This window comes from Raoultibacter timonensis, assembly GCF_900240215.1.
GTDB classification, from domain to species: domain Bacteria; phylum Actinomycetota; class Coriobacteriia; order Coriobacteriales; family Eggerthellaceae; genus Raoultibacter; species Raoultibacter timonensis.
This window is the reverse complement of the sequence record NZ_LT964679.1, coordinates 933728-990496: the sequence shown is the minus strand read 5'-3', so window position 1 is coordinate 990496 and position 56769 is coordinate 933728. Positions and strand designations below refer to the sequence as shown.

Genomic DNA, 56769 nt, shown 5'->3' with positions numbered 1-56769 from the left:
TCGATTTCACGTTCATCGATTTCCCCGTGTTCAACGTTGCCGATATCGGCGTCACGTGCGGTTTCGTCGTGTTCATCGCCAGCATGCTCTACGCGTGGAGAAAAGCCGACCTTCGCGCTGCCGCAACGACGGCACTTGGGGACGATGGGTGGAAGGCCGATCGAGGCGACGACGGGAAAGGGCCTGCGGCCTGATGGCGCGTTCACTCGTCCATATCGTCGCCCCCGAAGACGACGGGATGCGCCTCGACGCCCTCGCTGCCGCCCGAAAGCTGTATCCGAGCAGGTCGGCAGCGGTCAAAGCCATCGAGGAAGGCCGCGTCTTCGTCAACGGCGAATCGCTTGCGAAGAAGGCGGCGGTCTGCGCGGGCGATACGATCGTCTACGAGGTATCCGAAGAGGCTCCCCGAACGCACCTGGTCGGGCAGCCGATCGATCTCGACATCCGCTACGAAGACGACTACCTCATCGTTTTGTCGAAGCAGGTCGGATTGGTATGCCACCCGTCGCCCGATCACTTCGACGGAACGCTTGTGAACGCCCTCATCTACCATTGCGGAGCCGACAACCTCTGCAACGTTCAGGGGGAGCGCGACCGCCTCGGCATCGTTCACCGGCTCGATCGCGATACGAGCGGCCTCATGCTCGCAGCCAAGACCGACGAGGTGGGCCAAAGCCTCATGGACGATATCCGCGACCGCATCGTCGATCGGCATTATCTGGCGCTCGTACAGGGCGTCATCCCGCACGATACGGGGATGATCGACGCTCCCATAGCGCGTGCTGATCGCGAGCGCACGCGCATGGCGGTCAGCGATTCCGCTTCGGCCCGCGACTCGATTACGACGTTTACCGTGCTCGAGCGCTTTGACGCGGGACCGAAGGACGACGGGTACACGCTCGTCGACTGCAAGCTCTTCACCGGAAGGACGCATCAGATACGCGTGCATATGAACTACATCAAGCATGCCTGTGTGGGCGATCCCGTGTACGGAAGCGGATCGGTCGCAATGCAGCTCGGCTTGACGAGGCAGTTCCTCCACTCCTATCGCCTTGCATTCACCCATCCTGCAACGGGCGAAGACCTCGAATTCGTCGATGGTCTGCCCGCAGATCTGGCTCGTGCACTCGAATCGATCTCCGATCGTTCTCGGGGGAGAACCGAAGCAGGCGAAACGGCATACGCCGCTATCGGGAAAGGATCGCTTCGATAGCCGAAACCTGCGTGCGGCGTGCGACGCCGTCGCCGGAGTTCGCTCGGTCGTTTCGACCCGGAGAGCGCCCAAGTACCTTTTCGGCCGCAGCGGTTCGGCCCCCGGCTATTTCTTAGCCGTGACCGTCATGTTCTGAAATCGCGCTTGGAGGAAACTGTCGGGGAACACGTCGTCGCAGAACTTCTGGATGGGATCGGTTGCGGGGATGCCCGCCATGCGCTGGCTTTCCCGGTCGAGGGCCAAACACGTGCAGGCGATGTTCGCTGCCATGAACAGCGTCATGAGCACGGTGGCGATGCGGGCGATCCTGCTCTTCGAATCGATATGGGAGAACACGCGCTTCACGACGGGCATGATGATGCGGACCCACACGAGTCCGAGCATGCCCCACATCATCCCGAAGAAAAAGTTGGTCCTGCCCTGGATGCTGCCGAAGGTGCCCGTGTAATCCCAAGCGATCGCGCCCCAAAACGTTTCCATGCCCCAGCTGGTCACGTACTCGATCGCCGAGCCCACCACCATCGATATGAGGAATATTACAAGGTTGTGAGAGTGATAATAGCGGTTGAGGAACAGCGTGAGCAGCACCGCACCTGTGCCGTAGATAGGGGAGAACGGCCCCCATACGAGGCCGGCTCGGCTCTCCCATCCGCCGAACACGATGGCGTGGTAGACCGTTTCGACAGTCAGACCGAATACCGATCCGGCCACGAACAGCCAGAACATCGTGAAATAGTCGATCTTGAGAAACCCTTGGTTATGGAACACCTGGGCTTTGAGTTCGCTGGCGAACTGGACGAGGGGCGATTCTTTCCCCGCCGCCTTCGGCGCTTCGCGGCTCGGCACATCGGCCGATGTGCCGAGCGGTCCGTCGTCTGGTATTCGCTGCCCATCCTCGCTTGCCTGCGAAGACGGGGGCGTGCGGGATGTGCTGGACTCGGGGTCCTGTGCCTTTTCTTCGCTCGCCATGGTTTGGCGGGAACCCGTTTTTTCCGTTTGCTTTCCCATCCCTGCGCTCCTATTGCCTTGATACGAGGCTAGAGTATACTAGATTGTTCGTGAACCTACATGACGGTTTCGTTTCAACTTACCGAATGGGCAGGAGTGATGGAAATATGCCGGCGCATACTCGATGCGGCGTGTTGTTGGTGAATACGGGAACCCCCTCTTCCCCGAAGCCGAAAGCAGTGCGTAAGTACCTGGGTAAGTTTCTCTTGGATAAAAGAATAGCCCCGATGAACAGGGTCTGCTGGTGGCTCATCGTGCATTTGTGCATCCTGCCGGTGCGCGGTCGCAAAAGCGGCGCGAAATACGAGCAGATCTGGACCGAGGAAGGATCGCCCTTCACCATCGCCCACGAGAAGCTCGTGCACGGGCTCTCCGCCGCGTTCGCCGAGGGCGGCTACGGCGACGTCGTCGTGCGCCACGCGATGAGCTACAGCGATCCGAGCATACAATCGGCCTTCAAAGATCTCGCCGGCGAAGGCTGCAGCCACGTGGTCGTGCTTCCGCTGTACCCCCAGAGCGCGCATTCGACGACCGGTTCGGTTCACGACGGCGTCGAGCGAGCCGTAAAGAAGACAGGCTGGAAGGGAACCTACGATTTCATCGACAACTATCACGATAATCCGATGTACATAAAGGCCCTCGCCGCTTCGATCAAACATGCGGGATTCGATCCCGAATCCGACGATCAGCTGCTGCTCTCGTTCCACTCGATTCCCCTGAAGGATATCGAGGCGGGGGACACCTACGAGCTGCAGACCGGTGCGTCGAGCCTCCAGATCGCAAGCGAGCTCGGGATCGATCGCAAGCGTTGGACCATCGGATACCAATGCCGCTTCGACAAGGGCCGCGAGTGGCTTTCGCCCTACACGACCGAGGTGCTCGCCCGCTGGGCCGAGGCAAGGGAAGGGCGTGTGTTCTTCGTCTGCCCCGGATTCGCAGTCGACTGCCTTGAGACGATCTACGACATCGGAGCCGAACTCAAGCCGTTCTACGAAGAGAAGGCGCGGGAAGCGGGAAATCCGATCGGAGATGGCGATTTCGTATACGTGCCGTGCCTCGATCGCAGCAAGGCGCATGCGAAAGTGCTCTTCGACGTAACGATCCCTTATGTTAAGGAGCGCATCGATGGATAGAGCAGCGGACGGGTCGCGCCGGTCGGAATGCGCCCAGAAGACCGTCCTACTCGGCGTGACGGGGTGCATTGCCGCCTACAAGTCGGCCGAGATCGTGAGGGGGCTTCAGAAAGCGGGGGTCCGCGTCAAGGTGGTGATGACCGAGCACGCGTGCGAATTCATCGGCCCCACGACGTTTCGAGCGCTTACGCGCGAACCGGTTGCAGTCAGGTTGTTCGACGAGCCGGGAGATCCCATACACCACATATCGCTCGCTCAGGAAGCCGACGCGATGCTCATCGCGCCCTGCACGGCGAACGTGCTCGCAAAGCTGGCGTGCGGCATCGCCGACGATCTGCTCACTACAACGGCGCTCGCGTTGACGGTCCCTTTGATCATCGCTCCCGCAATGAACGTGCATATGTACGAGAACCCGGCAACGCGCAAGAACATGGGCGTGCTCCATACCCGCGGCACGCACTTCATCGAGGCGGACGACGGCTACCTTGCCTGCGGCGAAGTGGGAAGGGGCCGATTGGCCGATGTTGACGAGATCGTCGATCGGACGCTTCGCGTGCTGGGTGTCGAGCGGGACCTTCAGGGGAAGCGGGTGCTAGTAACCGCGGGCCCGACCGTCGAGGCCATCGATCCGGTTCGCTATCTTACGAACCGGTCTTCGGGCAAGATGGGATATGCGATCGCCCAGGCGGCCGCGTTGCGCGGAGCGGAAGTCACGCTCGTATCGGGTCCTACGGCGCTTGACGCCCCCCGAGGCGTGCGCACGGTTGCCGTTGAAAGCGCAAGGGAAATGCTCGCTGCGGCAGAGGAGGCGTTCGCCCGTTGCGACATCGCCGTGTTCGCGGCTGCGGTCAGCGATATGAGGCCGAAGAATCCCGCTTCTCGAAAACTCAAAAAGGGAGCTGCCGACGCCGAGCTCTCGACGATCGAGCTTGTCGAGAACCCCGATATCCTCTCGACGCTCGGCAACGCGAAAACTTCCCAGGTGGTGGTTGGGTTTGCAGCCGAAACCGATGGTGTGATAGAGAACGCTCAGGTCAAGCTTTCGAAAAAGAATGCCGACATGATCGTTGCGAACGATGTGGGGGGAAGCCTCGGCTTCGGCACCGACGACAACAAGGTGTGGCTCGTGAGCGCCGACGGCGTGCTCGACGTGCCTCGGCTCGCGAAAAGCGAGATCGCCGATATCGTACTCGATCGGGCGGCGCGGTTCATCGAGAAATAGAGCCCGTCCATGCGAAGGTGCCCCGAACGAGGTCCGGCTCGAAGCCCGGTAGCGTTCGGGGCACCTTCGTTGCGTGTGCTAGTCGAATCGGCGCAGCGCCCGGCTCAAACGATCGAGACCCTCGCGCAGCGTCGTTTCTGCGGCGCAATATCCGAGGCGGGCTCCGCAGGGGAGCTCGAATCTGCTGCCCGGTACGAGCAGCACGCCGTAGTCGCGCAGCAGGTCGATGCAGAACCGCTCATCGTCGATGGGGATATCGAGCTGGATGTAGGAGGTTGAAACCGCTTTGGGCGCGACCCAGCTCACCCGAGGTTCGCCATCAACCCACGCCTGGGCAATGGCCAGGTTGTTCTCCACGATGGCGCGGTTGCGATCGAGCACCTTCTCTTTGTTCCTGAGCACGTGCACGGCGAGCGCGTCGTTGAACACGCCGTCGCAGATCATGGTGTAGTCGCGGTACACGCGGAACCGGTCGGCGAGCTCCTTGTTGGAAACGGTCCAACCGATGCGGGCGCCGGGAACCGAGTAGGTCTTCGAGAGGCTGTTGGTAACCACGGCCCTTTCGTAGAGGTCGGCCATCGAGCGATACGATTCGGTGTCCTCAAGCGGCAGGTACACCTCGTCGGAGAGCACGTAGGCGCCGACCGAACGGGCGATTTCGACGATTTCCTCGAGCATGTCGGCGGAAAGCACGGTGCCGAGGGGGTTGCTTGCGTTGTTGATGCATATGAGCTTCGTGTCGGGGCGCACGAGGCGCTTGAGCTCCTCGACGTCGGGGTTCCAGCCGTTCTCCTGGCGGATGTGCCAGTACTCGACCTCTGCTCCGAGCGTGCGCGGGATCTCGTAGAGCGGCTGATAAGTGGGGTATTCGGCGATGACGTGATCGCCCGGCTCCACGAGTGCGAGCAAGGCGAGCAGATTCGCGCCGGTGGCCCCGTTGGTCTGGAGGATGTTGTCGGGATCGACCGAGCGGTAGAGCTTCGATACCTCGACCTTGAATTCGGGGGAGCCTTCGATCCATCCGTAGTTCATCTTCTCTCTGCCGAGGCGCTCGTAGAAATCGGCGCCCTCATGCTCGTCGAGCGCGAGGATCTCGTCCATGGTCATCGAAGAGATGGTGGATTGCGCGATGTCGTAAGTGGCGCTTTTCTCCCACACGTTGAGCCAGTCTTCGACGCCGATCGTGGCTATGTTCATAACGGTACTCCTTTCGAGGCAGCTCAACCGTACGCCGCCGTAGCAGAAGATGCAAGGAACTTAGAAGCTGATGACGCCCAGCGCGAGCAGCACGAGCGAGAGCGCGCCGAGCGCGGTGATGGTGCCCATGCCGATCTTCTCGGGGTTCGTGAGACCGCGCCCCTGATCTTTGCGCGCCTTTGCGTACACGAGGAATCCGGGGACGTAGCCGACGCACGTGAGCAGCAAAAACGACCAGCCGTTGAACAGCACGCCGATAACCTGAAAGGCGACGGCTACGATGCCGATGATCATCTGGCCGGTCTGCCTGTTCTCGGCCGAGTACTTCACCTGGTAGGCCGCCGCCATGGTCCACGTGATCACGATGGCCACGGTGCACAGCGAGAACGCGAAGTTGTACGCGTCGGCGGAGAAGAGGAGCGTGAGCATGAACACCTGCGTGCACGCGCCCACCAGAAGCAGGCTGAACTGCGGCGCGCGCTTGGCGTTAAGCTTGCCCCAGGCTGCGGGCAGAAGCTTGCGCTCGGCCATGTCCGAGGTGGTCTCGGCGGGTAGGATCGTGAAGGAAAGCCACGAGCCCATGACCGAGATGATGATGGCGATGGATACGAACGCACCGCCCCAGCCGGGCGCCATCGACTCGAACACGTAGAGCATGGCGGGGTAGTTCATGGCTGCGATCTCGGTGTAGGGCATGTAGCCGTAGGGGAGCACCGACGCGCAGACGTAGATGGCGAGCAGGCAGATAAGGCCGATGACGGTGGCCTTTCCCACATCGCTCTTGCGCCGTGCGCGAGACGACATGACGGTTGCGCCCTCTATTCCCACGAACGTCCACATGAGTATGATGAGGCAGTTCGTCACCTGCTCCCCGATGCTGCCGATCCCGACCGCCTCGCCTCCGAGCTCGCCCATGGCCGCCATGTTGTTCTGGAGCATGCCCCAGAAGTCGGCGGTGAACACGTTCGCGTTGAACAGGAACAGCGTGAACGCGATGAACACCGCGATCGAAGCGACCTTGCACACCATGACGATGGCGTTCAGGAACGACGCGCTTTCAACCCCGCGGATGACGAGCAGGGTGAGCAGCCACATGATGACCGAGGCCACGGCTATGCAGGGGATCGTGTTGCCGGGCAAGAAAGAGGGGAAGAAATACCCGACCGTCGACATCATCATCGTGGCGAACGCGACGTTGCCGAGCCACGCCGAGAGCCAGTACCCCCAGCCGGAAAGGAATCCAGCGAACGGTCCGAAGCCTTCTTCGGCGTATTGGAATATGCCGTGGAGGTCGGGGCGCTTGGCGCCGAGGTTCGCGAGCGAGAGCGCGAGCATCATGAACCCGAAGCCGACGATGCCCCAGGCGATGAGCGCGCTGCCGGGCGCAGCGACCTGTGCGAGCTGCCCGGTGATGGCGAATACGCCCGAACCGATGCACGAGCTGACCACCATGCCGATCAGCCCGAACAGGCCGATGCCCTGTTTCTTCTGTTCTTCCATGTGCATCCCTTCCAAGAATCGTCCGATAACGAGCGGTGCCGGACCAACGCATCCGTCGAATCCGGCACCGTCTTAAAGCCGTATGATCTAGTCTTCGCGCCAGATGGGCATGCTCATGCAGCGCGGGCCGCCACGGCCGCGCGAGAGCTCGGCGGAGGGAACCTCGATCACCTTGAGCCCCTTGTCCTTGAGCACTTTGTTCGTCACGTCGTTGCGCTCGTACACCACGATGGTGCCCGGAGCGATGCAGAGCGTATTCGAGCCGTCGTTCCACTGTTCGCGCTCGGCTGCGATGCGGTCGCCGCCGCCGCAGGGGATGAGTTCGACGGGCAGCCCCAGGTAGGTCTCGAGGACGGTTTCGAGCGTATCGTTCATCTCGCGCACCTTGATGCCTTCGCCCTCGGGCGTGATCTCGAACACGGTGAGCGGCCCCATGATGCCGGGGTGGATGGTGAACTTATCGGTGTCGATCTGCGTGAACACCGTATCGAGGTGCATGAACGCGCGCGAGTTCGGAATGTTGAACGCGAGGATCGTGTCGATCGGGCTTGTGGGATCGCCGAAGATGTTCTTCGCGATGGCGTCGATCGCATCGGGCTCGGTGCGCTGGGAGATGCCGATGGCGAGCACGTGGTCGTTGAGGTTCAGGATGTCGCCGCCTTCGATGTGGAAGGTGTTGTAACGGCTGTAGTACTCGGGCGTGCCCTTGAGCAGCGGATGATGCGCGAAGATGTACTCGCCGTAGATGGTCTCGCGGTTGCGGGTGACCGAGTACATCCTGTTGATGGAAACGCCGTTGCCGATCATAGCGAACGGGTCGCGGGTGAAGTAGAGGTTCGGCATGGGTGCGATCACCATCTTCGAGGATTCGCTCACGAGGTCCACGAGCGAGTTCGATTTGTCGGTGTGCAGCTCGGCAAGGTTGATGCCCTCCATGGTCTTGAGCACGAAGTCCAACGCATTGGGATAGTTTTCCTGCATGTAGTCGAAGATGATCTTCTGATAGCGGTCGGTGCGGATGCCGGCCTCTTCGATCCACTGCCTGAGAAACTGCTCGCGAAGCGCCGGATCGGCTTCGAGCACGTCGGCGGTCAGGTCTTCGAGGTAGTACACCTCGACGCCGTTGTCGCGAAGCGCCTGCGCGAAGGCGTCATGCTCCTCCTGGGCGACTTTCAGAAACGGGATGTCGTCGAACAGCAGCTCTTCGAGCGTATTCGGCGTGAGGTTCAAAAGCTCCTTTCCCGGTCGGTGAAGCAGCACCTGCTTCAGGGGTTTGATTTCGCTCTTGACGTTTACACCAGCCATGTGCGAACTCCCTTTCTCTAACGGTTGAGATTCTTCGCCAAGCCGTGAACTGAGGCGCTTCAAGCCTCCGACGACGGCCCCTTGGCGCCCAGCATGGACCCCTCGATTTGTGAAGGAAAGGTGTAAAGGGGTTTACCGAGGGGACGAGCGTGGGTGTAAAAAGCGGGAGTTGTCTCTACACCCTCGCTAAACCCCTGATAGAAGAGGTGGTGCTTTCGATCGGGAAGCTGCCGGCTCGAAACGGGGATCGCCGTTTAGCAAGCGAGCCGATCGTGTATCATGGAACGCGTTTGCCTGAATCGTCGTCGAATGAGGTGCTCGGATGGAATTGCTGCTCTTCCACTTCACGCTTATCGTGCTTCTTGCTTCCATTCTCGCTTCGGCGACGTGCCTTTCGGCCTACCTGGTGTCGCGCAAGCGCATGATGCTCCTGGCGTTCGTTGCGTTCTTGTTCTACTTCTTCGATGTCGCCTGGGTATTCCAAGACGATTTCGTGACGTTCCTGACCGAGGGGGCGATGGATTCGTTCTACGTGGTTGCCCGTTCGGTTGCCTCGATTATCGCGGGGGGAGGGTTCCTCGTATCCTTTTGGCTGATCGTTTGCGATTACTTGGGCGAAACGCGACGGGCGGTGCTCGTTGCGCCGGGCATCGTCTTCGTTCTGGGAAGCATTCTCGCGCTTGTCCTGGTGCCCGAGAGAAACGTCCAACGCTTCGTGTTCTACTCGATGCGAGCCCTCATGCTGTACTGGATGTTGCTCTACATAGGAATTCGGTTCGCGGCGACGAAATCCGACGAGGAGAGGGCGCGCCTGAAGCGACATGGGGGACTCTACGCCATGCTTTGGGTGCTCGGTATCGCGGTGGTTGCATCGGACGCGAACTTCTTCCTGCTGGTCGAGCCTGCTACGCTCGATGCCGGCGTGCGGACTTTCGGCGTCGAGCGCAACTACATGGAGAACCTCCTCATGCTCATCGTTGCATTCGTCGCAGCCCGCGATGCCGTGAGAACGCTCGCATTGCGGTTCGAGCGACCTTTGGTGCAGGGCGGGGGACGGCAAGAAGAGCTGGTAAACCAAAATCTCAGGCTTTACGGAAACCGCCATCAGCTTTCCGAGCGCGAATTAGAGGTGCTTTACTACGTGCTTTTGGGCAACGACAACCAGAACATCGCCTCGACCATGCACCTCGCCTTGAGCACGGTGAAGGTTCACGTGCACAACATCCTCCACAAAACGGGGCAAGCCGATCGGCGCGACCTCATTCGTGATTTCTGGAAGACGTAATGATTGCCCGCCCGGATACGTCTGCTCTCGTAAACCTGACGTAAACCCGAGAAAACAGACCGTTTTTCAGCAATTTTCGAAAATGCACCCTTGAAACGAAGGGAGATTACCACTAATATAAACAACGCTGCTTTTGAGGTTAGCGAAAAGCGGAATCTACGGGTTGTGGCGCAGTTTGGTAGCGCACTTGACTGGGGGTCAAGGGGTCGCAGGTTCAAATCCTGTCAACCCGACCAGCAACTTACAGCAGGCCATCGATGGAAACACGGTGGCCTGCTTTATTTTTGCATGCAGCGCGGCTGCTCTGCATGCTGCCTGCGAACCCGTGAAAAGGCGTTTCATTGCGATTCGGGGCGAAACCGGTCGATGTCGGCATTGTTAATCCGATTTTGCCGAAAAACACCAAAAAATGGCGGTCAACCGTCGCTTTGCGAAACTTTTGCGAAACCCTGACCGTCGAGATCGCCGTCGGCGATTTTGTGACCTGCGGTTTCGCGAATCACTGTCAGGTTGGGCACTCCCCAACCGTCTCTGAGGTCGATTTCTTTTCGCAAAACGACGGTTGGCCGCCACCCAAGGGGCGTTTTCGCACGAATCCGCCTTCGGAGCGGGCGGCGGCGATTCCGAATGCGGATGCGGTCGGAACCTCATCGTCGTTCTGCCCGAATCCTCGCCATCGCTCGGACGGCGCATCGGCGCCCCCCTGCATGCAGGCACCGACGGCTATGGTTCTGTTCGCTTCATCGGCACGAAGCGAATCCCGTTCAGCGTTTGCTCGCCATCCGTTTCAACGAATCCGAGTTTACGGTAAAACCCCACAGCGTACGGAGAAGAGTTCACGGTCGTCTCGATGCGGGCGCTGCGCTTCATGCAGGTTGAAACGGCGGCGTCGAGCAGCCGCCTCGCTATGCCCCTTCTATGGTGCTCCTTATCGACGAAGAGGAGGGATACTTGGCCGATCGGCCGCATCGCGATCACGCCTACAACCCGACCGTCCACGAAATAGCCCCACATGAGCAGCTCGCCGCTTCTCAGCCGCTGCTCCATTGCGCGTTCGTCGACGTACTCTTGAAACTCCCGAACGCCTTCATCCGAATACTCGGGCGCTTCGAACTCTCCGAAAACGCGAAGCACCAGCGGCATCGCTTTGGAGCCCCGAAGCTGATCTGCATCTATCGGCCTAATCATAAGTCTCCTCGTAAAGCGCTTTGCTTGCGGGTTCAACCTTCATGATGCCATCCCGTAAGCGCATCCTGCGCTTCAGGGGGATGATTGGCGTCGCATCGGCGAGCGGAGGGTGCGCAACCGCCCATGGTGACGGGATGGTTTCCGTTCGGTTTCCGCCGAAAACGGCCTGCATACGGGAAGGGTACGAATGGTTTTTCCGAACGCGGCCTCTCAGTCGGCGCACTACCATAAGTCATGCAGTAATCGAATTACCCCTTGGAAAGGAGCGAGAACATGAGCATTATAGTATGGATCGTGATCGGCGGGCTCGCGGGCTGGATCGGGAATATGATCATGAAAACCGATGGCGGGCTGCTTAAGAATGTCGTGACGGGCATCATCGGGGCCTTGGTGGGCGGGTTCGTCATGAGCTTCTTCGGAGCGAGCGGCTTTACCGGGTTCAACCTATGGTCGTTCGTCGTGGCCCTGATAGGCTCCATCATCCTGATCGCCATCATCAACCTCTTGACCGGCACTCGCGCTCACCACGCGTAGTCGATGCAGAGCAGGAAGCGCTTGGGAATCCGGGCGTTTAACCTTGGTTGCGCGAAAAGAAAACGGCCCCATCGGGGCCGTTTTTTCGTACTATATTCGAGCAGTTTAGATGGTGTGAACCTGGGTCGCTTGGTTCTTGCCGTTAGAACCCTTGGCGATGACGAACTCGACCTGGTCGTGCTCTTCGAGGTTCTTGAACCCGTCGCCTTGGATTTCGCTGAAATGCACGAAAAGGTCCTCGCCGCCCTCTTGAGAGATGAAGCCGTAACCTTTTTCAGAGCTGAACCACTTGACTGTACCTGTAGACATGAAAACCTAACTTCCTACCCCGCAGGGCAAATGCTGGTAACGCTTGCAACCATGTTGAACGCGTTGCCGATGATAAGCGACTCTGTGCCGCATATTCGAGTCTAGGGGGCTACGGGGCGCATTCCGACGGTAGGGCGATAATTGTGCCGTTCGCACATCATATCAACACGCTTCGAGCTGTTTCGGGCGAAGAAACCTCGCCGCAAGCGCTTTTCGCATGCACGCATGTGCTATTCGCATACCTCGATCGTATCGCCTTTGGCCACGGTTCCACCGGTCAGCACTTTAGCGAACACTCCTTCACGCGGCATGATGCAATCGCCCATGCGATGGTAGATCGCGCAATGGCTGTGGCACTGCTTGCCGATCTGCGTGATCTCCATGCGAATGTCACCCGAAGCAAGCTGCGTACCTACGGGGAGCGCTTTCACGTCGATGCCTTCGACGATGAGGTTCTCGCCGAACGATCCGTCGACCACTTCAGCGCCGCGCGCCTTGAAATCCTCGATGCTCTCGTACGAGAGCAAGCTGACTTGCCGGTGCCACTTACCCGCATGGGCGTCGCCGACGATGCCGAAATCGGGCTCGATAACCGCCGATCCGACCTCCTCCTTCTGCACGCCCTTCGCATCGCTTACGCATACGGCTTTGATAGTCCCCATGTCCGATCCTTTCTCGTCTGAAATAATCGCGGTTCGGAATAATGTTGGTAATCCTAGCATATTGCTAGGTATATGAAAAGCGGTCGCAGGCTGCGGAATGGGAATCTCGGGGAGCGCGAGAGGGCGGGAGGGCTTTGCGCCGTCCACCATCCTTATCCTACCGATCGTATCGTACGATTTGCCCCAACGTCCCGCTGACCGAATAAAAACCCCACGTCTGAAGCGTCGAGCGGGCGACGAGTTCCATCTTTGCTAGAGTTTACGCGGCGGCTCGTGCCGCCATTATTGTAAGAATGGCACTTTATTCGAAGGGGGAAGCCACGTGGGTATGCTTGGATTTCTAATCCTTTTCCCGCTGGTTGTTGCGGCGGTTCTTCTCGTCGTGAGAAACAACCAAGCGAGAAAAGTGATTGTCAGCGTTTCGGCCCTTGTCATCGGCCTCGCATCCGTGCTGCTAGCGGGAACCTATCTCGGAGCCGGGGGAGTGTACTTCGAGTACGCATCGCCGGTGATCGACTACGTATGTACGGGCATCAGCATCCTGATAGCCGTCGTCATACTCGCTTACGGCATCAAGTACAGGAATGTGCTCGCCTCGGTGCTTGCAATCATCCAGGTTGTCGGCACGCTCGTTCTCGAATTCGGGTTCGCGCACCATGTGAGCGTTCAATACGGGCTCTATCTCGACTCCCTCTCGCTTTTGATGGCGCTCGTCATCGGCATTATCGGCTCGGGGATCTGCGTGTACGCAATCGGCTACATGGAAGATTTCCAAGCCCATCACGCCGACGAACCCGATCGCAGGCCGACGTTCTTCGCGCTTATGTTCCTGTTCCTCGCCGCCATGTTCGGCATCGTGTTCTCGAACAACATGATGTGGCTGTTCGCAGCCTGGGAGATCACGACGGTCTGCTCGTTTTTGCTCATCGGGTACACGAAGACCGACGAGGCGATCAAGAACGCTTTCCGCCAAATCATCATGAACATCCTCGGCGGCCTCGGATTTTTGGGTGCCCTGTACTTCATGGTCATCGGCCTCGGTACGCTCTCCTTCGTCGATTTCATCGTGTTCGGCATTCAGAACCCCGCCATCGTCGTGCTGCCGGTAACCTGCCTCGCGTTCGCGGGCATCACGAAGGCCGCACAGATGCCGTTTCATACCTGGCTCTTAGGCGCCATGGTGGCCCCGACCCCCACGAGCGCGCTCTTGCATTCGTCGACGATGGTGAAGGCGGGCGTCTTCCTGCTCGTCAAGCTCGCTCCCATCTTCTACGCGGGAACGGCATCGTTCTCGGGCAACTTCATGACCGTCATGCCGAGCCTCATGGTCGTGCTCGTCGGCGGCATCACGTTCGCCCTGTGCTCGTTCATGGCCATCTCGCAGAGCAACGCCAAGCGCGTGCTCGCGNGGCCCCGACCCCCACGAGCGCGCTCTTGCATTCGTCGACGATGGTGAAGGCGGGCGTCTTCCTGCTCGTCAAGCTCGCTCCCATCTTCTACGCGGGAACGGCATCGTTCTCGGGCAACTTCATGACCGTCATGCCGAGCCTCATGGTCGTGCTCGTCGGCGGCATCACGTTCGCCCTGTGCTCGTTCATGGCCATCTCGCAGAGCAACGCCAAGCGCGTGCTCGCGTACTCGACGATCGCCAACCTCGGCCTCATCGTCGCGTGCGCCGGCGTCGGCACGCCTGAGGCCATCTGGGCGGCCACGTTCCTCGTCCTGTTCCACGCCATCGCGAAATCGCTTCTGTTCCTCTGCGTCGGCACCGCCGAGCACCACATCGGCAGCCGCGACATCGAGGACATGGACCTCATGTTCGAGCGCATGCCGCGCCTGGCCCGCTTCATGATGCTCGGCATCATGTGCATGTTCATCGCCCCGTTCGGCATGCTGATCGCCAAATGGGCGACGCTCGTCTCGTTCGTGGAAACGGGCAACATCGCCCTCATCATCCTGCTCGCGTTCGGCTCTGCTGCAACGTTCATGTTCTGGGGCAAATGGCTCGGCAAGCTCTCGGGCATCGCCGCCGAACCCGAGAACGACGAAGTGACCGTCCACCGCTCCGAGTGGGTCTCCATCTCGCTCATGGCCGTGCTCGTAATCGCCTGCTGCATCGCGATCCCCGCAATCTCGTGGGCTATCGTCGAGCCGTACGTGTACAGCGTCTACGGCACCGTTGCCGCAGGCATAGCGTCGGACAACCTGTGGATAGCAAGCGTCGCGGTCGTATTCATCGTGATCGTCCTGTTCGCGGGTCTCGGCAAAAGCAAGGCCCGCAAGGTCGACGTGTACCTCTCGGGCGTAAGCATCGACAACAACGAGCGTACGTTCCAGAACTCCCTTTCGCAGGAGACGAAGGCGACGTCGCGCAACATGTATCTGGATTCTATTTTCGGCGAGAAGCTCATCGCACCCGTCGGTACGATCATGTGCACTATCGTGATCGTCGCGTCGTTTGCTATTGCGGCTGTCGGCTTGCCGGGTCTGATGTAGAAGGAGGCTGACATGAACATCATCGCTATCATCATCGCAACCATTGCCTTCGCCATCATCGCTCCCGTGCTGGGTTGCCTGCTCGCAGGCGTCGACCGCATCATATCCGCCCGTATGCAGGGCAGGGTGGGGCCCCCGCTGCTCCAGCCCTACTACGATGTGCGCAAGCTGCTCGGAAAAGAGAACGTGAGCGTCAACTCATCCGAAGGCGTCTACATCACCTGCGCGCTCGTATTCACGATCCTTGCGGGCGGCATCTTCTTCAGCGGAGGGAACCTGCTGATGAGCGTATTCGTCATCACGCTCTCGGCCCTGTTCTTCATCGTGGCAGCGTACTCCACGCGTTCGCCCTACGCCGAGATCGGCGCCGGTCGAGAAACGCTGCAGGTCATGGCCTACGAACCGATGGTGCTGTTCATGGCCGTAGGGTTCTTCATGGCCGCCGGCACTTTCGACGTTGCGGGCGTATTCGCGCTCGACGCGCCCATCATCACGAACATTTGGCTCGTGTTCTTGGGCTTTCTGTTCATTCTGACGATCAAGCTGCGCAAATCGCCGTTCGACCTGTCGTACTCGCATCATGCCCACCAAGAGCTCGTCAAGGGCATCACGACCGAGATGAGCGGCCCGACTCTCGCCAAGGTCGAGATCATGCACTGGTGCGAGAACATCCTGTTCCTCGGATGGACGGGCATGTTCTTCATATGGGGCAACCCGGTTTCGTTTGCAATCGCCCTCGTGGCGATCATCCTCATCTACTTCTTGGAGATCTGGATCGACAACAATTTCGCCCGCGTCAAGTGGCAGGCCATGCTCAAATCGGCATGGGTCGTGGCGCTCGTCGCCGGCGGCATCAACATAGCCGTCCTCGCGTATCTGTAAAGGGGGTATGCATATGTCTTACGCAACAAAATCGCCGTGGGTCATCCACTACGACGGGTCGAGCTGCAACGGCTGCGACATCGAAGTGCTCGCGGCGCTGTGCCCCGGCTACGATGTGGAACGCTTCGGCATCATCAACACGGGCAATCCCAAGCACGCCGACATATTCCTCGTGACCGGCAGCGTCAACGAGCAGAACATCAAGGTGGTCCAGGAGATCTACAACCAGATGGTCGAGCCGAAGGTGGTCATCGCCTGCGGGATCTGCGCCTGTTCGGCCGGCATCTTCCACGATTGCTACAACGTGATCGGAGGCGTCGATCAGGCAATACCCGTCGACGTGTACGCGCCGGGATGCGCGGTGAGGCCCGAAGCCATCATCGACGCCGTCGTCCAGGGTCTCGGGATCCTCGACGAGAAGGCGAAGGCCCTCGAGGCAAACAAGAAAGGAGCGTGAGCGCGTTGAGCTTGCAAACGGAGTTTCTTCCCCTCGAGCTGGCAAACGTGAAGCAGTGCGCAGCCGACATGAAGGATCGCGGTTACCGCTACGTGCAGATGCTCGCCGTCAACACCGACGACGGACTCGATCTGCAGTACGCCTACATGCAGGGTGCCGACCTGAAGATATACACGATCAAAGGCGTGAAGAAGGGCACGAAGGTGCCTTCGGTTACCGATATTTTCCTCGAGGCGTTCGTATTCGAAAACGAGGCGCACGATCTGTTCGGAGCCGAGATCGAAGGGATCGCCATCGACTTCGGCGGCAAGTTCTACCACGTCGCCCAGTCCGAGCCCATGACGGTTATTTCCCCCGCCCAGAAGGCGGCGCGCGAAAAGGCCGAAAAGCTCGCCGCTGCGAAAGCCGCAAAAGAGAAGGGCGCAGGCACCGCCGACGACATGGAGGCGAAGCTCGCGGGTATGGATCCCGAGAAGGCTGTGAAGGTTCGCGCGGCCATGGAGGCGAAGGCGAAGAAGCAAGCTGCCGAAGCCGAGGCTGCCAAAGCCGACAAGATCGCCAACCTCGATCCTGAGAAAGCCGCAAAGCTCAAGGCGGCCATGGAGGCGAAGGCGGCCCGCGAGGCGGCCAAGAAGGAACAGGCCGACAGTGCGGCGAAACCTGCCGCAACCGACCAGAAAGAAGGTGAGTAGCATGGGAAAGGCAACCGTCATCCCGTTCGGGCCGCAGCACCCGGTACTGCCCGAACCCCTCCACCTCGACCTGGTTGTCGAAGACGAGAAAGTCATCGAGGCCATTCCCCAGATCGGATTCATTCACCGCGGGCTCGAGAAGCTCGTCGAGACGCGCGACTACAACCAGTTCATCTACGTGGCAGAGCGCATTTGCGGCATCTGCGCGTTCGGACACTCAATGGGCTACGCCGAAACGGTCGAGCGACTCATGGGCGTCGAGATACCGAAGCGTGCCGAATACCTGCGCGTTATCTGGCACGAGCTCTCGCGTATCCATTCGCATATCCTGTGGATGGGCCTCGCTGCCGACGCGTTCGGTTTCGAGAGCCTGTTCATGCACTGCTGGCGCCTCCGCGAGCGCGTGCTCGACGTGTTCGAGGCGACGACGGGCGGCCGTGTGATCTTCTCCGTCGTCAAGGTCGGCGGCGTGGTGCGCGACATGGACGCAACGCAGCTCGAGAACATGAAGTCGACGCTCGAGGGCATCAAAGACGAATACCGTCAGATATGCAATGCGTTTCTCAAGGACAGCTCGGTCAAGAACCGCACCGTGGGCGTCGGCTACATCAGCGAGCAGGACGCCGTCAACCTGAGCATGGTCGGTCCGTTCGCCCGCGCATCCAACGTGAACAACGACGTGCGCTGCCTCGGCAACGGCGGCTACGGCGATCTTTCCGATTTCAAGCCCATCCTCGACGCCCAAGGCGATTGCTACGCGCGCGTCAAGGTTCGTGCGCTCGAGGTGCTGCAGTCGATCGACATCATCGAAGAGATGATCTCCAAGATCCCTGCCGGCGATATCGAGGTGGCGGTCAAGGGTTCGCCCGCTGCCGGTGCGGAAGCGGCCAACGTCGTGGAGCAGCCGCGCGGCGAGTGCTACTACTACGCACGCGGCAATGGAACGAAGTACCTTGAGCGCATGCGCATGAGGACGCCCACCTCCCAAAACCTTGCAGGCATGACAACCGCTCTCGCAGGATGCGATCTGGCCGATGTGAATATGATCGTGCTGACGATCGACCCCTGCATCAGCTGCACGGAAAGGTAAGGGCCATGGGAAGCTTCAAACTGGGTAAAATGACGCTCGGATCGATTTTCAAGAAGCCGGAGACGATCCAGTACCCGGCGCAAACAAGGTTCGCGCCCGAAGGCCTCAAAGGCCACGTCGTCAACGATATCGACGCATGCATCCTCTGCGGCATCTGCATGAAGCGGTGCCCGACCGGGGCGATCACCGTTGACAAACCGGCGGGAACCTGGGCGATCGACCGGTTCAGATGCGTGCAATGCGGAAGCTGCGTACGGGAGTGCCCGAAGGCGTGCCTGCACATGGACCCGGCTTACACGCCCCCCGCAACCAAGAAGTCGGTCGACGTCGTTTCCAAAGAAACGGCAACAGATGGTAAAATTGCTGCGAAGGAAGCCGAGTAATCTCGGAAACCTGATAGAATGGGTGCCTGTGAGCTTTGGCTGCACGAGCATCCGATGGTTTCATCGGGACGAAAACCTTATCCGTCATCTAACAGGGCTCGTGTAATGCGGGCCCTGTTTTCGTTATGCGAGAAAGAAGAGGAATGTCGAAGGCTACCGATCAGCGGGATGAGAGCGCTACGGCCGAGGAAGAACCGGTCTCGAACAGAATACTCACCGTACCGAACGTCATCTCCGCCATCCGCCTGTGCATGATACCCGTGTTCCTCGTGCTTCTTACCGAGGGCTACGATGTGCTTGCGACGTTCATTTTCGCGCTTGCGGCGGGCACCGACTGGATCGACGGGCAGATCGCTCGCCGCACCCACACGGTCTCGAAGCTCGGACAGCTTCTCGATCCGGCCGTCGATCGGCTGCTTATGATATCGGGGGTTCTCGGATTGCTCATGGTGGGCAGGCTGCCGCTTTGGATCATCGCCGTCGTGCTTGTGCGCGACGGTTTGCTGCTCGTTGGGGGAGCGTTCCTCCTGAGCAGGTACCGCATCAGGGTTCCCGTCATATATGCTGGGAAAGTCGCTACGACGTTTCTGTTCGTCGGATTTGCGGGCTTGCTGCTCAACTGGCCGCTCATCGGCGGATTCGGAATCGCGGATGCCGCATGGCTCCCCGGATTCAACGCGGATCCCGTATCGTGGGGCATCTGGTTCGTGTACGCGGGTCTGCTTCTTGCGCTCATCACGACGGTTTACTATGTCATCGCCGCCTGCAAGGAACTGAAGGCAGCGCAAAACCGGGAAGCCGCTTAACCTCGGTGGCCGATAGCCGTCGCACATATTCCGAAAAGCCCGAACGCAAGAAGCCGAGCGTCAGGAAAGCGCCCCCTGCGCGCTCGTCTCGTGCGCCGTACGGGAAAAACGCTGCGCCGACGGGCGTTCCCTTGCAGCAGAGCACCGCGAACCGGACTCGAGACAAAGCGCGAGGAAGCAAACCCGCCGCCCAAAACCCCTTGGGACAAACCACGCTCTGGACGAAAGAGCCGGCCCGGGGATCAAGCAACGGCGCAGCGCATGCGTTCGTACGTGCCGTCGCGGGCGCATGCGCTGCTGCATTCATGGCGATAGGGCGGCTCTTCGGATACGCCGCCCATGCGATAGCGAAAAGCAAAATCGCCGTCGCCGCAGTAGCGCTCATGGTCGTCATCGCGGGCATATGGGCTGTAGACCTCGGCTTGAACTCGGGAAAGATTTACCCGGGAGTAAGCATAGGGTACCTGGATCTTGGCGGGAAGACGCCCGAAGAGGCGCGTTCGATGGTGTCCGAAGCCTACGCTGCCCAGCTCGAAGGCAAAGAGGTGCTGATCTTCGCGAACGAAGAGGCGAGTAGGGATGTGGAGGCCGCACTCGAGAAGACGCAGAACAACGCCCTGGCAGAACAGCAGTCGGTCGACGAGGCGAAAGCCAACAAGGTGCTCTGGACGGCCGACGTCGATTCCCTTTCGGCGGTACTCGACGTCGATGCGCTCGCCGATAGGGCCTTGGCCGTCGGCCGCGACGAGGGGGGACTTCCCGCACGCGTGAGCGCGCTTCTCTTCGGATACGATATCGAGCCGCAGGTCGGATTCGATGCCGCCGCCCTCGAATCGCTCGCCGCAGAAATCGATGCGGCGATAGGGGATCCGCGCGTGAACTTCGATATCGCGGTAGCCGACGGCGTTGCGCAGGTAACCGACGGACACGACGGCGACATGGTCGACCGCGCATGGTTCGAATCGAAGCTCAACGAAGCGTTTCTCTCCAACGAGGGCGCTCGCGCGATCTTCGTTGCAGAAACCGAATACGCTCCCATCCAGATTACCCGCGACGAGGCGCAGCGCGTCTGCGACCTCGTAAACGGGTCCATCGCTTCGGGTGCCGTGTTCACGTTCGGCGACACGACGTGGAACGCATCGGCGACCGATATCGGCAACTGGGTCAAAACGCGCATCGAGGGCGAAGGCGATTCCTTCGAACTCGTGCCGTTCCTTGATCAGGATGTTGCAAAAGGCATCCTGATCAACCATCTCAAGGCGACGTTCGAGGGCGATGCCATCAAGGTCACCTTCGAAGTTTCGAACGGCGAGCGCATCGTCCACACCGAAACGGACGAAACCATTCCCGTCGCGGGAGATGCGGTGAAAAAGCTCGAATCGGCTCTATTCGCCGCGCAGGACTCCGAGTCTTCCGACGCTACGGCGCCGACGATACCGGTCGACTCGAAACGCGTTCCCGACACGATGACGTTCGACGAAGCGCTCGAAAACGGCGTGATCAGCTCGATCGCCTCGTTCACCACCGAGTACACCGTCGAGCCGACCTCCCGCCAGCACAACATACACCTCGGCGCCGACCTGCTCAACAACTCGATCATCGAGGCCGGGGGAGGAAGATGGTCGTTCAACGACATCTCGGGCGACTACAACGAAGAGGCGGGATTCCAGGGCGCAGGCGCCATCCTCGACGGCGAATTCGTCGATGCGATCGGCGGCGGCATCTGCCAGGTTGCGACGACCGTGTTCAACGCGGTGTACGAATCGGGCTTCCCGGTGATCACGCGCCACAACCACTCGCTCTACATCGCGAGCTATCCCGTCGGACGCGACGCCGCAGTCGCCTACCCCGATCTTAATTTGGTATGGGAGAACGACAGCGCATCCGATGTGCTGCTTGCGATGACCTACACCGACACGACCGTAACCGCCACGCTGTACGGCGTCAATCCCGAGTATCAGGTAAGCACGCAGGTGGGCGAGTGGCAGGCGGGCGAAAAGTACAAGACCAAGACGACGGTCGATGAAAACCTCGCTCCGGGCACCAGTTATGTGAAAACCGTCGGGTCGGACGGCAGAAAAATCTCGATCGTGCGTACGGTGAAGGACAAAAATGGCACAATACTCCATGAGGATCTTTTCTCCTCGACGTACGACCCCTTAAACGAAGTGAAGGTCGAGGGGCCTCCGGCCAAAGAAACGGACGCCTCAGGCCAAAACGAGGATGACACGCAGAAGAGCGAATAGAACGAAAGAAGGTAGCTTCAGTGTATTTCCAGCCAGATATCGAAACCATGCCGGCAGAACAGCTCCGGCAGCTCCAACTCGAGCGGATGCAATGGTCGGTTCAGCACGCCTACGACAACGTCGAGTTCTATCGCTCGTCGTTTAAAGAGGCGGGCGTCGAACCGGGCGACCTCAAATCTCTGGACGATCTGGCTTCCTTCCCGTTCGTCGTCAAGCAGGACATGCGCGACGCCTATCCGTTCGGCCTGTTCGCCGTACCCCAGAAGGACGTGGCCCGCATCCATGCCTCGTCGGGTACGACGGGACAGGCGACGGTTGTCGGCCATACGGCAAGCGACCTGAAGAACTGGGGCGACTGCTTTGCGCGCGGCATCTACATGGTCGGCGGAAGCGCCGAATCGACCATCCAGGTATCCTACGGATACGGCCTGTTCACCGGGGGCTTGGGCGCCCACGCAGGCGGCGAGGCCGTGGGGTGCTCGGTTATCCCCACCTCGTCGGGCAACACGAAGCGCCAGATTCAGATGATGAAGGATCTCGGCACCGATATCTTAGCCTGTACGCCCTCCTACGCGCTCCTCATTGCCGATACGGCGATAGAGATGGGCTTTGATCCCGCGAAGGATTTCAAGGTTTCGGGCGTTATCCTCGGCGCCGAACCCGCATCCGAGAGCATGCGCCAGGATATCCGCGAGAAGCTCGGCGTGCAGTATTGCGACGTGTACGGCCTGTCCGAAGTGATGGGACCGGGCGTGGCGATGGAATGCGCCGCCGCCAACGGCCTCCACGTGGCCGAAGACCAGTTCTTCGCCGAGATAGTCGACCCCGATACGCTCAAACCGCTGCCCGACGGCGAGTGGGGCGAGCTCGTGTTCACCACGCTCACCCGCGAGTGCTGCCCGCTCGTGCGTTACCGCACGCGCGACGTCACGCGCATCATCGCCGAAGAATGCAGCTGCGGACGCACCCATCGCAAGATCGACCGCATCGTGGGCCGCACCGACGACATGCTCATCATACGCGGCGTCAACGTGTTCCCGTCGCAGATCGAGCAGGTTATCGTCGGATTCCCGGAGATCGCAGCGCAGTACCAGATCATCCTCACGAACAAGGGACCGCTCGACCGCGTCGAGCTGCAGGTCGAGACCGTTCCCGACTACCCGTTCGACGAGATCCGCAAGCTCGAGGAGCTGAAAGCCCGCCTCGCAGGCGAGCTCAAGAGCAACCTGCAGATCGCCGTGGACATCAAGATAGTCGAGCCGAAGACGATCGAGCGCAGCGAGGGCAAGGCAAAACGCATTGTAGACCTGAGAGAAGGGACGCAAGCATGATTTCGCAACTGACGGTATTTCTCGAGAACGAAAAGGGCCGCCTGGCGAGCGCATGCCGCGCTATCGCCGACTCGGGTATCAACATGAGCGCCCTGTTTTTAGCCGATACTGCCGATTTCGGCGTAGCTCGCATCTTCTGCGATACGCCCGAGGCGGCGGTCGAGGCGCTCAGGGATGCGGGCTATCGCGCCACGCTCACGCCCGTGCTCGGCGTTCGCGTGCCGAACAGGCCGGGAGGATTGGCGGATCTGCTCGAGTTCTTCAACGAGCACGACGTCAACATCGAGTACGGCTATTGTTTTTCCGTTAACCAAGAGTACGCCATTGACGTGCTCAAGGTGAGCGACCATAGTATTGAAGACGCATTGGAAGACGCGGGCTTCACGCCTGTTGCACCGGAGGAAATCTATCACGTTGATTAAGCCACTCGTAAAACAGAGGGCACTATCCTGGTACGCGAGCTTCACGGCTTGCGTACTTGTATTGGCTCTCGGCTTCGGGTTCGCTGCTCCGGCAGCGTATGCCGACGTTCGCAAGGCAGATGTCATCTACGGCGTTTCGGTCGATTCGCGAGGCCTATCGGTTGCGCAATGTCCGAGCATCGACGCGGAGTACGCCCTCGTCATGGATTCGGAAGGAACGGTCTATTTCGAGCGAAACGCCGCCGATTCGACCCAAATAGCATCGATCACCAAGATCATGACCGCCCTCGTTGCGCTCGAGAGCGCCCCGCTCGACACCGTTGTCACGACGAGTGCACGGGCGGCGACGGTGGGCGAGTCGAGCGCTTCGCTTGCCGAGGGCGACACCATGACGCTCGAGATAGCGCTCAATGCGCTGCTGCTCTCGTCGGGCAACGATGCGGCCATTGCCATCGCGGAAAGCGTCGGTCGCGTTATCGCAGGCGACGCCGCATTAAGCGACGAGGACGCCTACGACGTATTCGTGGAGCGCATGAACACCCGCGCTGCCGAGCTCGGCTGCACCGATACGGTGTTCGAGAACCCGCACGGCCTCGACGACGGCATCTGGCAGGGTTCTCATCACAGCTGCGCAGCCGACGTGGGAATCATGGCGCAAGCGGTCATGAAGAACGATACGTTCCGCTCCATCGTTGCGACCCCCTCGACGACCATCGATGTTACGCGGGCCGACGGAAGCCTGGCGAGCCTGTACCTCGAGAGCACCGACGAGATGCTCAAAAACGGATTCGACGGTGCATGCGGCATCAAGACGGGGTTCACCGCCCTTGCGGGATGGTCGTTTGCAGGCGCCGCAAACCGCGAGGGCGTCGAAATGTACGCCATCGTCATCCACTCCACGTCCGAAGCGCAGCGTTTCACCGATGCGCAGACGCTCCTCGACTGGGTATACGAGCATACTGGGGATTATCGGCTTGTGAACACCTCGCAAACCACGGCATCGGACGTTAACGGAAGTTTCGCCGACGTTCCGGTTGTCGCCGAGGTCGCCCATACCGAATGGATAGACCGTACGGTCAAGGCGACCGTTGCCGACCCCGATCAGGTCATCGACATATTCGACCTGAACGGCAACATAAGCCAGTCGGTCGAATACGACGAGCTTACGGGCAACGTGCATGCGGGCGACAAGATCGGAACGCTCACGTTCAAGCAGCGTAACTCCGTGATGGCTACGGTCGATCTGATCGCCGCCGAAGACGTGAATGCGCCCGATCTGTTCGAGGGCATCGGCGTTTGGTGGGATCGCCTGTTCAGGGGTTTCTCGGGACAGTCCACGGTTGCAGAGAGCGTTCTGTACAATGAGACGCCGCTTGTCGTTGACAAGACCAGCGCGTGAGCCGAGCGGCTTGCGCGTGAAACGATACGAATGAGGTAAAGGTATGAGCGAGAATTGCCCGATTTGCAATAATCCGCTGCCCGACGGCGCGGCTGCATGCCCCAACTGCGGCTTTAAGCTGTTGGGTTCGACGCAGAGCTTCAAGCCGCTGGATCTTCGCGGCGAAGACGTTGCGGCTGCGGTTTCCGAAGCCCCCGCGAATGCGATCCTGCGCGTAGTGAGGGGCCCGCAGATCGAGACGGTGTTCAAGCTCGGCGCAGAAGAGCTCTCCGTGGGGAGAAGCCCCCGCTGCGACATCTTCCTCAACGACATGACGGTATCGCGCGAGCATGCGCTGATCGCCCCCGAAAACGGGAAGTACCTCATTTCCGATTCGAATTCGTACAACGGTGTCTGGATCAACAACAAGAGCGTCGATTCGGCGATTCTGCACGATGGGGACATTATCCAAATCGGAGTCTTCTGCCTGCTGTACCAGGAGAGCCCCGAAGCGTAAGTGAAAGCGAAAGACGAGAGAGCCGCTCGAAGACAGCAGTGAAGGCGGCGAAAGACGGAAGGTTGCTCAGATGGAATTGCTCTCCGGCAACGAGGCGATAGCCCAAGGGGCGTGGGAGGCGGGCGTCCGCATCGGCGTCGCATATCCCGGTACGCCCTCAACCGAAACCATGGAATCCTTCGCCGAGAAGGAAGGCGTGTACGCCGAATGGTGCCCGAACGAAAAAGTGGCGCTCGAGGTCGGCATCGGCGCCTCTGCCGCAGGTGCACGCGTACTGGCGACCATGAAGCACGTCGGCGTGAACGTCGCCGCCGATCCGCTGTTCACCGCCGCCTACACGGGCGTCGGCGGGGGACTCGTCATTCTTGCTGCCGACGACCCGGGCATGCACTCGTCGCAAAACGAGCAGGATTCCCGTTTCTATGCGCTTGCGGCGCGCATGCCGATGCTCGAACCTTCCGATTCGGCCGAAGCGCTTGCGTTCACGCGCGAAGCGTACGATTTGTCAGAGCGCTTCGACGTGCCGTTCCTTATCCGATCGACGGTGCGCATTTCGCACACCAAGACGCCGGTCGAGATCGGCCCCCGACTCGAGCACGATTTGAAGCCCTACGAAAAAGATGCGGCCAAGTGGGTCATGATGCCCGCGTTTGCGAAACCGCGCCGCAAGGTGCAGGACGCGCGTACGGCTGAACTCAGGGAGTGGGTCGAGAAATGCCCGTACAACGTCGTGGAGCGCAAGGGCGCGGAGATCGGCATCGTATGCGCGGGCGCGACCTACCAGCACGTAGCCGAGGCATTGCCTGAGGCGAGCGTGTTCAAACTCGGCGTGACCTGGCCGCTTCCCGCACGCGCCCTCGAAGCTTTTGCAGAATCGGTCGATCGCCTCTATGTGGTGGAGGAAGCATCCGACTACCTTTCGAACCAGATCAGATCCCTTGGCATCGAGCTCTCGGCCGCTCCCGGCAAAGAGCTTCCGCCCGACGGCGAGCTCACGCCGAGCATGATCCGCCTTGCGTTCGGCATGCAGGAGGCCGAACATATTCCCACGCAGGGCGATGTGCCCGGCAGGCCGCCGGCGCTGTGCGCGGGCTGCCCCCACCGACTCGTGTTCAAAGAGCTTTCGCGCCTGCGCGCGATCGTGACGGGCGACATCGGCTGCTACACGCTCGGGGCGCTGCCCCCGCTTTCGGCCATGGACACCTGCGTCGATATGGGTGCATCGATTTCGATGGCGCACGGGTTCGAGCTGGCGCTTGCCGAGACCAAGCATCGCCCGGTCGTCGCCGTCATCGGCGATTCGACGTTCGGCCATTCCGGGTTGAGTTCGCTGCTCAACACGGTGTACAACCAGGGCGCGGGAACGGTCTGCATCCTCGACAACCGTACGACCGCCATGACGGGCCAGCAGGGAAACCCCTTCAACGGCATTACGCTGCAAAAGCGTCCGACACGGGAGCTCGATCTCGAGGGCATCCTCGCCGCACTCGGCATCGAAGACGTATCGACGGTCGATCCGCACGATATGACGGCGGTTCGCTCGACGCTCAAGAGGGCAACCGATTCCGAGAACCTCTCGGTCATCGTGTTCAGAGCACCGTGCGTGCTCATCGACCGAACCCGCAAACCGGCGTTCACCGTCACGCAGGACTGCCGCGCATGCGGCGTCTGCCCGACGCTCGGATGCCCCGCCATCGCGAAAGACCCCGACACGGGGATGGCCGCAATCGACGATGTCATGTGCATCGGATGCGGCCAGTGCGCCCAGTACTGCGGGTTTTCGGCCATCGTACCCACGGCCGATCGGACGAAAGGGGGCGCCGATGCCCGTTAACGCAACGAACACCACCACCGTGCTTCTGTGCGGCGTCGGCGGGCAGGGAACGATCCTCGCCGCCGATCTTTTGGCGAAGACCGCGATCGCCGCGGGATGCACGGTCAAGTTGTCCGAAATCCACGGCATGTCGCAGCGCGGTGGCGCCGTAACGACGATCGTGCGGTTCGGAGACGACGTTTCCTCTATGGTGACCGATCCCGGAAGCGCCGATTACATCATCGCGTTCGAAACGACCGAGGCGCTGCGCAACGCCCCCTATCTCAAACAGGGCGGCATGCTCCTCGTCAACGACGAATCGATCAAGCCGCTTCCCGTGCTCACGGGATCGGCATCCATGCCCGAGCGTGCGCGCGAGAGGCTTTGCGAGCTCGGTGCCGTGCTCGTCCCCGCCGGCGCGATCGCAAAGACGGCCGGCAACGCCAAATCGACGAACGTCGTACTGCTCGGCGCTTTGGCTTCGGGCATGGATTTCGATCTGGCGCTCTGGAAAGACCAGATCGCCAAGCGCGTGCCCGCGCACACGATCGATGCCAACCTGGCAGCGTTTCGTGCGGGGGCCGAGGCCGCGCAAGGAGTGAAGGCATGAGCGTATCGCAGATCAGCGTCTTCCTCGAAAGCCAGCCCGGACATCTCAAGCGCGTACTCGAGATGTTCGAGAAGGAATGCATCAGCGTGCGCGGCTACAGCGCATCCGACACAGGAGATTACGGCATCGTGCGATTCATCGTCGACGACCCCGATCGGGCGCTTGCCGCGCTCGAGGCGGCGGGCGCGGCTGCCACGAAATCGAAAGTGCTCTGTGCAAAGCTCACTGACAGGCCGGGCGAACTCGCCCGGCTCATCGGCGTCATGGCCGACTGCGAAATCAACGTCATCTACAGCTACTCGCTCATATCGACCTACATCGCCCTGAGCGTCAAGGATATCGCTTTGGCGGAGCGCCTGCTTGCTGACCAGCCCATAGAGCTCATCACGCAGGACGACCTGAGAAAGCCCGTCGGGGGTGTTGGTCCATGCTAGATTTCTCGACCATGCCCGTTTTCGATCGCGAGATCGAGACGGCACCGCGCGAGCGCATCCGCGAGATTCAGCTCGCCAAGCTCAAAGAGCAGGTTGCCTGGACCTACGATCGGGTTGCCTGGTACCGCGAGAAGCTCGACGAGCGCGGCGTGGCGCCCGCCGACATCAGGACGCTCGAAGACGTGCGCCTTCTGCCCTTCACCGACAAGTCGGTTCTGCGCGAGACGTTTCCCTACGGGCTGTTCGCCGTCCCGCTCGACGAGGTCATCGAGCTCCATTCTTCGTCGGGAACCACGGGCAAACCTATCGTGGTCGGCTACAACGTGCACGACATGGACGTATGGAGCGATTGCATCGCGCGCCTCGCCCAGATGGCAGGCGTCGTTCCGGGGGATCGGGCGCAGATGGCCTTCGGGTACGGGATGTTCACCGGCGGGTTCGGCCTTCATTACGGCCTGCAGAAACTCGGTTGCATGATGATCCCCGCCGGTTCGGGCAACACCGAACGCCACCTTGCCATGATAGAGGACTACGGCACCACGGTGCTCATCGCAACGCCGTCCTACGCCATGCACATGTGCGAGGTGGGGGAGAAGCTCGGGTTCGACTGGGAGGCGAGCACGTTGCGCGTCGGCCTGTTCGGGGGCGAGCCGTGCCCGCCGAAACTCAAACAGGAAATCGAATCGCGGATGCACATCGTCTGCACCGACAACTACGGCCTTACCGAAGTCATGGGACCGGGCGTTTCCGGAGAGTGCCTTGCTTCGCGCGACATGCAGCACATCGCCGAGGACCACTTCCTCTGGGAGGTAGTCGACCCCGAGACGGGCGATCCCGTTCCCGACGGCGTCGAAGGCGAGCTCGTGCTCACGCCGCTCGACAAGCAGGCGATACCCGTGCTTCGCTACCGCACGCACGATCTCACGCGCGTCGTAACCGAGCCGTGCGCATGCGGCCGGACGCATGCCCGCATGCAGAAAGTGCGGGTACGTTCGGACGATATGCTCATCATCCGCGGCACCAACGTGTTCCCGAGCCAGGTGGAGGACGTGCTTGCGGGCATCGAGGGCGTTACGACCCACTACCGCATCGTCGTCGAAACCGTCGGCGGCCTCGACAGCATGACCGTGCACGTGGAGCTCAAGGCCTCGGCGTTCAGCGATTCGTTCGAGGAGATGAGCGCCTTTACCAAGCGCATCGCGGAGAAGCTCAAAGCCGTGCTGCTCGTCGGCGTGAACGTGAAGCTCGTCGAACCGGGCGGCATCGAGCGCAGCCTCGGGAAGACCAAACACGTCGAGGACAGGCGGGCGAAGCTGTAAGGCCATGGTCGCGCACGATCTCGGGGGACAGGCTCATCTCCTGCGAGGGGGAGCGGGAACGGATTGCCGCACGGGCGCAAAAGCGCCGGTTGGCCGTTTTGCGCCGAGCCCCACCGGGCGCATGCATGCCGGCAACGTGTTCGCGGCGCTCATGGCGTGGCTCATCGCCAAGCGCGACGGGGGCTCGATCGTGCTGCGCATCGAGGATCTCGACGAGCAGCGTTCGAAGTCCGCATTCGCCAGCGCCATCATGAGGGATTTCGAGTATCTGGGGCTCGATTGGGACCGGGGTCCCTACTACCAGAGCGATCGGAAGAACGCCTACGAGGAAGCCTACCGCGATCTCGAATCGCGGGGGCTTCTGTACCCGTGCTTCTGCACGAGGGCCGACCTCCATGCAGCATCCGCCCCGCACCGCGGGGAGAAGGCCGTCTATCCGGGCACGTGCCGCTCTCTGACGGCCGACGAGCGCATCGCGCGAGCGAAGACGCGCGATCCCGCCATGCGCCTTACCGTGCCCGCCGAGGTTTACGGGCTGAACGATGCGATCCAGGGAACGTACCGGCAGAACCTTGCCGATGAATGCGGAGACTTTCTCGTGCGGCGCTCGGACGGGGCGTTCGCCTACCAACTCGCCGTCGTGCTCGACGATGCCGACCAGGGCGTGACCACGGTCGTACGCGGCTGCGATCTTCTGTGCTCGACGCCCCAGCAGCTCTACCTGCAAGACCTCTTCGGTTTCGAGCACCCCGCCTACGCCCATATCCCGCTTATCGCAGGGGAGCCGAACCGCCGCCTCTCGAAACGCGATCGCGACGCCGATATGGAAGCGCTACGCGCCCGCTTCAAAACGCCCGAAGCGCTGATCGGACACCTGGCGGGCATCACGGGGATCGCAGACACCTGCGACGCTATCGCACTCGACGAGCTCTTGCAGCGATTCTCTTTGGAGGCGCTTCGGGGCACGATACAGATTCAGTGGCGCTAGAACGCGCAAAGCTGCACGACGCCGCCCATGAGGATGGCTGCAGCATAGAAGGCCCCGAGGGCGATGTTGAGGTTCAAGCACTGCGGCATCGCCTGAAGACGCGTTGCGGGCGTAAGCGGGTTTTTCCAGAGGGCGCTCGCGGCAGGATAGAGGGCGATCAGCATGAACGGCGCCACGATAAGGCCGGCAGGGAAGAACACGGCAGAGAACACGACGATGCTCGCCATCCATACGACGATCGTACCGTGATAGGCGGCTCGCGCGCGTTCGCGGCCGAGCAGGACGGAAAGCGTCTTGCGATCGGCTGCGGTATCCTTCTCGATGTCGCAGGTGTTGTTCGTGAACATGATGAGCCCGATGCCGCATACGAGCGGCACGGACAAGAGCAGCACGGTCCAAGAGAAGCTTCCGGTGAGCGCTTGGTAGCATGCGAGCGGAATGAGCCCGCCCATCGTGATGCCGCTCACGAACTCGCCGACCGGCAAGTAGGATAGCGGGCTTTTGCCCGCCGAGTACAGCACGATGATCCCCGCCCCGACAAGCCCGATGGCAAGCGGAATCCATCCCGCGGCAACGATGACGTAAACGCCGAGGGCGAATGCGGCGGCGAGAAACCCGACGGCCAGCTTGAGCGCCGATTTCGGATTGACGTTGTTGTAGACGAGCACCGCATCGGTCGGATCGAGCTGGTTTTCGATATTGTCGGCTCCCTTGACGAAGTCGTAATAATCGTTGAGCGTGTTGACCGAAGCTTGCATGAGCACGCAGATGACGAGGAGCGAGAGGACCAGGGTCACCGAAAGGCTTCCGTGCCAGATGCCCGCGAGCGCCGTAGCGAACAGGACGGGCAGGATGGCTGCAGGCCACGTATGGGGAGCGGCGAGCTGCATGGCCATGATTGCCGTGAGCTTTGCGTACGCTGCGTCGTCAGCGCCGTTTTCTGGGGTTTGAGCGACTTGTTCCACCAATTATTCCGCCTCGTCTAGTTCTCGCGTCGATTACTCGAAGAGGTATTGTACCGCTCTTTTCTAAAAGGAAGCCAAGTTCGCGGCGAGGGGTGAAATCTCTTGAGCGTTTCGCGTTTGAGGATGCCGCCGAGCGAAGCGATGGTCGAGAGGATGAACGCGCGCGTCTCGGGGTCGAGCCGGCCGCCTCTTCCGACGAGTTTCTTCGTGTTGGCTAAAAGCTGGCTCTGGAATTCCGCCCAACTACCGGCATCCGTCGATACGAACAGGTCGTAGATGGTGTCGATGAATCGCTCTCGTTCGTCGGCGGTCTTGCTCCTCAGCCATTCGTCGAGCGCAGCGTCGAAGAACACGGCGCTTTTGTTGAGCGCATCTTGGCAGGCGAACCCCGTACCCTCGACCTCCCAGCTGAACGGATTGTGCTGAAAGACGGAAAGCGCCGATGACCGCACGACGCGGTAGCCGCTCCTCCGTTCGAGGATCATCCCGAATGCCGACGATTCGGGAACGGTCTTATGAAGCTTGGCGGCGAACGTCGGATCCTCGATGCGGGGAGAAGGATCTTCGAGAAACGACGGCCCGTCATGATTGTAAACGGCGACGATGCGCTCAAAGACGCCTTCGGGGCATACGAGCGATGCGTATTCGGCAAGGTTTCCGCCCTTCGAATGGCCGCCGATGATGAGGGGCCGCGATCCCGTCGCGGAGGCGACTCCCGACAGGTACGCCTCAGCCGATCTCTGAGAGGGGATCACGTGCCTGAAGCACAGGTTGAAATCCTCCTTCCAACCTGCGAAGCTGCCGTCGGTGCCGCGGTAGGCGAGATAGGCATCTCCCTGCCCGAGGAACAGCGTGACGGCGCTGAACTGCTTCTCGACCGCATTGGAGAATTCGTTCGCGTAGAACGCAACGGACATGGCCCGGTATCGTCTGCTCGCCATGAGAGCCTGCATGAAAGCCCCCGTTTCCTTGGAATCCTCGAGCCAGCTGCCGGCGCAAAGCGCGTCCCAATCGCTCAAGGCGACGATGTCGTGGAGCAGCGTCTCCTCGCCGCCCACGCGAACGGCTACGGGGGAGCGATCGAAGTCGAAGTAGCAGATAACCGAGCAAATAAGGCTATCGACCGCGTGAAACGGTAATTCCGAGAAAGTGCGCTGCTCTTCTTGCATATACGTTACGATATTACCCATACGACCATTGTATCCAATCAGGAGAGAACAAGCATATGCAGGCTAGAACCACTATACACGTACGCTATGGAGAAACCGACATGATGGGCATCGTCTACCATGCGAATTACCTCCTCTACTTCGAAGACGCCCGGACCGATTTCCTCAAGACCATCGGCTGCCCGTACTCGGATCTCGAGGAGGCGGGTTTTCTCTCGCCCGTCGTGAACGTCGATATATCGTACGGCGCTCCGCTTACCTACGGCGATACCGCCATCGTTCAAACGCGCGTTATCGAATCGCGGCCGACGAGGACCGTATACGCCTACGAAGTGTACAAACAGGGCCAAGAAATCGGCACCGACAAGCCGTGTTGCACCGCCACGACCACCCACTGCGTCGTCGATGCCAAGACGTTTCGCCCGCAGAGCATCAAGAAGGTAGCACCGAAGCTCTACGAGCGGTACCTCGAGGTCATGGAACCGCTTGAAGAGAAAGAGGCGTAGGGCGTGGCCTCGGTTCCGTACCGCATCCTCTTCGTCTGCCACGGCAATATCTGCCGTTCGCCCATGGCAGAATTCGTCATGAGGGACATCGTCGACAAGAACGGCGAAGGAGCCCTGTTCGACATCGCGTCGGCTGCTACGAGCGACGAGGAGATAGGCAATCCGGTTCATCCGGGAACCGCCGCCGCGCTCGCGAAGGCGGGCATCTCATGCGAGGGGAAATACGCGCGCAGACTCAGACGGGGCGATTACGCGGCTTGGGATCTGCTCGTAGGCATGGACGAAGCGAACGCACGAACCATGATTCGGCTGTTCGGAGGAGACCCCGCATGCAAGGTGAAGAAGCTCCTGGAATACGCGGGCAGCGACGGCGACATCGCCGACCCGTGGTACACCGGCGATTTCGATGCCACCTACGACGACGTGCTCGCCGGCTGCTGGGGCCTGTATCGGTTCTTGCGCCCGTAAACCGGCGCCGTGCACCCAATGCGCCGCATTGCGGACGGCTCTCGCATGCAGGATCCTCAGCGCTGCTGTTGGAACACCCGCTCGATACGGCGTTCGGGAACCACCCAGAGCACGAGCATGACCGCGTTGAGGATGAAGATGAGCTCGGGCCGTATGAGAACGCCGAGCAGGATGGCGATCACGTTCGTGCCGATCGACACCCATGATTTGTAGTACTTGTTGAAGAACACGGAGACGGTCTCATTGTCGTCGGTCGCCTTCTTCAGGTTGTAGGCGGTCGCGAAGAACATCACGTCGGCCATCATGATGGCGATGCCGAACGAGAGCTGCGGGGCCAGATCCGAGAAGAAATCGCCCATCCACGAGGTGACGAACGGGAATACGGAAAGGCTCAGGATGAAGAGGTTGTTCGCCCAAAGCACCTTTCCGTTGATGGTTTTGGCCGCTTGGAACATGTGATGGTGGTTGTTCCAGTAGATGGCGAGCATGAGGAAGCTCACCACGTAGATGACGAGGCGGTGCCACTCCTCGAACAGCGCGGCGAAGCTGCCTGCGGTCGGTTCGTGAAGCTCCAGGACGAGGATGGTCATGACGATGGCGATAACCGCGTCGGTGAACGCCTCGAGTCTCGATTTCGACATGCTGATGCCTTTCGTTCGCGTTACGGCACCAGTGTAGCTCAAGGTTTTTTGCCCGTAGCGTTCCGGGGATATTCCGATAACAGGCTGAGGTGAAACCGTTGCTCGGCTATCGCCGCTCGACAAGGTATCGAAATCGCGTATCATCGGTAACCCCAATCGGCAATTCGTTCCTTGATTCTCACGGCATTTCCCCTCAACTTCTGCTATCATAGCACGTTCCGCCCAATTTCTTTACACCCATCCGAAAATCTGCCGCCTCAAACATGCGGCAGGGCGGGCGGATGGCGCTAAGGAGAATTCCATGGACACGACGACCGGAGCCGACCCCGACCCGAAAACCCCCGATGTATTCGCTGAAGAAGAGGAGCATCTCGGCGCAACGCTCGAGAAACTCGCCCAGGCGATCGATCACGCCTCGGAGCTGTTCGAGCAAACCAACGACGCCTACCGTTCAACCAAATTCTACATGTCCGAGAACAGGGGAGAGATCGACCCTCAGGAGATGTACCAAAACGAGCTCTACCTCAAAGAGGTCGACCGCAACGCCGAGATCGCCCACCTTTCCCGAGAGCGCCTCGTGCAGCTCTACGATTCGCCGTACTTCGCCAACGTGACGTTTCGCGTAGACGGGGAAGACGATGCGAAGACCAGCTATATCGGCAGGTTCGCCTTCAGCCACGAGGGGAGCATCGAAATATCGGATTGGAGGAGCCCGGTCGCGGGGCTTTTCTACGATTTCGACAGGGGACGGGCGGAATACGCCGCGCCTTCGGGGCTCATGGCGGGTACGCTTACGGGCAAGCGGCAGATCAAGGTCGAAGACAGCGCGCTCGTCTACGCGGTCGAGGATGACTCGGGTATTCGCGACGAAGTGATGCAGCGGGAGCTCAGCCGCACATCGGACAAGAAGATGCGTTCGATCATTTCGTCGATCCAGCGCGAACAGAACCAGATCATCCGCGACGAAACCGGCGGCACCCTCGTCATCCAAGGCGTTGCAGGCTCGGGGAAAACCTCCATAGCGCTTCATCGCATCGCCTACCTGCTCTATCGGCGCAAAGGCACGCTCAGTTCGAATTCCGTCGCCATCCTGTCGCCGAACAAGGTGTTCGGCGACTACATCGCAAACGTCTTACCCGAGCTCGGCGAGGAGCCCGTACGCGAGATGGACGTACGCACCGTCGCCGAAACGATGCTCGGATCGAACCTGAGCATCGCGCCTCAGCGCTATCCGGTTGACGAAATCGACTCCGCATGGCTCAAGCGAGCCTCCTTCAAGGGAACCGTCGAGTTCGCCGAATCGATTGCGTCGTATGCGCAACGTTTTCGCGATGAGGCCCTTCGTGGAGCCGACCTCGGCTTCGGGTCGAACACGTTTTCGGGCTCGTGGCTGACCGAGCGATACCGCAGCTACGGCAGGCTCACGGTCAAAGAGCGCATCGATCTTCTGGCGTCGCAGATCGTCGCCGAGATGTCGTCGCGCTCGATCGGCAGGAGAGTCGAGGTTCCCAAGAAGAACGAGGTTCGCCAAAAACTCAACGCCATGCTCGCCGCCAAGGATGCTTTGAGCCTGTATCGCCTCTTCATGGCCGAAGCCGGGAGCAAGAGCCTGTTCACGATGCCGGCAAAGGGTACCGTGGAATGGGAGGATGCCTGCGCGATCGCGTACCTGCAATCGGCGTTCGGCGGCTTCGAGGAACTTGCCGAAGTAAAGCACCTGCTCATCGACGAGATGCAGGATCTGACTCCGATGCAGCACCTGCTCATCGCGCGCCTGTTTCCCTGCGAGAAGACGATTCTCGGCGATTTCAACCAGACGGTCGATCCGACGAACGCCATGACGCTCGAGGCGATGGCGGATATGTACGGGAAGCCCGAAGTGTTCCATCTTCGGAAAAGCTATCGGTCGACCCTTGAGATCAACGAGCTCGCTCAACGGGTGAAGCCCGTCGCGGATCCGGTTTTCATGGAACGGCACGGCGACGAGGTTCGTACCGAGCGGTGCGGAAACGCCCAAGGCGTGCTCGCAAAACTCACCGAGCTCATCGACGCGTTCGAGCAAAGCGAATTCAAGACGCTCGGAATCATCCATAAATCGGACAAGGTGGCGCGGGTGTACTACGAGTTGCTGGCGGGGTCGCATCGCGTTCACCTCCTATCCGACGAGAGCGCGACCTTCTCGGACGGCGTCTCGATCGCTTCCGTGAAGATGTCGAAGGGCCTTGAATTCGACGAGGTGATCGTCCTCGATGCCGACGATTCGCAGTACGGAAGCGATTACGAGCGCAGCTTGCTGTACGTAGCCGTCACGCGCGCTATGCACCGGCTCACGATCCTGTACCGCGATAAACCGACTCCGCTTCTCGGACTGTAACCGATATCGGAAAGAAACATCCCCGCTACGGATGGCGCCGCACCCATGCGAAAGCGTATCATGGGATAACCAGGCGACAAACGCGCGGAAGGAGCATCGTGGAATTCGGAAGCAGGAACGCGAACGTCAACTTCTCGACCAACGGGGACAACTTCTTCAACCTTCCCTTCACGGGCATAGCTTCGTTCATGAAAACCGAGATCTGCCCCTCGCTCGATGCGCTCGAGCCAGGATACGATGTGGCGATCCTCGGGTTCCCCTTTGATGTGGGCGCATCGGCGAGAAGCGGCGCGCGTTTCGGGCCGCGCGGCGTCCGCGATGCATCGACCGTGTACTGCGATGGCCTGTACGGCCTGTACGATCCGGTCAGAAACGTCGAGTACCTCGATCAAGGCGAGCGCATCATCGACTGCGGGGACGTGGACGTTTCCCCGTGCGGTTTCGAGCAGTCGTTCGAAAACTGCGAGGCCGCGGTGCGGTGCATCATCGATTCCGGTGCGGTGCCGGTGGTCATCGGAGGCGACCATTCGACCACGATCCCCGTCGTCAGGGCGCTTGACCGCTACGATGACGTGTGCATAGTCCAGTTCGATGCGCACCTCGATTGGACCGACTCGTACGGAGAGTTCACCTGTTCGCACAGTTCTCCCATGCGGCGATCGTCGGAGCTTGCGCATGTCGGCAGGATGATGCAGATAGGCCTGCGAGGCCTCGGCAGCAGCGGTCCGGCCGATTTCGCCGAAGCGCGCGCATGGGGCAGCACGATCGTCTCCGCTCCCGAGCTCAGGCGAGAGGGGATGGAGGCGATCATCGCGAGGATTCCCGATGCCGAGCACTACTACATCACCGTCGACATCGACGGGCTCGATCCGTCCCTGTGCCCCGGCACAGGCTCGCCGCAGCCGGGAGGCCTTCTGTACGAGGAGGTGAACGATCTCGTATACGCCGTCGTGAAGAAGGGCGACGTCGTCGGCTTCGACGTGTCCGAGGTGGCGCCGCCTTACGACCATGCCGACCAGACGTCGCTCTATGCCGCCCAGATCATCCTCGACTTCATCTGCTTCTACACGAAAAAGCGCTCGCAAGGGTACTTGGAGTAACGCTCGGAGCGGCGAGCCCAAACCCGGATGATGCCTCAGAAAGGGGAGCGCATGGGCCTTGCCGAACCGACCGAGCACATCTTCTCCCTACCGCATGAGATTGTGGTGCACGTGCGCGCTACCCTAGGCGCTTCGGCACCTCAAAGGGCACGGTGATGACCGTTATCTGCTCGTCGAGCGGCACGTCCTCGCCCGTAAGATAGCACTCGTAGGCAAGACCGGGAAACGCAATCCCGCGCTCTGCCAACCAGGACGCGATATCCTGATATACCCGCATCATGCCCGCATTGTAGTCTCCCGTATACACGACCCGTGCGGCCTCGAATGATGCCCGTTCGTATTGAGCGAAACGGGCGTCGGCGGCGATCGCAGCGCGGATGGGAAATCCGATCTCGACGCGCATGTCGTTCTCGTCGAGCTTGATGGATTCGTCCATACCGTAGAACGCGACGAACGGCGCATCGGCGATTTCGGCATGCTGGGATTCGAGATAGCCTCCTATCTCCATGAAGCCGGGGCCTATCAGGGCGGGCAGCTGGTCGACCCGCACGTGTTCGTGCGTTATCGATACGATCGCCTGGGCGGGTACCGTCGTCTTTTCGATGTCAGTCATTGCGATGCTCCTTCGGTTTGATTGGCGGCAGAAGATCGAATTGCGTATCCTCCGGTTCGGTGTTCTCGAGCAAAGAATGTTGCATGCATCCCCGCAATCGCTTGCCGCGACCGACACCGATCATAAAGTACGACACGGTGTCGCAGTCAAGCGCTCTGCCGAAAGAATGCGTTCGCTTTACGCCGATTCATCCAAAAAGGTCGGCAGATCCTCTTCGATCATCCGTATGCAGTTGCTGCTGATCTCGAGGATCGCTACAACCTGCTCTGGGTGCTGCGGCAGCACTTCAAGGTAGTCGACCTCGCCGATCGACTGATCGGGCTCGAACGCGAGGTAGTCGTCCAATACGAGTTCGGGGGTGACGGCGGGGGCGTCGGCGTCCTTCGCGCCTCCGCGCGCATCGAGGCGGATCCATGCGTCCTTTACCGACGAATAGTAAGCGGTCAAACCGTGTAAAAAGAAATGCGGATCGTCTCCCTCGTCCTCGTACAGCCGCTGGTAGCAGAAACCGCTCGGGATATCGATGCTTCGGAGCAGGGCTACGAGCAGCAAGCTTTTCGTGTAGCAGGTTCCGTGCTCGAGATCCAACACGTCATCGGCGGTTTTGGCCACGATGCTCTCGCCGATGTCGACTGTGTGGGCAATGCAATCGCGAACGTAATCGAAGCAGGCGGCAACCTTCTCGGGTTCGCTTGCAAGGCCTGAGCACAGACGTTCGGCCTTCTCTGAAACGACTTTCGATTCGCTTCCCACGTAGTGGGTGTTTTCCAGATATTCGTCGATATCGGCAGTCAAACGCAATGGTTTCATGCGGCACTCCAAAGTCAGGTAAGAGATTCTTCTAATGCATGATATAGCATTAGAAAGGGAAGAGGTGTAATTCTTTTGGCCATTCCAGCTTTTCACTATGAATTCGACGACCGATGCGGCGTCGAAGCAACTTCGCGTGCTCGGCTACGCCGATCATGGTTCGAAGCATCCTTTTCACCAAGCTTTTTCACAAAGAGCCTCCTTAATGGGGCTGAGGTTCGGCTGAGTGGGTTCTATATGTCAGAGAGTGCAGCGAAAAACGTCACATGGGTGCACAAAATTGCGGCTGTGCGCACCGAAACAGCAAGAATCGTCTTTTGAAAGCAGCCAGCCCGCCGCGCCTGCCGCAATCGTTAAGCCTTTGCCCGGGTGGATGTCCCTAGGAGCCAACTTCAATGCTCTCAGAAAAAAAGCAAGCGCGCGCAACCGCAATAAAATGTACCCAGGAGTCGATTTTTCAAACTGAAACATAATACCTAAATGGGTTCGCTGCAGGTAAACTTGGAAATCCGCCGAGCTCTACGGACGCTCGTCCAGCAACGATGTAAGCGCGCCTTGGGAAAGCAAGGTGATCTTCTTTGTTGCGCGCGATACGGTCGTGTAGAGGCGGCGGCGAGAGAGCTCGTCATGGGGGAAGACGGCTTCGCTCGCATCGGGCACGATCACGTGGTCGAATTCCAGTCCTTTGGCGAGCTCGAGAGGAATGACCACCACGCCTTTGTCGGGCAGCGTCGCGTTCTTCTTTACAAGAGCGGGTGCGTTGTCCCCGATCAGAGATTGCACGTGTTTCGCATTGCTCTTCCAAGGAACGATGATGGCAGTAAGGCCGTCTTCCCCTTCCGCGGCTTCAACCGCTTGGCGCAACGCCGATACCCACATATCCCTATCGGAGCCTTCGATGACGACCGGCTTTTCGCCGGCACGCTGTATAGACGAGATGCGCATGCGTTCGCTGTCTTTAAGGAGGCTCGCGAACAGGGCGGTTATTTCGGGGGACGAACGGTAGCTCGTCATGAGCTTGCATTCGCTTACGGTCTCGTGCAGTGATTCGAATACGCTTCGCGCCTCGCCGAAAGTCGCTGTGTTCGGCTTGATGGCCTGGTTCTCGTCACCGAGCAGCATGAAGTGCGCGCGCCTGAAGTAGCGGCCGAGCACAGCGAGCTGCGCTGCCGAGTAGTCCTGCACCTCATCGATCATCACGTACTTTGCGGAGGGGTTTCCCAGACCAGTGAGCGCAATTTTCACATAGAGCCACGTAACGGGTTCGAGGTGCGTCGCGTCGAGCAGCCGCATGCCGATGCGATCGATTCGCAGCCAGTCGTCGTTTTCCACGGCCTCGAAAGCGTCGGCGAATCGGTTGTTCAGGTAGCGGAGCGCAAAGGATCGGATCTCCTCGTCATCCTGAGGATCGATCGTTTCGTGGAATATCTCAAGCTGTTCGTTCAAGTCGAGCGCAAGCAGCTCGTCATGCACCGCATCGGTTCCCGCCATCTGCGCGATACGGCTTTCCAGACGTTCGGCGAGCGCTTCGCGCATAAGCGAAACGAGGTGCGGGCCGGCGGGAAGATGCTTGTACTTCGCCGCAACCTGCGCAATCTGCCCCACGGGAATGAGCCGCGTGTCCTTGCAGCGGATCTCTTTGAAGTCGTTCTGCTCGAAAGCGAACGTTCCAACGAGGCCGTCGATACGCTCGAACGTGCTCAGGGGGACATCGGTTTCGCCATGGCTTCGGTCGGGCGGCATCAGCCGTTCGAGGAAATCGTCCCACGTGAACGTTTCGGGATTGCTTTCTCCCAAGTCGGGAAGCACGTTGTCGATATAGTGGCGAAACACCGGATTGGGAGTGATGAGAAAGACTTCGCTCGGGTCGAGCTCGCCGCGCCGTTGGTAGAACAAATACGCGATGCGCTGCAAAAGCACCGAGGTTTTCCCGCTGCCGGCAATGCCGCTCACCAGCAAAACGGGTACATCGTCGTGGCGGATCACCTCGTTCTGCTCTTTTTGGATGGTTGCGGTTATCGCCTGCATATGGGCGGTGCGCTCCTTGGAGAGCGAAGCGAGCAAAAGCGAATCCTGAATGGCGACGTTCGTGTCGAAATACGCGTTGAGCACACTGCCCGCAATATCGAACTGGCGGCGCAGTTTGAGATCGACGTCGATGGTCCGCCCGTTCGCACGGTACGTTGTGGGACCCATGTCCTGGTTGTAATACACTTCGGCAACCGGCGATCTCCAATCGACGACAAGCCGCCGATACGCGTCATCGGACACGCCCGCATTACCGATATAGAGTTCCTTTGCCTCTTCGCCGGCTTTGAACTGCAGGACCACCTTTGCGAAATAAGGCTGCTTGAGCAGCACCTCGATGCGGGCAAGTTTCTCGGCATTCAGGTCGTGCGCGACGTTGTAGCCGTCGACCACGCGGTTCACCGTGGCGAAATCCGCATAGGTTTCCATCGCATCGGCATAGCTCGCGAAGTTGGGGGAGAGCTCTTCGGCCATCGAGCGCTTGTCTTCAGCCGCAGATTCGTCCAACGCTCTGATTTTCGCCGTGAGAGACCGACCCATGGCTTCCAGCGTTTCGTACGTATCGCTCAAGTGCTTCTGCTCTTGAGCGAAGACGGGGTCGACCGAGCGGTCGGTCTGTGCGATTGCTTGAGCATCGCCCTCGGCAAAGCCAACGGTGTTTCGGGTCGAAGCGTTTCTCGTTTCATGGTGGCCGGACACGCGATTCTCCTCGGTACGGTATTTTGGGCATCCGCATACGATGCGTTTTTTGCATACGATGCGTTTCTGATAGGTTGCCATCTTAGCGCAAGTCGCCCACCGAAGCGCAGATGCAGCAAAAAGTTCGGACAATCGTGAACCGTCCAGCACCGAAGTGCTACTAAGATACAACAACGGGAAACGTGCAACGAGAAAGACGGCAAGAACCGAATGGCCGGATACGACGAAGACGAACAACGGGCGCGCTCAGCGCTCAGCGCGATCGCGCGCGGCGACGAGGAGGCTCTCGAGGAGCTGTACTGCGCCTATGCGCCGGCCGTATTCACGTTCATCGCCGCACGGATGTCGGACCGCGAGGCCGCAGAGGAAGTGGCGGCGGATGTCTGGCTCGCATGTTGGCGATCGGCGCGGGCCTTTCGCGGCGAGAGTCGCGTACTCACCTGGCTGCTCGGCATAGCGAAGCGGCAGGTGTACACGAACACGCGCCGCAAGCGTGCGGGCGCTATTCCCCTCGACGAACATGCGGATGCCATTGCCGACAGCGCCGAGGGACCGGAGAGCCTCGCACTTGCAGGCGTCGGAGTCGAGGCGATCCTTTCGGCCCTCGACGCCCTGCCCGACGATCTTGCGGAAACGCTGCGCCTCGCCTGGCTGCACGAGCTTTCCTATGCGGACATCGCCGCCGTAACCGACGTACCCGTGGGCACCGTCAAGTCGCGCGTGTCCCGTGCGCGCCGGATGATGCAAGAATCCTTAAGGGGAATGTTATGAGCAAAGTGCCGAGAAGAGAATCCGACTCCGCCTTCCGCCGAACCGATTCCGATCGACGGGGGGTAAAACCGCCCGACAGCCAAGCGAACGCGCTTCGCGATGCCCTGAGATGTCAGGAAGCCGAGTTCGCTGCGGGCGCGCCCGCGTTCGCAAGCGTAGCCGCGCGCATACGGAAGGAGCCCTCGAGGATCGACGCCGCGCCATGGACGGCCGCCAAGAGCCTGCGCGTTGCGGGCGAACTCGCCCTTTCGCAGCTGCGCATCGTACCGCAGACCGTGCTTCCGGCAGCTCTCATCGTGGCCGCGGCAGCCGTGATCGGGGCGAGCATGGCGCGATACGCGGATTCGCTGTTCGACGCCACCTGGCTGCTTTCGATGATCCTGCTTGTGGGCGCTGCGCTTACCGCGACGCTCGCACTCGCCTCGGAGCGCCCCGATTCCATCGCACTTGCAACGCCGGTAGGGCCGCAGACCGTAACGCTCGTTCGCCTGGCTGCGGTGCTCTGCATCGACGCTGCCTCGGGAATCGCCGCATGCGCCGCCGCCTCGCTGGCGGGCGTGCCGATCGATCTCGGGGCGCTCGCTTCGGCATGGCTCGTGCCCCTTGCCGCCGTTTCGGGGGCGTCGGCGTTTATCGCCGTATGGACGGGTTCTTCCTGGGCGGGTTCGATCGTCGGTGCGGCATCGATATCCGTTGTCGCACCTGTCGCCCATGCAGCTGCAGATTCGGGGATCGGACTGCTTATCGCCGACCTGCAGGGAGCACTCGGCCCCGTCGGCATCGTCGTTTTCGGGATCGCGCTGCTCGCCGCTACCGTATGCTCTGCAAGAAGGGCGGCCGTCGCGAGGATGCAGGCGGCCTAGGGCCGACAGGGAAACCGGCATCGCGCAGCGCCGACTGAGCGGATAATTTCGAGCGTTTACGCGAACCGCTTTGGCATTTGGCGCTACTAACGAATACAGGATCCGATCGGGATCGTCGACATGAAGGAGTTCGCATGGACATTGCACGCATAGGACATTCGCGGCTGCAGCCGCGTCGTGCGCGATCGCTTGCCGCCGCGCAGGTGCACCGCAGCAAAGCGGTTATGCTCGCCGTACCGCTCGGCACGAGCGCGCTCGTGAGCATCGCAGGTGTGGTTTTGGCACACTTCGCAGGAAGGGAGGCGGCAAGTTTGGCGATGATGCTTATCGTGCAGCTCTACCCCATCTCGGTGGGGGCGTGCGCCGTTGTCGCGCTTGGCGACGACCCGCTTGCGGAGCTTCAGGAATCGACGTTCGTCGGCTTCCGCGCGGTGCAGCTTGCGCGTCTTGCCGTCATGCTGGCGGGCGGCGTGATCGGGGCGTGCCTGCTGTTCGCGGTGCTCCATGCGTTCGGCGTATTCCCCAACGACATCGGCTGGTTGAGCGCACTCTCGCCGATCGGGGGTGCCGTCATCGTCGTGTTGGTCGCCTATACCGCCGTGTCTCTTGCCGGATCGGTGCGTTCCGCCACCATGACGGTCATCGCGGTCATGATCTTCCTCACGCTCTTTTGGGATCTTCAGGTACCGAACCCCATCGACCAGAGGCAAGGGCCGCTGCTGGTCGCCTGCGCGGCGGCGGCCATCGCGTGGTTCGCATCCGGTCGCTCTGAGCGACTGCTGGAAAGGGCAGGGGGTAATGCGCAATGAGCTTTCTTCGCCTCGCAAGGGTTCATACGCGTATGGCCCGACGCCAATCGGCGCTCTGGGCGGTATCGATCCTGCTCACGTTGATCGCTGTGGGCATTGCGCTCATCGCGATGCCCGATTTGGCCAAGCCGACGGGTTCCCAGGTCGACTTGGCGTTTCTCGGACAGACGCTCGGATTGGTGCCGGCAATCGCCTATGCAGCGGCTTTCACCGACCTCGCCTCTGCGCCTGCTCGCCTCGGCATCATGGAAATAGAGGATTCTACGCCGGTTTCGCCCGTTAAGCTCTTGGCGGCTCGGGTGACGGGGATGCTTTGGGTCATGATCTGGCCTTCCGCTGTGGCCCTTGTCGTTTGCGGTTTCATGCAATCTCCAAACGGCTTCCTGTCGGTTCTGACCGCACTCGCGGTATTCGCGGCCACCGTTGCGCCGCTGGCTTTCCTCGCCGCAGCGCTCTCGGCGTTTATCGGATCGCTTCTGCCCCAGGCGCTGGCGCGCATAACCGCGGCCGCCGCTTGGTGCGTGGTGGTATGCTTCACCACCTTCGCGCCCATGCCCGTCGGCGCGAGCCGATCGAAGATGGGTGTCGTAACCGACGCCATTTGCCAAGGCTTCTTCGGTTGTCAGCCCGTTATCGACCTTGATGCGATGGGGGGAAGCGCCGCCTATACGGCTTTCGATGCGTCGCTCTTACTGGTTCTGAGGATCGCATTGACGCTGGCGCTCGTTGCGGTCGCAGCGCTTATTTCTCGAAAAAGAAACTTCCAACGCAAGTAAGCAACCGTAACCGCCCTAACGAAAGGACAGCCATGTTCATATCCGTAAGCCATCTCGGCAAGGATTTTGCAAAAAAACCGCGTGCGCTCGACGATCTTACGATCGATCTCCCCTCGGGGATGATCGGACTCGTCGGACCGAACGGAGCCGGAAAAACCACGCTCATGCGCATCCTCTGCGGCATCGTACGACCGAGTCGGGGAAACGTGCTTGTCGATGGCTGCGATATAGCCGAAGCGCGCAACCGAAGGGCGCTCAAAAAATCCCTCGGCTATCTGCCGCAGGATATCGAACCCTATCCCAGCCTGACCCCGCTCGAGTTCCTCGACTACGTGGGCGTGCTTAAGGGCATGGATGATAAGCGCGAGAGAAAACGGCAGGCCGACGAGCTCATAGAGCGTGTGGGGCTCGCCGATGTGCGGACGCGCCGCATCGGCGGGTTCTCGGGCGGCATGCGCAGACGCGTGGGCATCGCGCAAGCGCTGATGGGGGATCCGCAACTGCTTGTGGTAGACGAACCGACAGCAGGACTCGATCCCGAAGAGCGCATGCGTTTCCGCACGCTTCTGGCAACACTGGGAAGGGATCGCACGGTAATCCTATCGACCCACATCCTCGACGACGTCGCGCAAACCTGCCCCTATGTATGCGTGCTACGCAAAGGGCGCCTCCGCTTTGACGGGGCAACGGGAAACCTCGTTGACGAAGCGCACGGGCGCACCTGGCTGACCGGGCCGCGCATGGTTCCGCCCGAGGGAGCCATTGTGGTGAATGCGGTGGGGGATGCGTACGGAACGCGCTACCGCGTGATAGCCGACAGGTGCCCCGAAGGCGCCGAACCGGTGGCTCCGACGCTCGAGGACGGCTATATGGCGTTAGCCGCGGGAAGCGCGGATGGGTAGTCGCCCTCGCCTCAAGGTTAGAGTAACTCTAAGCATTAGAATACAGGAGTCGAAGACGGGCAATAGATCGGAAGCGCCATCGAACGACGCCCCGAAGCGCGGACAAAAAAAGGGGGGAGGTACGGTTAGGGGACGGTACGGTTTTGGTTTGCATGCCTCGAACGAGCTTTGCCCACCGAAGCTATGCGATCGGGGTCCCCTTGTTTTCCTTGCCCTCTTCTCTAAGCTGCCGGTGGGCTTCGAGGACTCCGTTTTTAACGGCCTTTTTAATGATCAGGTAAAAAACGAAGATGACCAAAGCGTAGATAGCGACAACCATAACCATTTCCGGTATTCCCATCCCAAGCATTTTCATACCCGCCTCCCATCTTTTCTCGATAGGGAGATGATAGCATGCGAGGCGGTACAGCGGGCGATCGCGTTCGCAAGCGCATTTTACCGCATGAGACGCGCATGCACCCAAAAACAGACATCCCCCGCACGAGTCGTAACGAAACATGCGGGGGATGCAAGGCGAGCTAACCGAAGCGCGACGTCTGAAGGGGCGCTACGAGAAGATCGCTACTTTCAGCTTGTCGATCTTATCGCCAAGCTCCTCGAGCGTACCGTAGTATATGCAGCCAGCCTGGCAATGCTGGACGCAGGAGGGCAGCTTGCCGTCCATCTGGCGCTGCGCGCAGTGGTCGCAACGCTCGGTGGGAACGGGGACGAACTCGTACTGCCAATGGCGATCGGTTATCTGGTCGGGACCGATCTGGGTCAACTTGATGCCGAAATGCTCGGGATCAAGCCCGTGTTCCTGTTGGCACGCTATTTCGCACGTATGGCAACCGGTGCAGTAATCGTAATCGATGGCGAGATATTTTCGCATAATGTTACTCCTCGATCTTGCTGATGGCGCACAGCTGGGACTTATACGAAGCGCCGAGACCCGATTTGCCCGGGCGCATGGGAATGAGCTTGTTGATGTTCGACTCCATGACGCCGAACAGGGTGCCGTCGCCGGGATCGCGCTCGGGGAACCACCATGCATGGTCCGCTGCTACGGTGTCCTCGCGCAGGCGCACGCTGAGCTCGGCCTTCTGCTTGCATTCGCCGAACTGGTTTTCGATCTTGACCCAGTCGCCGTTCTCGATGCCGTACTTCGCGGCGGTAGCAGGATGGATGAGAACCGTGGGATCGGGATGCAGGCGGCGCATCGAGGGGCTCTGACGATGCTCGGAGTGGAAGAAGCCCCAATGGCGCGCGCCGGTGGTCAGAACCAGGGGATACTTTTCCGCAAGCTCGGGAGCGGACACAGGGCTCTCCGGAGGCTCTTCGTAGGTGGGGAAGGGCGGGAACCCGAAGTACACCATCTCGCGGCTGTAGAAGTTGTAGCGGCCCGTCGACGTGTTGAACCCGGGCTGCCCGTCGGGGCGCAGAAGACCCTTCTTGTGCTTCTCGTACTCGAACTCGGGGAACGCCCACGAGCGTTCCTGCAGCGTCTTGTACGTGAAACCCGATTTCCGGAGGCAGAAGTCGTAGAACTCTTCTTCGGTCTGCCACTGCTCCATGCCTTCGCCGCGACCGAACTTCTTGCCGATCTCGTACATGATGACCTGGTCAGGCTTCACTTCGCCCAAAGGCTCGATGGCTTGGTTGATGGAGCCCAGAAGATAGGGCTGGTGGCCGTAGATGCCCATGCGCTCGGCAAAGGTTGCAGCAGGCAGCAGAACGTCTGCGCAGGCGAGCGCCGTCGGGGTGAGGAACAGGTCGACCACGACGTTGAAATCCATGTTCTCCTGCAGCGCTTTGATGATGCGCTGCGGTGCGGCGCCCATGCAGGCGAGCGCGTTGTTCTGCATCATCCACATAGCTTTGATGGGATAGGGCTCGCCCGTCTCCATCGCCACGAGCAGATCGTCGGGGCTGATGGCCTGCATCGCCTTGTTGGCGGGCCACTCGCCGCAGATCTTCTTATCCTGGTTGGGCAGATCGGCGGTGCACAGCTCCCAATCGTCTCCGCCCGACCACGGTACGTTGACGTCGAAGGCGAAGGGAGCATCCACCATGCCGCCCGGGTTCTCGAAGTTGCCGGTGAGAGCCATGAGGTCGTAGGCGGCCATGCCGGTCACGAAGCCCTCGGACGTATGGTCCATGGCGACGCCCCACTGCAAGCAGCAGTTCTCGGCCTTGCCGATCTTGACGGCGGCTTCTTTGATGAGGTCGGCGTCGACGCCGCAGATCTCGGCGGCCCATTCGGGCGTGTAGGGCTTAAGGTGCTCGGCGAACTCGTCGTAGCCGTAGCACCAGCAGTCGCAGAATTCCTGATCCTGCAAGTTGTTCTCGATGATGTGGTTGCACAGGGCCATCGCTATCGCGGTATCGGTGCCGGGGCGAAGCTGAAGGAACACATCGGACTTGCCGGCGAGCCACGTGAGCTTCGGATCGATGGTGATGAGCTTCGATCCGCGCTTCATGGACTCAACCACCCAGTGGCCGAGCGTGCCGTCGGAGTTGGCAACGACGGGGTTGTTGCCCCAGATGAGGATGTACTCGGGCGCTTTCCACCGCGGATCGTCGTAGCGGAGGGGGGAGTACTGAGAATAGTCGGCGATGAACAGGCCGCCCGATTTCAGCGCGGTGCTGAAACGACGCGGCGCGTAGCAGGCGATGCCCGAAAGGAAGCCCGTTCCGTAATTCGGCGTGCCGAGGTAGCGGGCCATCAGCGGACCGTATCCGTTGATGTCGCGGCCGGTTCCCTGGGTGACCCAGATGGATTCGGCTCCGTACGTGTCGATGACCTTGCCCATTTCCTCCAGGATGATCTCGGTCGCCTCATCCCAAGTAATGCGCTTGAACGCATCTTTGCCGCGGTCTTCGCGAGCGCGTTTCATGGGGTAGAGCAAACGGTCGGGGTGGTAGAGCATCTCCTTGTAGGCAAGGCATCTCGGGCAAAGGCGTCCCTGGTTGTAGGGGTTTTCGGGATCGCCCTCGATCTTCTCGAGCTTGCCATCCTTCACGTAGAGCAAGACTCCGCAGTTGTCATGGCATCCGGGACCCGAGCGGGCACTGCTTCGAATAACCTCGTATTCGCCCTCTCGCCATTTCCATTTGCGACCTTCCGGATTGTCGGCCGTTTTCGGTTCAGACATATCTCCTCCTCTTGCATTAGGCGGCGCATATCGCTAAGAGAATTATACGAGCGTCCAGAACAAGGCTTTTATAGGGATATACGATAGGGCATCGCGAAAAGAGATCACCAAACCGCATGCTCCGGTTGACGCTATAGCGCCATCGACGATACAGGTGCACGTAAGCGGCCGGTAAGGCAGGTGCCATGCTTATCCTGCAATCGGCTGTCGGCATCGCTTCCGCTCATGCGAGCGCCGCGAAGCTGAGGGCGGGCGAGGCGGATTGAGCCTGCGCGAAGCGGGCCCCGGTTTCGGAATGCGCCGAGCCGGGCTGCGGCCGAACGGCTCCGAATCGCCGACGGGCGTACTTGAGCATGCGGGAGGCTACGACCACATGCCGCATACGGCTCGGCATAGAAGGAAAACCATGAGCGCCCATATCAGAGCGACGGGAATCGAACAGTACCATTTCCGAGGTTTCCCGTTCTCCCATAGCGTTTCCGCTTCCTTCCGGCATCGCGCGAGCACGGGCGCCGGGATGAGCTTGACGGTTGCGGCAACCATGGCGGGAAGAAGGATCACGTCGTCCAAGTACCCTAGGAAGGGGATGAAATCCGGAATCAAATCGATAGGCGAGAGCGCATAGCCTACCGTGAGGGCGGCAAGCGCTTTTGCGGCAAAGGGTGTATCGCTGCTCTTCAATGCAAGAAAGATCGCCGGCACGTCTTTCTTCAGCTCGTTCGCTTTGTCTTTGATGGTCATGGTGCTTTGTCGTTACGCCTTTCCCAACATGAGCCGGAACCACTGCCTCGCATTCCGTCGCCGATGCCGGATCACGGCTTAGCGTCTTCGAGGAGGATCTCGAACAGTCCGTCCATGCGCCCGCCGATTGCTGCGTCGATCCGGTAGGCGAATCCTGTCGGAAACTCCAGATCCCTTCCGTCGAGCTGATGGAATGAAGCGATGTCGTCTCTGCTGACGTACTGTTGGCCGATGGCGTCGTCGCCGCAGATGTGCAGCTTCGTGCCGAGGTCTTCGAAGGCGAGGTCGGATCGGCTCTCTATCGGGCTGAGCTGGTATCTGAGATGCACCTCGGGACCCACCATGGCGTCGACGATGCTCTTCCATTCGTCGAAGTAGGCGTATCCGCCGATGGACACCGTTGCACCGTCGATGTCCGAGCTGGCGAGCGACGGCTTGGCGGCGAGGGGGTTGGACTTCATCATGGCGATCGCAGCTTTGGAATAGCCCGTCCGAACGAACGCGATGCCGGCTTCTTCGGCCTTCCTTTTAGCCGAAGGCAGCGCCGTGAAATCGGGGCAAGTGCCGATTTCGATGAAACCACGTTCGAGGGCGTCGAGCGTGCTGACGTTATAGCTCGTGTCGACGAACGATACGCGCGGATCGCGCAGACCCGCTAGTCTCCTCGCAAGAGCGGAGGAAACCGGCAGGCTCTCCATCCTGATGGGCGGCATCTCGCGCGAGGCGGCCTTCCCGCTTTCGACAGCTTCCTCGTAGGTGTTGATGATGATCTGAGCGTATTCGAGAAACGACGACCCCGCAGACGTGAGCGTAAACCCTGTGGCGGTACGTTCGAGGAGCTCGAACCCCAGCTCCTTCTCCATGGCCCCGATATGGGTGCTCAAACTGGGTTGGGAGAGGAACAGCTCCTTTGCGGCACGGCTGAAGCTGCCGCACTTGACCAGTACCGCGAACTCCCTCAGCGTCTCTATCTTCACGATCATCCCTTCTGAGTCAAGCAGATTGCCCGGTTTTCGTGCGGAAGCGTTCGATCCGATGGCCCCATTGGTATATGCGATGGCCCCATTGGATTCTGGCGCGACGCCTCCTTCGATCGCTATTACCCCCATAGCGCCCAATCCCATTATAGTGCGAAAAACCAGCTGTCGCAGCTGGTTGTGAAAAGTCGTAGAAGGAGGGTTCATGAAGAACGCAACGAACAAGGTGAGCAGACGCGGTTTCCTTAAAGGGTCGGCCATCCTGGCTGCTGGCGCAGCCGGGGCCTCGCTTGGCCTTTCGGGGTGCTCTGCGGGCGCGAAGCCGTCGGAGGACGGTAAGCGGGATTCGGGCGCATGGGATAAGGAGTGCGACGTCCTGGTCGTCGGCACCGGAACGTCGGCTGTGGCGGCTGTGGCGGCTTCCCATTACGGCGCCGAATCGGTCGTCGTCCTCGAAAAGTCAAAGGAGATGTTCGGCGGGACCACGGGCACGTCGGGCCAAGGGGTTGGGATCCCCCTTACCGATGCGGCGAAGGAGGCGGGCATCGAAGACTCCGAAGAGGAGGTCCTAAAATACTACAAATCGGCGACGAACGGACGCTACGACGAAGCCGTGGCGAAATCGTACATAAAGAACGGAAACGAATACCTCAAGTGGACCAACGAGGTGTTCGGGTTCAAGTGGGACTTCACCTCGCCGGCGTTCCAGGATTACTTCGAGCCGTGCGAGGGTTTTCTGCCGTACGGCCGCGGAAGCCTTTCGGTGGTCGAGATCAACGGGCAGGAAAACTCATCGGGGATGTGGTCGGTGTTCCAGCAGGCTATCCAAGATGATGAGAAATCGGAGCTGCTTATGGGCACCGCCGCAACGGAACTCGTCGTCGAAGACGGCCGGGTCGTCGGCGTAGCGGCCACAGGATCGAAAGGGGAGGAGATTCGGATTCGCGCGAACAAAGGCGTCGTGCTCGGAACGGGCGGGTTCGACCACAACGATTCGATGCGCAAGGAGTTTCTTCCGTATCCGCTGTTCGTGACCAATGCTGCTCAGGGCAACACGGGCGATGCCCAGCGCATGGGCATGGCCATCGGCGCGGCGGTGGCGAACATGGACTGCAGCTGGGGCCTGCCGTGTTTCCTTCCCAGCGGGGAGGACTTCGAAGAGCTTCTTGCTTCAAACCGAATCGTGTACACGTTCACGGGCAACGACTGGGCAATGTACCGTGGCAAGCCGGGCGCGGTCGTGGTCAACCGAGCCGGCAAGCGCTTCGGCGACGAGGCGCAGGCCTACGGGGTGTACAACCTCGATTTCGGTCAGTTCTCGTCGAAAGACTCCAACTACCCGAACATCCCCGCCTATTTCATCTGCGACTCCTCGTATACGGCCATGTACGCCCTGCCCGGTCAGGAGGCCGCGGGAGACCCCATTCCCGACTTCTTCGTGCAAGCCGACACGATAGGGGAGCTTGCGGAAAAGCTCGGGATCGATGCGGAGGGACTCGCTGCCGAATTGGACGAGTTCAACGCGAACGCAGCCGAGGGCAAGGATCCCAAGTTCGGCCGTGGGGAGAAGTCGATCGACGTCAACTCGTCGGGTTTGTACGCGGGATCCCGCACGGACATCCCGAACCCGTGCCTTTCCCCCGTTGAGACCGGTCCGTTCTACGGTGCCGTATACGTGCCCGGCACTTGCGGCACCTGCGGCGGTCTGAAGATCGATGAGAACTCCCAGGTCGTCAACTTCGCGGGAGAGCCGATCGAGGGTCTGTACGCGGTGGGCAACTGCTCTTCGGGCGTCTCTGGCGGCAAGTACCTTCACGGCGGTATGACGGTCGGGTCGGGTTCGGTCATGAGCTGGGTCGCGGTTCGCCACATGCTCGGAGTTTCGTAGGAACGCACCCGCCTGCAAAAGCGGCGGACGGCCTGTGTCGTTCGCCGCTTTTGCTCCCGCGCCCGAATCGCTTTCTGGTTTCTGGCTACCTCAACGGAGATTGCATCTGACGGCATACTAAGCCATTTTAACCCTCTGGTCGCTGGCGGTAACGTTATTGGAGAAGGGGGAGGTCGATTACGAGATGCTTCTCTCCATGGTTGACGATTGCAAGGCGAGAAACATCCCTATTCCCAACTACTATCGTCCCTTGCTCTTCAAGAATATTTGTGTAACAGCTTTCTATGAGTTCTTTCGATTTTTTTCGATTGCTTCTGTTGGATTATTACTTGGTTTCAATGATTGTTGCAGCAAAGCGTAATGGATCCATCAATCACCAGTCGACTTGCCTTCGTTCGCGCCGGGAGAGAACGAAAGTGCCGATGACTTGGTCTAGACATCGGCACTTTCTCACACGTATGAATCGAATCAAACTTATAGCTTGTCCATGTTAAAATATTTTACTCATGGCATGTATAGCATTCAAATACGTTTTGATGATGGCAACATCGCGGCTTTCGGCGCGCTTGCACTCTCCAGCTACGGGGCCAATGTCGCCTGCCTGCTGAAGAGTCACCGCCTGAGCGCGGTTCCGACCTGCATCGGGTTCGCCTTGGCCGTCCTCGCGGCAATCGTCGTCAGAGTCCCGTTTTACTCCATGCATATGACGGTGGGAATGTAGCCGATGCGGGTTTGGTTCTCGAGGGCGATAGCGTCCTCGAGAATATATTATGCCGCCCCTTAATTGCAATCTAAAATGCGCTGTACGTGCATTTTAGATTGCATCCACGTCCGTTAATTGAAATCTGAACTGCCTCGAACATGCGGTTAGTCCTGCAATCTATGTCCGCAATATCAACAAAGAATTCATCAATCCAATCTCATATATAAAAGCGGATACGGATTGCCTTGCTCATCACACTCCGTTCTTTTGTATACTTCAAACCCCATATGTTCATAGAAACCGGCAGCAAGAGGATTTTGTTCATTAACCGCTAAATCATTAACCCCATATTTTTCGATACCGCATTTAAGCAGTTCTTTACCTAACCCTTGCCCTCTTTCTTCGTTTGAAATAAAGAGCATTTCAAGATGTTGCTCTACAATACCCATAAAGCCCACCGGAATTTGATTGTCGTTTTCTACAATAGTTAAATGAGGAATTTCTTTTAATGCTTCTGGTACATACTTCTTAATATTTTCTATTTCGCTCTCTGACAGAAAAAGATGTGTTGCCTTTACAGAACTTTCCCACACCTCTAATAACTGTTCTATCAACGATGAATTTCTATCAGTTACTTCAATAATTTTCATCTTATTAGTCCTCTATAAATTCTTCTTTTTAATAACTCTCAAAAACTTCTCACCAATAATACCAATAATACCAAAATACTCTCGCAGCTGGCCTTTTATTGTATCAGTTAGATCCTTGCAGCTTACATCTTGACTTAACACCGTCGCACCTGGTTCAAGCGGAGGATCGAGAGTATGCGGCTCCGCAAAGACACCGCAGTTATATTCGCAAATCCACTCAGACCCCAAGCTCTATTACCTGGAATCGATTAATGATTTTATGGACAGCTAGTGATAACATGTACAAGATCTAGGCGCTGGCTCTGTTTTTTTGCATTGGCAACGTCCCGCTTTGTCCGCAGTTCGCTTATAGCAGTCCAAGGGAACCGAAGCCCCGGTGCGATCGAAAACCCGCTGGCTGCTTCTATTCGAGTTCGTCGAATAGCTCGAGCAGCTCTTTTCTTTTATGGACGGCGAGTTTCGTGTAAAGCCGCTTGCAGTATGTGCGGACGGTGTTCTCGGATATGACAAGCGTTTCGGCCATGCGCGGAACGCTGCTGCCCCTCGCGATGAGCTCCATGACTTCGGCTTCCCTCATGGTGAGGAAATATCGTTTCGCTAGGATTGCGCACTGCTTCGAAATCCGGTCCTTGTAAGCTTGGTTTCCCGTCGGATCCTGTATCCACTTCATTGATCGTTGCCGAGCATTGCCTTCCGGGTTCTTATCGACGTTTCTCTTACGTGCGGGATCGAGTGCGATGAATTCGATGCTGCGCGTCTGCTCGGATTGAGGGTTGAACCTGCCCCGGACGAGGTACATGACGATCGCCAGCACCCATACCGATATAAGGGCGATGGTCGTGAGTCTGAGCGGTTCGGAGTCGAACACCGTCGAGGACAGGTAGCCGGCTATGAACCCCACCCCTTGGAGGATGTACACTATTCCGCCGAAGAACCCGTACACAAACGTCGGGCTGATTCCCGAATCGCGTGACGCTTGGGCGCATTGGATCATCATGATCATGGTCGCGAAGCTGAAGAACATGTACATGACTCCGGCGAAGATGCGCAGATACGATCCGCCGAGATAAGGCAGAAGCAAGAATACCGTGACTATCAAAGGGAAGAGGGTGCGGAAGGAGAGTACCGTGTCGAAGCGGAAGGAGTAATGCCGCCACAGCCAGACCAGGATAGCGGCAGATGCTAGCGCACCGAGCATCGACGTGTAGTTGACGAATGCGCCCATGGAGGGATCCTCAATCGCTATCGCGCGGGCTATTCCGCTCGCGAACCCGAAGCTCCCCACGCAAAGGGCGCTCTTCCATACCGTGTTGATCGAATGGCTGTAAATGCGTATGTGCTCTTTCGGCTCGTCGGCGAACATGGACTGCTCGAAGTCGATATTTTTAGACGCTTCGATGAGGCATACTTCCGCGAGCGGTATGAAGATGAGGGGTATGGTGAAGGCCGCCACGGCGTCGGGGATGGTGTGCAGCAGCACGTAAAGCGGCGCCGAGTAACCCATGCCGACAATGAGGTCGAGCGTGCCCTTCTCCGCGTTCTGCGAGGCGAACAGGCGCTGCCAGGACAGGAAGAACGCCGCCGAGCCGAACCCGAGAAGTATCCCGCCGACCACGACAAGGGGTATGGTGTGATCCTGCGCGTAAAGGGGCACTATAAGGCAGATCGAGCCGATTCCCATGAACGGGCCGCATGATACGGAGGTGCGGTGCCGGAGCAGTTCCGGCGAGAAGAAGGACAGACCCATGCCCGCGAAGAGCGTTATCCAGAACGAGGACGATTGCGCTAGGAAGAAGGTCATCATCACGTCGAACGTCTGGAATTCCGTGGGGAGCAGCGGAAACGCTCCGCCCCAAACGGAAGTCGCGTTTATCGCGAGGAACAATCCGAACCCGAAGGTGGCGGCGCTCGGCTTCAGGAAGCTCCCTTCCACGTACATCCCCCCGTTCTCCTTTTCCGTGTCGATGCCTATAGTGTACCAAGAGCGTTTTTCGCCAAGTCACACGATTCGTGGGACGAGCGATTTTCCCGATGTCACATGATTCGTGGTGCGAGGGCTTTTCTAAACCGTGGGATCTTGGGTCGGTCGTTGTAAGGGAAAAGCTCGAAAGGAGACTAAGGATGAGCAAAGACGAGAAGCGGGGTGTGTCTCGACGGTCTTTCGTGAAGGGGTCCGCGCTGACCGCTCTCGCTGCGATGGCCGGCTCCGGGGTCGCGTCCATGTACGGATGCAGCGCCCAATCCGGCGAGAAGACGGCAGAGCAGGCCGCTCCGGAGGAAAAGGTGATCTGGAACGCATGCCACGGTTGCGGGGTGTGCACCTGCCCGTTGCAATTCCACGTGCAAGACGGAACCATTACTTATGTAGAGACAGATACGACGGGCAGCAAGGAATTCGGGGGCGTCGAGGGTCGCGCTTGTTTACGCGGACGCTCGATTCGTCGACACATTAACCACCCCGACCGCCTGCTCCATCCCATGAAGCGTGTCGGAAAGCGAGGAGAGGGGAAATTCGAACGAATATCTTGGGACGAAGCCCTGGATCTTTTCTATGACAACCTAAAAAGGGTGATCGATACTTACGGCAACGATGCGGTGTTCAAGAATTGCGCTGGAGGCACCCATGCCGCCTTTGGGCTGGGCGGAGACTTCGCCCGCCTCATGAACCTTATCGGCGGCTATCTGAGCGGTTACGGAACCGATTCGGAGACGCAGGCGGAGTTTGCTGCGGGCTATATGCTGTGCGGAGGCTATAGCGGCGG

The 56769-nt window shown here is 59.8% G+C and carries 56 protein-coding genes and 1 tRNA gene (1 of these 57 running past the window's edge); 37 read left to right on the top strand and 20 right to left on the bottom strand.

Going from position 1 to position 56769, the window contains the following annotated elements; genetic code table 11:
* A protein-coding gene (gene lspA, locus C1722_RS04350) for a signal peptidase II (protein ID WP_244902443.1) crosses the window boundary here: on the top strand, nt 1-194 show its final stretch. It extends 433 nt beyond the left edge of the window; the window shows 194 of its 627 coding nt (coding positions 434-627); the start codon falls outside the window, past its left edge; it ends in the stop codon at nt 192-194.
* Nucleotides 194-1213 (top strand): RluA family pseudouridine synthase, encoded by a 1020-nt coding sequence (locus C1722_RS04345; protein WP_102378160.1) that lies wholly within the window; start codon nt 194-196, stop codon nt 1211-1213. Before lspA ends, C1722_RS04345 begins: the two co-directional genes overlap by 1 nt.
* A 105-nt stretch (nt 1214-1318) precedes the next feature.
* On the opposite strand, the gene C1722_RS04340 is transcribed toward C1722_RS04345, so the two are convergent.
* Complete coding sequence (locus C1722_RS04340) at nt 1319-2221, bottom strand: putative ABC transporter permease (protein ID WP_244902442.1); 903 nt, start codon at nt 2219-2221, stop codon at nt 1319-1321.
* A gap of 86 nt (nt 2222-2307) precedes the next feature.
* On the opposite strand from C1722_RS04340, the gene hemH reads away from it, so the two are divergent.
* Together hemH and coaBC are read left to right on the top strand one after the other, a co-directional pair.
* The gene (gene hemH, locus C1722_RS04335; RefSeq protein WP_342352750.1) at nt 2308-3354 is read left to right on the top strand and encodes a ferrochelatase; all 1047 of its coding nucleotides are present in this window, start codon (nt 2308-2310) and stop codon (nt 3352-3354) included.
* Nucleotides 3347-4576 carry a bifunctional phosphopantothenoylcysteine decarboxylase/phosphopantothenate--cysteine ligase CoaBC gene (gene coaBC, locus C1722_RS04330; protein ID WP_102378158.1) on the top strand — a complete coding sequence of 410 codons (1230 nt, stop codon included), beginning with the start codon at nt 3347-3349 and terminating at the stop codon, nt 4574-4576. The genes hemH and coaBC overlap by 8 nt, the downstream gene beginning before the upstream one ends.
* A 78-nt stretch (nt 4577-4654) precedes the next feature.
* Here the strand turns inward: coaBC and C1722_RS04325 are convergent, their stop codons facing one another.
* The 3 genes from C1722_RS04325 to arcA all read right to left on the bottom strand — a co-directional run bounded on the left by C1722_RS04325 (nt 4655) and on the right by arcA (nt 8578).
* Nucleotides 4655-5773: an aminotransferase gene (locus C1722_RS04325; protein ID WP_102378157.1), complete on the bottom strand. Its 1119-nt coding sequence runs from the start codon at nt 5771-5773 to the stop codon at nt 4655-4657.
* A 60-nt stretch (nt 5774-5833) separates the two neighbouring features.
* Complete coding sequence (locus C1722_RS04320; protein ID WP_102378156.1) at nt 5834-7273, bottom strand: basic amino acid/polyamine antiporter; 1440 nt, start codon at nt 7271-7273, stop codon at nt 5834-5836.
* An 87-nt stretch (nt 7274-7360) separates the two neighbouring features.
* The gene (gene arcA, locus C1722_RS04315) at nt 7361-8578 is read right to left on the bottom strand and encodes an arginine deiminase (RefSeq protein WP_102378155.1); all 1218 of its coding nucleotides are present in this window, start codon (nt 8576-8578) and stop codon (nt 7361-7363) included.
* Between the two features lie 322 nt (nt 8579-8900).
* Here arcA and C1722_RS04310 point away from each other — a divergent pair, with 322 nt between their 5' ends.
* Nucleotides 8901-9863 carry a helix-turn-helix transcriptional regulator gene (locus C1722_RS04310; protein ID WP_102378154.1) on the top strand — a complete coding sequence of 321 codons (963 nt, stop codon included), beginning with the start codon at nt 8901-8903 and terminating at the stop codon, nt 9861-9863.
* A gap of 159 nt (nt 9864-10022) precedes the next feature.
* A tRNA-Pro gene (locus C1722_RS04305) sits at nt 10023-10099 on the top strand.
* A 487-nt stretch (nt 10100-10586) separates the two neighbouring features.
* Here C1722_RS04305 and C1722_RS04295 read toward each other — a convergent pair.
* Nucleotides 10587-11051 (bottom strand): GNAT family N-acetyltransferase, encoded by a 465-nt coding sequence (locus tag C1722_RS04295; protein ID WP_102378152.1) that lies wholly within the window; start codon nt 11049-11051, stop codon nt 10587-10589.
* 273 nt (nt 11052-11324) lie between these two features.
* On the opposite strand from C1722_RS04295, the gene C1722_RS04285 reads away from it, so the two are divergent.
* Nucleotides 11325-11585 carry a GlsB/YeaQ/YmgE family stress response membrane protein gene (locus C1722_RS04285; protein ID WP_102378150.1) on the top strand — a complete coding sequence of 87 codons (261 nt, stop codon included), beginning with the start codon at nt 11325-11327 and terminating at the stop codon, nt 11583-11585.
* 105 nt (nt 11586-11690) lie between these two features.
* Here C1722_RS04285 and C1722_RS04280 read toward each other — a convergent pair whose 3' ends face one another.
* Nucleotides 11691-11894: a cold-shock protein gene (locus tag C1722_RS04280; protein ID WP_102378149.1), complete on the bottom strand. Its 204-nt coding sequence runs from the start codon at nt 11892-11894 to the stop codon at nt 11691-11693.
* Nucleotides 11895-12124: 230 nt separating this feature from the next.
* Nucleotides 12125-12556: an MOSC domain-containing protein gene (locus tag C1722_RS04275; protein ID WP_102378148.1), complete on the bottom strand. Its 432-nt coding sequence runs from the start codon at nt 12554-12556 to the stop codon at nt 12125-12127.
* Between the two features lie 328 nt (nt 12557-12884).
* Between C1722_RS04275 and C1722_RS04270 the strand changes: the two genes are divergently transcribed.
* The 18 genes from C1722_RS04270 (at nt 12885) to gluQRS (ending at nt 30420) form a co-directional block, all read left to right on the top strand.
* On the top strand, nt 12885-14012 hold the full coding sequence (locus tag C1722_RS04270; protein WP_244902553.1) for a proton-conducting transporter transmembrane domain-containing protein: 1128 nt from the start codon (nt 12885-12887) through the stop codon (nt 14010-14012).
* The gene (locus tag C1722_RS04265) at nt 13991-15052 is read left to right on the top strand and encodes a proton-conducting transporter transmembrane domain-containing protein (RefSeq protein ID WP_244902441.1); all 1062 of its coding nucleotides are present in this window, start codon (nt 13991-13993) and stop codon (nt 15050-15052) included. The genes C1722_RS04270 and C1722_RS04265 overlap by 22 nt, the downstream gene beginning before the upstream one ends.
* Before the next feature lie 12 nt (nt 15053-15064).
* Nucleotides 15065-15934, top strand: coding sequence for a complex I subunit 1 family protein (locus C1722_RS04260; RefSeq protein ID WP_102378145.1), 870 nt, complete (start codon nt 15065-15067; stop codon nt 15932-15934).
* Nucleotides 15935-15947: 13 nt separating this feature from the next.
* On the top strand, nt 15948-16391 hold the full coding sequence (locus tag C1722_RS04255; protein WP_102378144.1) for an NADH-quinone oxidoreductase subunit B family protein: 444 nt from the start codon (nt 15948-15950) through the stop codon (nt 16389-16391).
* Nucleotides 16388-17083 (top strand): NADH-quinone oxidoreductase subunit C, encoded by a 696-nt coding sequence (locus tag C1722_RS04250; protein ID WP_244902440.1) that lies wholly within the window; start codon nt 16388-16390, stop codon nt 17081-17083. The genes C1722_RS04255 and C1722_RS04250 overlap by 4 nt, the downstream gene beginning before the upstream one ends.
* A gap of 1 nt (nt 17084) precedes the next feature.
* A complete protein-coding gene (locus tag C1722_RS04245; protein ID WP_102378143.1) occupies nt 17085-18173 on the top strand; it encodes a hydrogenase large subunit in 1089 nt (362 codons plus the stop codon).
* Nucleotides 18174-18178: 5 nt separating this feature from the next.
* Nucleotides 18179-18556, top strand: coding sequence for a 4Fe-4S dicluster domain-containing protein (locus tag C1722_RS04240; RefSeq protein WP_102378142.1), 378 nt, complete (start codon nt 18179-18181; stop codon nt 18554-18556).
* A 143-nt stretch (nt 18557-18699) separates the two neighbouring features.
* A complete protein-coding gene (locus C1722_RS04235; RefSeq protein WP_102378141.1) occupies nt 18700-19362 on the top strand; it encodes a CDP-alcohol phosphatidyltransferase family protein in 663 nt (220 codons plus the stop codon).
* 305 nt (nt 19363-19667) lie between these two features.
* Nucleotides 19668-21608, top strand: coding sequence for a VanW family protein (locus C1722_RS04230; protein WP_146040601.1), 1941 nt, complete (start codon nt 19668-19670; stop codon nt 21606-21608).
* Nucleotides 21609-21628: 20 nt separating this feature from the next.
* On the top strand, nt 21629-22939 hold the full coding sequence (locus C1722_RS04225) for a phenylacetate--CoA ligase family protein (protein ID WP_102378139.1): 1311 nt from the start codon (nt 21629-21631) through the stop codon (nt 22937-22939).
* Entirely contained in the window at nt 22936-23361 is a 426-nt protein-coding gene (locus tag C1722_RS04220) for an ACT domain-containing protein (protein WP_102378138.1), read from the top strand. The genes C1722_RS04225 and C1722_RS04220 overlap by 4 nt, the downstream gene beginning before the upstream one ends.
* Nucleotides 23354-24760: a D-alanyl-D-alanine carboxypeptidase family protein gene (locus C1722_RS04215; RefSeq protein ID WP_244902439.1), complete on the top strand. Its 1407-nt coding sequence runs from the start codon at nt 23354-23356 to the stop codon at nt 24758-24760. The genes C1722_RS04220 and C1722_RS04215 overlap by 8 nt, the downstream gene beginning before the upstream one ends.
* A gap of 43 nt (nt 24761-24803) precedes the next feature.
* The gene (locus C1722_RS04210; RefSeq protein WP_102378137.1) at nt 24804-25256 is read left to right on the top strand and encodes an FHA domain-containing protein; all 453 of its coding nucleotides are present in this window, start codon (nt 24804-24806) and stop codon (nt 25254-25256) included.
* Between the two features lie 70 nt (nt 25257-25326).
* Nucleotides 25327-27090 (top strand): thiamine pyrophosphate-dependent enzyme, encoded by a 1764-nt coding sequence (locus C1722_RS04205; RefSeq protein ID WP_102378136.1) that lies wholly within the window; start codon nt 25327-25329, stop codon nt 27088-27090.
* On the top strand, nt 27080-27679 hold the full coding sequence (locus C1722_RS04200; RefSeq protein ID WP_102378135.1) for an indolepyruvate oxidoreductase subunit beta: 600 nt from the start codon (nt 27080-27082) through the stop codon (nt 27677-27679). The genes C1722_RS04205 and C1722_RS04200 overlap by 11 nt, the downstream gene beginning before the upstream one ends.
* Nucleotides 27676-28113: an amino acid-binding protein gene (locus tag C1722_RS04195; RefSeq protein ID WP_102378134.1), complete on the top strand. Its 438-nt coding sequence runs from the start codon at nt 27676-27678 to the stop codon at nt 28111-28113. The genes C1722_RS04200 and C1722_RS04195 overlap by 4 nt, the downstream gene beginning before the upstream one ends.
* Nucleotides 28107-29432, top strand: coding sequence for a phenylacetate--CoA ligase family protein (locus C1722_RS04190; RefSeq protein ID WP_102378133.1), 1326 nt, complete (start codon nt 28107-28109; stop codon nt 29430-29432). The genes C1722_RS04195 and C1722_RS04190 overlap by 7 nt, the downstream gene beginning before the upstream one ends.
* Before the next feature lie 4 nt (nt 29433-29436).
* On the top strand, nt 29437-30420 hold the full coding sequence (gene gluQRS / locus C1722_RS04185) for a tRNA glutamyl-Q(34) synthetase GluQRS (RefSeq protein ID WP_102378132.1): 984 nt from the start codon (nt 29437-29439) through the stop codon (nt 30418-30420).
* Here the strand turns inward: gluQRS and C1722_RS04180 are convergent.
* Together C1722_RS04180 and C1722_RS04175 are read right to left on the bottom strand one after the other, a co-directional pair.
* On the bottom strand, nt 30417-31316 hold the full coding sequence (locus C1722_RS04180; protein ID WP_102379523.1) for a prenyltransferase: 900 nt from the start codon (nt 31314-31316) through the stop codon (nt 30417-30419). The genes gluQRS and C1722_RS04180 overlap by 4 nt on opposite strands.
* Nucleotides 31317-31402: 86 nt before the next feature.
* Nucleotides 31403-32575, bottom strand: a complete 1173-nt coding sequence (locus C1722_RS04175) for an Mbeg1-like protein (RefSeq protein ID WP_102378131.1) — start codon at nt 32573-32575, stop codon at nt 31403-31405.
* 35 nt (nt 32576-32610) lie between these two features.
* Between C1722_RS04175 and C1722_RS04170 the strand changes: the two genes are divergently transcribed.
* Complete coding sequence (locus C1722_RS04170) at nt 32611-33060, top strand: acyl-CoA thioesterase (RefSeq protein ID WP_102378130.1); 450 nt, start codon at nt 32611-32613, stop codon at nt 33058-33060.
* 3 nt (nt 33061-33063) lie between these two features.
* Nucleotides 33064-33528 (top strand): low molecular weight protein-tyrosine-phosphatase, encoded by a 465-nt coding sequence (locus C1722_RS04165; protein ID WP_244385694.1) that lies wholly within the window; start codon nt 33064-33066, stop codon nt 33526-33528.
* A 56-nt stretch (nt 33529-33584) separates the two neighbouring features.
* Here C1722_RS04165 and C1722_RS04160 read toward each other — a convergent pair whose 3' ends face one another.
* On the bottom strand, nt 33585-34169 hold the full coding sequence (locus tag C1722_RS04160) for a TMEM175 family protein (protein WP_102379521.1): 585 nt from the start codon (nt 34167-34169) through the stop codon (nt 33585-33587).
* A gap of 301 nt (nt 34170-34470) precedes the next feature.
* Here C1722_RS04160 and C1722_RS04155 point away from each other — a divergent pair, with 301 nt between their 5' ends.
* Both C1722_RS04155 and speB read left to right on the top strand, forming a co-directional pair.
* Nucleotides 34471-36543, top strand: coding sequence for a HelD family protein (locus C1722_RS04155; protein ID WP_102378129.1), 2073 nt, complete (start codon nt 34471-34473; stop codon nt 36541-36543).
* A 98-nt stretch (nt 36544-36641) separates the two neighbouring features.
* Nucleotides 36642-37643: an agmatinase gene (gene speB, locus C1722_RS04150; protein ID WP_219724274.1), complete on the top strand. Its 1002-nt coding sequence runs from the start codon at nt 36642-36644 to the stop codon at nt 37641-37643.
* A 118-nt stretch (nt 37644-37761) separates the two neighbouring features.
* On the opposite strand, the gene C1722_RS04145 is transcribed toward speB, so the two are convergent.
* The 3 genes from C1722_RS04145 to C1722_RS04135 all read right to left on the bottom strand — a co-directional run bounded on the left by C1722_RS04145 (nt 37762) and on the right by C1722_RS04135 (nt 41793).
* Entirely contained in the window at nt 37762-38256 is a 495-nt protein-coding gene (locus C1722_RS04145) for a GyrI-like domain-containing protein (RefSeq protein WP_102378128.1), read from the bottom strand.
* A gap of 177 nt (nt 38257-38433) precedes the next feature.
* Nucleotides 38434-39066 (bottom strand): transglutaminase-like domain-containing protein, encoded by a 633-nt coding sequence (locus C1722_RS04140; protein WP_102378127.1) that lies wholly within the window; start codon nt 39064-39066, stop codon nt 38434-38436.
* Between the two features lie 519 nt (nt 39067-39585).
* Nucleotides 39586-41793 carry a HelD family protein gene (locus C1722_RS04135; RefSeq protein WP_342352749.1) on the bottom strand — a complete coding sequence of 736 codons (2208 nt, stop codon included), beginning with the start codon at nt 41791-41793 and terminating at the stop codon, nt 39586-39588.
* 210 nt (nt 41794-42003) lie between these two features.
* Here C1722_RS04135 and C1722_RS04130 point away from each other — a divergent pair, with 210 nt between their 5' ends.
* The 5 genes from C1722_RS04130 to C1722_RS04110 all read left to right on the top strand — a co-directional run bounded on the left by C1722_RS04130 (nt 42004) and on the right by C1722_RS04110 (nt 45914).
* Nucleotides 42004-42564, top strand: a complete 561-nt coding sequence (locus C1722_RS04130) for an RNA polymerase sigma factor (RefSeq protein WP_102378125.1) — start codon at nt 42004-42006, stop codon at nt 42562-42564.
* Nucleotides 42561-43427, top strand: coding sequence for a hypothetical protein (locus C1722_RS04125; protein ID WP_244902438.1), 867 nt, complete (start codon nt 42561-42563; stop codon nt 43425-43427). The genes C1722_RS04130 and C1722_RS04125 overlap by 4 nt, the downstream gene beginning before the upstream one ends.
* A gap of 134 nt (nt 43428-43561) precedes the next feature.
* Nucleotides 43562-44236, top strand: coding sequence for a hypothetical protein (locus C1722_RS04120; RefSeq protein ID WP_102378124.1), 675 nt, complete (start codon nt 43562-43564; stop codon nt 44234-44236).
* A gap of 32 nt (nt 44237-44268) precedes the next feature.
* A complete protein-coding gene (locus tag C1722_RS04115; RefSeq protein WP_146040600.1) occupies nt 44269-45012 on the top strand; it encodes a hypothetical protein in 744 nt (247 codons plus the stop codon).
* A gap of 32 nt (nt 45013-45044) precedes the next feature.
* A complete protein-coding gene (locus C1722_RS04110) occupies nt 45045-45914 on the top strand; it encodes an ABC transporter ATP-binding protein (protein WP_102378122.1) in 870 nt (289 codons plus the stop codon).
* 181 nt (nt 45915-46095) lie between these two features.
* Here the strand turns inward: C1722_RS04110 and C1722_RS16855 are convergent, their stop codons facing one another.
* From C1722_RS16855 to C1722_RS04090, 5 genes are all read right to left on the bottom strand, one after another.
* Nucleotides 46096-46269, bottom strand: coding sequence for a DUF6019 family protein (locus tag C1722_RS16855; protein ID WP_180995035.1), 174 nt, complete (start codon nt 46267-46269; stop codon nt 46096-46098).
* A 192-nt stretch (nt 46270-46461) separates the two neighbouring features.
* Complete coding sequence (locus tag C1722_RS04105; RefSeq protein WP_102378121.1) at nt 46462-46785, bottom strand: 4Fe-4S binding protein; 324 nt, start codon at nt 46783-46785, stop codon at nt 46462-46464.
* A gap of 4 nt (nt 46786-46789) precedes the next feature.
* Nucleotides 46790-49048 (bottom strand): molybdopterin-containing oxidoreductase family protein, encoded by a 2259-nt coding sequence (locus C1722_RS04100; RefSeq protein ID WP_102378120.1) that lies wholly within the window; start codon nt 49046-49048, stop codon nt 46790-46792.
* Between the two features lie 363 nt (nt 49049-49411).
* Nucleotides 49412-49789: a YkvA family protein gene (locus C1722_RS04095; RefSeq protein WP_102378119.1), complete on the bottom strand. Its 378-nt coding sequence runs from the start codon at nt 49787-49789 to the stop codon at nt 49412-49414.
* 71 nt (nt 49790-49860) lie between these two features.
* Nucleotides 49861-50766 (bottom strand): LysR family transcriptional regulator, encoded by a 906-nt coding sequence (locus tag C1722_RS04090; RefSeq protein WP_180995034.1) that lies wholly within the window; start codon nt 50764-50766, stop codon nt 49861-49863.
* A 205-nt stretch (nt 50767-50971) separates the two neighbouring features.
* Here C1722_RS04090 and C1722_RS04085 point away from each other — a divergent pair, with 205 nt between their 5' ends.
* Nucleotides 50972-52654, top strand: coding sequence for an FAD-binding protein (locus tag C1722_RS04085; protein WP_102378118.1), 1683 nt, complete (start codon nt 50972-50974; stop codon nt 52652-52654).
* A 487-nt stretch (nt 52655-53141) separates the two neighbouring features.
* The gene (locus tag C1722_RS04080; RefSeq protein ID WP_102378117.1) at nt 53142-53375 is read left to right on the top strand and encodes a hypothetical protein; all 234 of its coding nucleotides are present in this window, start codon (nt 53142-53144) and stop codon (nt 53373-53375) included.
* A gap of 188 nt (nt 53376-53563) precedes the next feature.
* Here C1722_RS04080 and C1722_RS04075 read toward each other — a convergent pair whose 3' ends face one another.
* Both C1722_RS04075 and C1722_RS04070 read right to left on the bottom strand, forming a co-directional pair.
* On the bottom strand, nt 53564-54007 hold the full coding sequence (locus C1722_RS04075) for a GNAT family N-acetyltransferase (RefSeq protein ID WP_102378116.1): 444 nt from the start codon (nt 54005-54007) through the stop codon (nt 53564-53566).
* Nucleotides 54008-54410: 403 nt separating this feature from the next.
* The gene (locus tag C1722_RS04070) at nt 54411-55946 is read right to left on the bottom strand and encodes a response regulator transcription factor (RefSeq protein ID WP_102378115.1); all 1536 of its coding nucleotides are present in this window, start codon (nt 55944-55946) and stop codon (nt 54411-54413) included.
* Nucleotides 55947-56128: 182 nt separating this feature from the next.
* Between C1722_RS04070 and C1722_RS04065 the strand changes: the two genes are divergently transcribed.
* A partial coding sequence (locus C1722_RS04065) for a molybdopterin-dependent oxidoreductase (protein WP_146040674.1) occupies nt 56129-56769 on the top strand: 641 nt, incomplete at its 3' end.

Excerpts from the sequence above, each read along its gene's own strand:
- C1722_RS04260 (WP_102378145.1), top strand. The coding sequence starts at position 15,065 with ATGAACATCATCGCTATCATCATCGCAACCATTGCCTTCGCCATCATC.
- C1722_RS04340 (WP_244902442.1), bottom strand. The coding sequence starts at position 2,221 with ATGGGAAAGCAAACGGAAAAAACGGGTTCCCGCCAAACCATGGCGAGC.
- C1722_RS04220 (WP_102378138.1), top strand. The coding sequence starts at position 22,936 with ATGATTTCGCAACTGACGGTATTTCTCGAGAACGAAAAGGGCCGCCTG.
- C1722_RS04325 (WP_102378157.1), bottom strand. The coding sequence starts at position 5,773 with ATGAACATAGCCACGATCGGCGTCGAAGACTGGCTCAACGTGTGGGAG.
- C1722_RS04110 (WP_102378122.1), top strand. The coding sequence starts at position 45,045 with ATGTTCATATCCGTAAGCCATCTCGGCAAGGATTTTGCAAAAAAACCG.
- C1722_RS04080 (WP_102378117.1), top strand. The coding sequence starts at position 53,142 with ATGTTAAAATATTTTACTCATGGCATGTATAGCATTCAAATACGTTTT.
- C1722_RS04210 (WP_102378137.1), top strand. The coding sequence starts at position 24,804 with ATGAGCGAGAATTGCCCGATTTGCAATAATCCGCTGCCCGACGGCGCG.
- C1722_RS04140 (WP_102378127.1), bottom strand. The coding sequence starts at position 39,066 with ATGAAACCATTGCGTTTGACTGCCGATATCGACGAATATCTGGAAAAC.
- coaBC (WP_102378158.1), top strand. The coding sequence starts at position 3,347 with ATGGATAGAGCAGCGGACGGGTCGCGCCGGTCGGAATGCGCCCAGAAG.
- C1722_RS04075 (WP_102378116.1), bottom strand. The coding sequence starts at position 54,007 with ATGAAAATTATTGAAGTAACTGATAGAAATTCATCGTTGATAGAACAG.
- C1722_RS04155 (WP_102378129.1), top strand. The coding sequence starts at position 34,471 with ATGGACACGACGACCGGAGCCGACCCCGACCCGAAAACCCCCGATGTA.
- C1722_RS04070 (WP_102378115.1), bottom strand. The coding sequence starts at position 55,946 with ATGTACGTGGAAGGGAGCTTCCTGAAGCCGAGCGCCGCCACCTTCGGG.
- C1722_RS04085 (WP_102378118.1), top strand. The coding sequence starts at position 50,972 with ATGAAGAACGCAACGAACAAGGTGAGCAGACGCGGTTTCCTTAAAGGG.
- C1722_RS04115 (WP_146040600.1), top strand. The coding sequence starts at position 44,269 with ATGGCCCGACGCCAATCGGCGCTCTGGGCGGTATCGATCCTGCTCACG.
- C1722_RS04170 (WP_102378130.1), top strand. The coding sequence starts at position 32,611 with ATGCAGGCTAGAACCACTATACACGTACGCTATGGAGAAACCGACATG.
- C1722_RS04320 (WP_102378156.1), bottom strand. The coding sequence starts at position 7,273 with ATGGAAGAACAGAAGAAACAGGGCATCGGCCTGTTCGGGCTGATCGGC.
- gluQRS (WP_102378132.1), top strand. The coding sequence starts at position 29,437 with ATGGTCGCGCACGATCTCGGGGGACAGGCTCATCTCCTGCGAGGGGGA.
- C1722_RS04310 (WP_102378154.1), top strand. The coding sequence starts at position 8,901 with ATGGAATTGCTGCTCTTCCACTTCACGCTTATCGTGCTTCTTGCTTCC.
- C1722_RS04235 (WP_102378141.1), top strand. The coding sequence starts at position 18,700 with ATGTCGAAGGCTACCGATCAGCGGGATGAGAGCGCTACGGCCGAGGAA.
- C1722_RS04195 (WP_102378134.1), top strand. The coding sequence starts at position 27,676 with ATGAGCGTATCGCAGATCAGCGTCTTCCTCGAAAGCCAGCCCGGACAT.
- C1722_RS04095 (WP_102378119.1), bottom strand. The coding sequence starts at position 49,789 with ATGACCATCAAAGACAAAGCGAACGAGCTGAAGAAAGACGTGCCGGCG.
- C1722_RS04200 (WP_102378135.1), top strand. The coding sequence starts at position 27,080 with ATGCCCGTTAACGCAACGAACACCACCACCGTGCTTCTGTGCGGCGTC.
- C1722_RS04255 (WP_102378144.1), top strand. The coding sequence starts at position 15,948 with ATGTCTTACGCAACAAAATCGCCGTGGGTCATCCACTACGACGGGTCG.
- C1722_RS16855 (WP_180995035.1), bottom strand. The coding sequence starts at position 46,269 with ATGAAAATGCTTGGGATGGGAATACCGGAAATGGTTATGGTTGTCGCT.
- C1722_RS04175 (WP_102378131.1), bottom strand. The coding sequence starts at position 32,575 with ATGGGTAATATCGTAACGTATATGCAAGAAGAGCAGCGCACTTTCTCG.
- C1722_RS04345 (WP_102378160.1), top strand. The coding sequence starts at position 194 with ATGGCGCGTTCACTCGTCCATATCGTCGCCCCCGAAGACGACGGGATG.
- arcA (WP_102378155.1), bottom strand. The coding sequence starts at position 8,578 with ATGGCTGGTGTAAACGTCAAGAGCGAAATCAAACCCCTGAAGCAGGTG.
- C1722_RS04145 (WP_102378128.1), bottom strand. The coding sequence starts at position 38,256 with ATGACTGACATCGAAAAGACGACGGTACCCGCCCAGGCGATCGTATCG.
- C1722_RS04160 (WP_102379521.1), bottom strand. The coding sequence starts at position 34,169 with ATGTCGAAATCGAGACTCGAGGCGTTCACCGACGCGGTTATCGCCATC.
- C1722_RS04275 (WP_102378148.1), bottom strand. The coding sequence starts at position 12,556 with ATGGGGACTATCAAAGCCGTATGCGTAAGCGATGCGAAGGGCGTGCAG.
- C1722_RS04245 (WP_102378143.1), top strand. The coding sequence starts at position 17,085 with ATGGGAAAGGCAACCGTCATCCCGTTCGGGCCGCAGCACCCGGTACTG.
- C1722_RS04125 (WP_244902438.1), top strand. The coding sequence starts at position 42,561 with ATGAGCAAAGTGCCGAGAAGAGAATCCGACTCCGCCTTCCGCCGAACC.
- C1722_RS04230 (WP_146040601.1), top strand. The coding sequence starts at position 19,668 with ATGGCGATAGGGCGGCTCTTCGGATACGCCGCCCATGCGATAGCGAAA.
- hemH (WP_342352750.1), top strand. The coding sequence starts at position 2,308 with ATGGGCAGGAGTGATGGAAATATGCCGGCGCATACTCGATGCGGCGTG.
- C1722_RS04285 (WP_102378150.1), top strand. The coding sequence starts at position 11,325 with ATGAGCATTATAGTATGGATCGTGATCGGCGGGCTCGCGGGCTGGATC.
- C1722_RS04240 (WP_102378142.1), top strand. The coding sequence starts at position 18,179 with ATGGGAAGCTTCAAACTGGGTAAAATGACGCTCGGATCGATTTTCAAG.
- C1722_RS04105 (WP_102378121.1), bottom strand. The coding sequence starts at position 46,785 with ATGCGAAAATATCTCGCCATCGATTACGATTACTGCACCGGTTGCCAT.
- C1722_RS04130 (WP_102378125.1), top strand. The coding sequence starts at position 42,004 with ATGGCCGGATACGACGAAGACGAACAACGGGCGCGCTCAGCGCTCAGC.
- C1722_RS04190 (WP_102378133.1), top strand. The coding sequence starts at position 28,107 with ATGCTAGATTTCTCGACCATGCCCGTTTTCGATCGCGAGATCGAGACG.
- C1722_RS04280 (WP_102378149.1), bottom strand. The coding sequence starts at position 11,894 with ATGTCTACAGGTACAGTCAAGTGGTTCAGCTCTGAAAAAGGTTACGGC.
- C1722_RS04120 (WP_102378124.1), top strand. The coding sequence starts at position 43,562 with ATGGACATTGCACGCATAGGACATTCGCGGCTGCAGCCGCGTCGTGCG.
- C1722_RS04100 (WP_102378120.1), bottom strand. The coding sequence starts at position 49,048 with ATGTCTGAACCGAAAACGGCCGACAATCCGGAAGGTCGCAAATGGAAA.
- C1722_RS04205 (WP_102378136.1), top strand. The coding sequence starts at position 25,327 with ATGGAATTGCTCTCCGGCAACGAGGCGATAGCCCAAGGGGCGTGGGAG.
- C1722_RS04295 (WP_102378152.1), bottom strand. The coding sequence starts at position 11,051 with ATGATTAGGCCGATAGATGCAGATCAGCTTCGGGGCTCCAAAGCGATG.
- C1722_RS04180 (WP_102379523.1), bottom strand. The coding sequence starts at position 31,316 with ATGGCCATGCAGCTCGCCGCTCCCCATACGTGGCCTGCAGCCATCCTG.